The 55,074-nt window shown below is 58.9% G+C and carries 61 protein-coding genes (2 of these 61 only partly in view); 9 read left to right on the plus strand and 52 right to left on the minus strand.

Going from position 1 to position 55,074, the window contains the following annotated elements; all coding sequences use genetic code 11:
- From AB7M26_RS29280 to tsaA, 3 genes are all read left to right on the plus strand, one after another.
- Window positions 1-442, plus strand: partial view of a YehS family protein gene (locus AB7M26_RS29280; RefSeq protein WP_008010137.1) — the 3' portion only. The gene continues 29 nt to the left of window position 1, outside the view; only the last 442 of its 471 coding nucleotides appear in the window; the start codon falls outside the window, past its left edge; it ends in the stop codon at window positions 440-442.
- Between the two features lie 179 nt (window positions 443-621).
- Window positions 622-1,392 carry an SDR family oxidoreductase gene (locus tag AB7M26_RS29285; protein WP_123499344.1) on the plus strand — a complete coding sequence of 257 codons (771 nt, stop codon included), beginning with the start codon at window positions 622-624 and terminating at the stop codon, window positions 1,390-1,392.
- Between the two features lie 186 nt (window positions 1,393-1,578).
- Window positions 1,579-2,283, plus strand: coding sequence for a tRNA (N6-threonylcarbamoyladenosine(37)-N6)-methyltransferase TrmO (gene tsaA, locus AB7M26_RS29290; protein WP_123499346.1), 705 nt, complete (start codon window positions 1,579-1,581; stop codon window positions 2,281-2,283).
- A 99-nt stretch (window positions 2,284-2,382) separates the two neighbouring features.
- On the opposite strand, the gene fpr is transcribed toward tsaA, so the two are convergent.
- Window positions 2,383-3,162 (minus strand): ferredoxin-NADP reductase, encoded by a 780-nt coding sequence (gene fpr, locus AB7M26_RS29295; protein ID WP_003443014.1) that lies wholly within the window; start codon window positions 3,160-3,162, stop codon window positions 2,383-2,385.
- A gap of 121 nt (window positions 3,163-3,283) precedes the next feature.
- Here fpr and AB7M26_RS29300 point away from each other — a divergent pair, with 121 nt between their 5' ends.
- Window positions 3,284-4,210 carry a LysR family transcriptional regulator gene (locus tag AB7M26_RS29300; RefSeq protein WP_007907288.1) on the plus strand — a complete coding sequence of 309 codons (927 nt, stop codon included), beginning with the start codon at window positions 3,284-3,286 and terminating at the stop codon, window positions 4,208-4,210.
- On the opposite strand, the gene AB7M26_RS29305 is transcribed toward AB7M26_RS29300, so the two are convergent.
- The 3 genes from AB7M26_RS29305 to AB7M26_RS29315 all read right to left on the minus strand — a co-directional run bounded on the left by AB7M26_RS29305 (window position 4,207) and on the right by AB7M26_RS29315 (window position 6,278).
- Window positions 4,207-4,569 (minus strand): diacylglycerol kinase, encoded by a 363-nt coding sequence (locus AB7M26_RS29305; RefSeq protein WP_123499348.1) that lies wholly within the window; start codon window positions 4,567-4,569, stop codon window positions 4,207-4,209. The two genes, AB7M26_RS29300 and AB7M26_RS29305, sit on opposite strands and share 4 nt — an antisense overlap.
- 75 nt (window positions 4,570-4,644) lie before the next feature.
- Entirely contained in the window at window positions 4,645-5,295 is a 651-nt protein-coding gene (gene erdR / locus AB7M26_RS29310) for a response regulator transcription factor ErdR (RefSeq protein WP_007907284.1), read from the minus strand.
- 239 nt (window positions 5,296-5,534) lie between these two features.
- Window positions 5,535-6,278, minus strand: a complete 744-nt coding sequence (locus AB7M26_RS29315) for a tRNA-uridine aminocarboxypropyltransferase (protein ID WP_008072711.1) — start codon at window positions 6,276-6,278, stop codon at window positions 5,535-5,537.
- A 189-nt stretch (window positions 6,279-6,467) separates the two neighbouring features.
- Here AB7M26_RS29315 and AB7M26_RS29320 point away from each other — a divergent pair, with 189 nt between their 5' ends.
- Window positions 6,468-6,893 carry a PA3611 family quorum-sensing-regulated virulence factor gene (locus tag AB7M26_RS29320; RefSeq protein ID WP_123499350.1) on the plus strand — a complete coding sequence of 142 codons (426 nt, stop codon included), beginning with the start codon at window positions 6,468-6,470 and terminating at the stop codon, window positions 6,891-6,893.
- Here AB7M26_RS29320 and AB7M26_RS29325 read toward each other — a convergent pair whose 3' ends face one another.
- The gene (locus tag AB7M26_RS29325; protein WP_123499353.1) at window positions 6,894-7,088 is read right to left on the minus strand and encodes a hypothetical protein; all 195 of its coding nucleotides are present in this window, start codon (window positions 7,086-7,088) and stop codon (window positions 6,894-6,896) included.
- Between the two features lie 488 nt (window positions 7,089-7,576).
- On the opposite strand from AB7M26_RS29325, the gene AB7M26_RS29330 reads away from it, so the two are divergent.
- Window positions 7,577-8,695: an LOG family protein gene (locus AB7M26_RS29330; protein WP_123499355.1), complete on the plus strand. Its 1,119-nt coding sequence runs from the start codon at window positions 7,577-7,579 to the stop codon at window positions 8,693-8,695.
- Window positions 8,696-8,738: 43 nt separating this feature from the next.
- Here the strand turns inward: AB7M26_RS29330 and recX are convergent, their stop codons facing one another.
- The 26 genes from recX to AB7M26_RS29460 all read right to left on the minus strand — a co-directional run bounded on the left by recX (window position 8,739) and on the right by AB7M26_RS29460 (window position 28,309).
- A complete protein-coding gene (gene recX / locus AB7M26_RS29335; RefSeq protein ID WP_008010154.1) occupies window positions 8,739-9,206 on the minus strand; it encodes a recombination regulator RecX in 468 nt (155 codons plus the stop codon).
- 8 nt (window positions 9,207-9,214) lie between these two features.
- Window positions 9,215-10,267, minus strand: coding sequence for a recombinase RecA (gene recA / locus AB7M26_RS29340; RefSeq protein ID WP_007907270.1), 1,053 nt, complete (start codon window positions 10,265-10,267; stop codon window positions 9,215-9,217).
- Window positions 10,268-10,350: 83 nt separating this feature from the next.
- The gene (locus AB7M26_RS29345) at window positions 10,351-10,851 is read right to left on the minus strand and encodes a CinA family protein (RefSeq protein WP_123499357.1); all 501 of its coding nucleotides are present in this window, start codon (window positions 10,849-10,851) and stop codon (window positions 10,351-10,353) included.
- 80 nt (window positions 10,852-10,931) lie between these two features.
- Window positions 10,932-11,450 carry a lysis system i-spanin subunit Rz gene (locus AB7M26_RS29350; RefSeq protein ID WP_123499359.1) on the minus strand — a complete coding sequence of 173 codons (519 nt, stop codon included), beginning with the start codon at window positions 11,448-11,450 and terminating at the stop codon, window positions 10,932-10,934.
- A complete protein-coding gene (locus AB7M26_RS29355; protein WP_123499361.1) occupies window positions 11,432-11,995 on the minus strand; it encodes a glycoside hydrolase family 19 protein in 564 nt (187 codons plus the stop codon). Before AB7M26_RS29355 ends, AB7M26_RS29350 begins: the two co-directional genes overlap by 19 nt.
- A 53-nt stretch (window positions 11,996-12,048) precedes the next feature.
- On the minus strand, window positions 12,049-12,495 hold the full coding sequence (locus AB7M26_RS29360) for a phage tail assembly chaperone (RefSeq protein ID WP_123499363.1): 447 nt from the start codon (window positions 12,493-12,495) through the stop codon (window positions 12,049-12,051).
- A complete protein-coding gene (locus AB7M26_RS29365) occupies window positions 12,496-13,395 on the minus strand; it encodes a gp53-like domain-containing protein (protein ID WP_123499364.1) in 900 nt (299 codons plus the stop codon). It abuts the gene before it with no gap.
- Between the two features lie 12 nt (window positions 13,396-13,407).
- Window positions 13,408-13,995 (minus strand): tail fiber assembly protein, encoded by a 588-nt coding sequence (locus AB7M26_RS29370; RefSeq protein ID WP_123499366.1) that lies wholly within the window; start codon window positions 13,993-13,995, stop codon window positions 13,408-13,410.
- Window positions 13,996-14,002: 7 nt separating this feature from the next.
- The gene (locus AB7M26_RS29375; protein ID WP_123499368.1) at window positions 14,003-15,082 is read right to left on the minus strand and encodes a phage tail protein; all 1,080 of its coding nucleotides are present in this window, start codon (window positions 15,080-15,082) and stop codon (window positions 14,003-14,005) included.
- Window positions 15,083-15,237: 155 nt separating this feature from the next.
- Window positions 15,238-15,888 (minus strand): hypothetical protein, encoded by a 651-nt coding sequence (locus AB7M26_RS29380; protein ID WP_123501208.1) that lies wholly within the window; start codon window positions 15,886-15,888, stop codon window positions 15,238-15,240.
- Window positions 15,889-15,892: 4 nt separating this feature from the next.
- Complete coding sequence (locus AB7M26_RS29385) at window positions 15,893-16,747, minus strand: glycine-rich domain-containing protein (protein ID WP_123501206.1); 855 nt, start codon at window positions 16,745-16,747, stop codon at window positions 15,893-15,895.
- Window positions 16,748-16,758: 11 nt separating this feature from the next.
- Window positions 16,759-17,358 carry a YmfQ family protein gene (locus tag AB7M26_RS29390; RefSeq protein ID WP_123501204.1) on the minus strand — a complete coding sequence of 200 codons (600 nt, stop codon included), beginning with the start codon at window positions 17,356-17,358 and terminating at the stop codon, window positions 16,759-16,761.
- Window positions 17,346-18,389, minus strand: coding sequence for a baseplate J/gp47 family protein (locus AB7M26_RS29395; protein ID WP_123501202.1), 1,044 nt, complete (start codon window positions 18,387-18,389; stop codon window positions 17,346-17,348). Before AB7M26_RS29395 ends, AB7M26_RS29390 begins: the two co-directional genes overlap by 13 nt.
- On the minus strand, window positions 18,379-18,777 hold the full coding sequence (locus tag AB7M26_RS29400) for a phage GP46 family protein (protein ID WP_063342654.1): 399 nt from the start codon (window positions 18,775-18,777) through the stop codon (window positions 18,379-18,381). The genes AB7M26_RS29395 and AB7M26_RS29400 overlap by 11 nt, the downstream gene beginning before the upstream one ends.
- A complete protein-coding gene (locus AB7M26_RS29405) occupies window positions 18,777-19,286 on the minus strand; it encodes a phage baseplate assembly protein V (protein ID WP_123501200.1) in 510 nt (169 codons plus the stop codon). The genes AB7M26_RS29400 and AB7M26_RS29405 overlap by 1 nt, the downstream gene beginning before the upstream one ends.
- A gap of 135 nt (window positions 19,287-19,421) precedes the next feature.
- Window positions 19,422-20,465, minus strand: a complete 1,044-nt coding sequence (locus AB7M26_RS29410) for a phage baseplate assembly protein (RefSeq protein WP_123501198.1) — start codon at window positions 20,463-20,465, stop codon at window positions 19,422-19,424.
- A 3-nt stretch (window positions 20,466-20,468) separates the two neighbouring features.
- Entirely contained in the window at window positions 20,469-21,707 is a 1,239-nt protein-coding gene (locus AB7M26_RS29415) for a DNA circularization protein (protein WP_123501196.1), read from the minus strand.
- Complete coding sequence (locus tag AB7M26_RS29420) at window positions 21,694-23,466, minus strand: phage tail tape measure protein (RefSeq protein WP_123501194.1); 1,773 nt, start codon at window positions 23,464-23,466, stop codon at window positions 21,694-21,696. Before AB7M26_RS29420 ends, AB7M26_RS29415 begins: the two co-directional genes overlap by 14 nt.
- A complete protein-coding gene (locus AB7M26_RS29425; RefSeq protein ID WP_123501192.1) occupies window positions 23,466-23,651 on the minus strand; it encodes a hypothetical protein in 186 nt (61 codons plus the stop codon). Before AB7M26_RS29425 ends, AB7M26_RS29420 begins: the two co-directional genes overlap by 1 nt.
- The gene (locus AB7M26_RS29430) at window positions 23,597-23,893 is read right to left on the minus strand and encodes a phage tail assembly protein (protein ID WP_007907223.1); all 297 of its coding nucleotides are present in this window, start codon (window positions 23,891-23,893) and stop codon (window positions 23,597-23,599) included. The genes AB7M26_RS29425 and AB7M26_RS29430 overlap by 55 nt, the downstream gene beginning before the upstream one ends.
- Window positions 23,890-24,237 (minus strand): phage tail tube protein, encoded by a 348-nt coding sequence (locus AB7M26_RS29435; protein ID WP_007907215.1) that lies wholly within the window; start codon window positions 24,235-24,237, stop codon window positions 23,890-23,892. The genes AB7M26_RS29430 and AB7M26_RS29435 overlap by 4 nt, the downstream gene beginning before the upstream one ends.
- Window positions 24,238-24,314: 77 nt before the next feature.
- Window positions 24,315-25,811, minus strand: coding sequence for a phage tail sheath subtilisin-like domain-containing protein (locus AB7M26_RS29440; protein WP_123501190.1), 1,497 nt, complete (start codon window positions 25,809-25,811; stop codon window positions 24,315-24,317).
- Window positions 25,811-25,993: a DUF2635 domain-containing protein gene (locus AB7M26_RS29445; protein ID WP_007907211.1), complete on the minus strand. Its 183-nt coding sequence runs from the start codon at window positions 25,991-25,993 to the stop codon at window positions 25,811-25,813. Before AB7M26_RS29445 ends, AB7M26_RS29440 begins: the two co-directional genes overlap by 1 nt.
- Entirely contained in the window at window positions 25,990-26,574 is a 585-nt protein-coding gene (locus AB7M26_RS29450; protein ID WP_123501188.1) for a phage tail terminator protein, read from the minus strand. Before AB7M26_RS29450 ends, AB7M26_RS29445 begins: the two co-directional genes overlap by 4 nt.
- Before the next feature lie 129 nt (window positions 26,575-26,703).
- Window positions 26,704-27,051 (minus strand): phage holin family protein, encoded by a 348-nt coding sequence (locus tag AB7M26_RS29455; RefSeq protein WP_123501186.1) that lies wholly within the window; start codon window positions 27,049-27,051, stop codon window positions 26,704-26,706.
- A 523-nt stretch (window positions 27,052-27,574) separates the two neighbouring features.
- A complete protein-coding gene (locus AB7M26_RS29460; RefSeq protein ID WP_123501210.1) occupies window positions 27,575-28,309 on the minus strand; it encodes an XRE family transcriptional regulator in 735 nt (244 codons plus the stop codon).
- A gap of 200 nt (window positions 28,310-28,509) precedes the next feature.
- Between AB7M26_RS29460 and mutS the strand changes: the two genes are divergently transcribed.
- Together mutS and fdxA are read left to right on the plus strand one after the other, a co-directional pair.
- Window positions 28,510-31,089 carry a DNA mismatch repair protein MutS gene (gene mutS, locus AB7M26_RS29465; protein ID WP_123501184.1) on the plus strand — a complete coding sequence of 860 codons (2,580 nt, stop codon included), beginning with the start codon at window positions 28,510-28,512 and terminating at the stop codon, window positions 31,087-31,089.
- A 142-nt stretch (window positions 31,090-31,231) separates the two neighbouring features.
- On the plus strand, window positions 31,232-31,555 hold the full coding sequence (gene fdxA, locus AB7M26_RS29470; RefSeq protein WP_003222178.1) for a ferredoxin FdxA: 324 nt from the start codon (window positions 31,232-31,234) through the stop codon (window positions 31,553-31,555).
- A 581-nt stretch (window positions 31,556-32,136) separates the two neighbouring features.
- On the opposite strand, the gene rpoS is transcribed toward fdxA, so the two are convergent.
- From rpoS to AB7M26_RS29510, 8 genes are all read right to left on the minus strand, one after another.
- Window positions 32,137-33,144, minus strand: a complete 1,008-nt coding sequence (gene rpoS / locus AB7M26_RS29475) for an RNA polymerase sigma factor RpoS (protein WP_008072688.1) — start codon at window positions 33,142-33,144, stop codon at window positions 32,137-32,139.
- A gap of 106 nt (window positions 33,145-33,250) precedes the next feature.
- The gene (locus tag AB7M26_RS29480) at window positions 33,251-34,108 is read right to left on the minus strand and encodes a peptidoglycan DD-metalloendopeptidase family protein (RefSeq protein WP_123501182.1); all 858 of its coding nucleotides are present in this window, start codon (window positions 34,106-34,108) and stop codon (window positions 33,251-33,253) included.
- Window positions 34,109-34,319: 211 nt separating this feature from the next.
- Window positions 34,320-34,955: a protein-L-isoaspartate(D-aspartate) O-methyltransferase gene (locus AB7M26_RS29485; protein WP_173667553.1), complete on the minus strand. Its 636-nt coding sequence runs from the start codon at window positions 34,953-34,955 to the stop codon at window positions 34,320-34,322.
- Between the two features lie 41 nt (window positions 34,956-34,996).
- Complete coding sequence (surE, locus tag AB7M26_RS29490) at window positions 34,997-35,746, minus strand: 5'/3'-nucleotidase SurE (RefSeq protein ID WP_123501180.1); 750 nt, start codon at window positions 35,744-35,746, stop codon at window positions 34,997-34,999.
- Window positions 35,734-36,792, minus strand: coding sequence for a tRNA pseudouridine(13) synthase TruD (gene truD, locus AB7M26_RS29495; RefSeq protein WP_123501178.1), 1,059 nt, complete (start codon window positions 36,790-36,792; stop codon window positions 35,734-35,736). The genes surE and truD overlap by 13 nt, the downstream gene beginning before the upstream one ends.
- Complete coding sequence (gene ispF, locus AB7M26_RS29500) at window positions 36,789-37,262, minus strand: 2-C-methyl-D-erythritol 2,4-cyclodiphosphate synthase (protein WP_025110868.1); 474 nt, start codon at window positions 37,260-37,262, stop codon at window positions 36,789-36,791. The genes truD and ispF overlap by 4 nt, the downstream gene beginning before the upstream one ends.
- A gap of 53 nt (window positions 37,263-37,315) precedes the next feature.
- Window positions 37,316-38,161, minus strand: a complete 846-nt coding sequence (fghA, locus tag AB7M26_RS29505) for an S-formylglutathione hydrolase (protein ID WP_123501176.1) — start codon at window positions 38,159-38,161, stop codon at window positions 37,316-37,318.
- An 8-nt stretch (window positions 38,162-38,169) separates the two neighbouring features.
- Window positions 38,170-39,282 (minus strand): S-(hydroxymethyl)glutathione dehydrogenase/class III alcohol dehydrogenase, encoded by a 1,113-nt coding sequence (locus tag AB7M26_RS29510; RefSeq protein ID WP_018927002.1) that lies wholly within the window; start codon window positions 39,280-39,282, stop codon window positions 38,170-38,172.
- A 106-nt stretch (window positions 39,283-39,388) separates the two neighbouring features.
- Here AB7M26_RS29510 and AB7M26_RS29515 point away from each other — a divergent pair, with 106 nt between their 5' ends.
- Complete coding sequence (locus AB7M26_RS29515) at window positions 39,389-40,285, plus strand: LysR substrate-binding domain-containing protein (RefSeq protein ID WP_030127975.1); 897 nt, start codon at window positions 39,389-39,391, stop codon at window positions 40,283-40,285.
- A gap of 77 nt (window positions 40,286-40,362) precedes the next feature.
- Here the strand turns inward: AB7M26_RS29515 and ispD are convergent, their stop codons facing one another.
- From ispD to lpxD, 13 genes are all read right to left on the minus strand, one after another.
- A complete protein-coding gene (gene ispD / locus AB7M26_RS29520) occupies window positions 40,363-41,070 on the minus strand; it encodes a 2-C-methyl-D-erythritol 4-phosphate cytidylyltransferase (protein WP_123501174.1) in 708 nt (235 codons plus the stop codon).
- A complete protein-coding gene (gene ftsB / locus AB7M26_RS29525) occupies window positions 41,067-41,345 on the minus strand; it encodes a cell division protein FtsB (protein ID WP_007907178.1) in 279 nt (92 codons plus the stop codon). The genes ispD and ftsB overlap by 4 nt, the downstream gene beginning before the upstream one ends.
- 171 nt (window positions 41,346-41,516) lie before the next feature.
- Window positions 41,517-42,806, minus strand: coding sequence for a phosphopyruvate hydratase (gene eno, locus AB7M26_RS29530; RefSeq protein WP_123501172.1), 1,290 nt, complete (start codon window positions 42,804-42,806; stop codon window positions 41,517-41,519).
- Window positions 42,807-42,961: 155 nt separating this feature from the next.
- The gene (gene kdsA / locus AB7M26_RS29535) at window positions 42,962-43,807 is read right to left on the minus strand and encodes a 3-deoxy-8-phosphooctulonate synthase (protein ID WP_008072675.1); all 846 of its coding nucleotides are present in this window, start codon (window positions 43,805-43,807) and stop codon (window positions 42,962-42,964) included.
- Window positions 43,808-43,812: 5 nt separating this feature from the next.
- The gene (locus AB7M26_RS29540; RefSeq protein WP_008072674.1) at window positions 43,813-45,444 is read right to left on the minus strand and encodes a CTP synthase; all 1,632 of its coding nucleotides are present in this window, start codon (window positions 45,442-45,444) and stop codon (window positions 43,813-43,815) included.
- Window positions 45,445-45,718: 274 nt separating this feature from the next.
- Window positions 45,719-47,047 (minus strand): tRNA lysidine(34) synthetase TilS, encoded by a 1,329-nt coding sequence (gene tilS, locus AB7M26_RS29545; protein WP_123501170.1) that lies wholly within the window; start codon window positions 47,045-47,047, stop codon window positions 45,719-45,721.
- A gap of 134 nt (window positions 47,048-47,181) precedes the next feature.
- Window positions 47,182-48,129 (minus strand): acetyl-CoA carboxylase carboxyltransferase subunit alpha, encoded by a 948-nt coding sequence (locus tag AB7M26_RS29550; RefSeq protein WP_007907168.1) that lies wholly within the window; start codon window positions 48,127-48,129, stop codon window positions 47,182-47,184.
- A gap of 152 nt (window positions 48,130-48,281) precedes the next feature.
- Window positions 48,282-51,803 (minus strand): DNA polymerase III subunit alpha, encoded by a 3,522-nt coding sequence (dnaE, locus tag AB7M26_RS29555; RefSeq protein ID WP_123501168.1) that lies wholly within the window; start codon window positions 51,801-51,803, stop codon window positions 48,282-48,284.
- An 82-nt stretch (window positions 51,804-51,885) separates the two neighbouring features.
- Window positions 51,886-52,527 (minus strand): ribonuclease HII, encoded by a 642-nt coding sequence (rnhB, locus tag AB7M26_RS29560; RefSeq protein ID WP_063342641.1) that lies wholly within the window; start codon window positions 52,525-52,527, stop codon window positions 51,886-51,888.
- Window positions 52,527-53,654, minus strand: a complete 1,128-nt coding sequence (lpxB, locus tag AB7M26_RS29565) for a lipid-A-disaccharide synthase (protein WP_123501166.1) — start codon at window positions 53,652-53,654, stop codon at window positions 52,527-52,529. The genes rnhB and lpxB overlap by 1 nt, the downstream gene beginning before the upstream one ends.
- 2 nt (window positions 53,655-53,656) lie before the next feature.
- On the minus strand, window positions 53,657-54,433 hold the full coding sequence (gene lpxA / locus AB7M26_RS29570; protein WP_063342640.1) for an acyl-ACP--UDP-N-acetylglucosamine O-acyltransferase: 777 nt from the start codon (window positions 54,431-54,433) through the stop codon (window positions 53,657-53,659).
- Window positions 54,430-54,870 carry a 3-hydroxyacyl-ACP dehydratase FabZ gene (fabZ, locus tag AB7M26_RS29575; protein ID WP_008154051.1) on the minus strand — a complete coding sequence of 147 codons (441 nt, stop codon included), beginning with the start codon at window positions 54,868-54,870 and terminating at the stop codon, window positions 54,430-54,432. The genes lpxA and fabZ overlap by 4 nt, the downstream gene beginning before the upstream one ends.
- Window positions 54,871-54,978: 108 nt before the next feature.
- On the minus strand, window positions 54,979-55,074 hold the final stretch of the coding sequence (gene lpxD / locus AB7M26_RS29580; RefSeq protein ID WP_123501164.1) for a UDP-3-O-(3-hydroxymyristoyl)glucosamine N-acyltransferase. It continues 960 nt past the right edge of the window; only the last 96 of its 1,056 coding nucleotides appear in the window; the start codon falls outside the window, past its right edge — the gene reads right to left on this strand; the stop codon is at window positions 54,979-54,981.

The raw sequence follows: 55,074 nt of genomic DNA on the forward strand, positions 1-55,074 counted from the left end.
GCGCTACATGCTCGACATCAGCGACAAGAAAGTCATCGAGATCATCAAGCTCGGCGGCATGGACGTGTCCATGGAAGACCTGCTGACGTACCTCGACAAGAAAGAGGAAGACGAGGAAGGTTTCGTACGCTGCCCGGACGAAGTCATGGCGCATTTCCTCGATGGCTTGGTGATCTTCAAGCGCGGCAAGGACGAAAGCCGTCCACCGCAGCCGATCGAAGTGCCGGTGACCAACAACATCATCCTGAAAAAACTGCGTGTGGCCTTCGAACTGAAGGAAGACGACATGCACGCGATCCTCAAGGCGGCCGAATTCCCGGTGTCCAAGCCTGAGCTGAGCGCGCTGTTCCGCAAGTTCGGCCACACCAACTACCGCACCTGCGGCGACCAATTGCTGCGCAATTTCCTCAAGGGCCTGACCCTGCGCGTTCGCCCGCAGTAAATCGCCCACGAACCTTTAGGAGCACAGCTTGCTGGCGAAGGCGATCTTCAAAACGCCATCGCCAGCAAGCCGTGCTCCTTCAGGGCTGTATAGACCCCCATTCCTCGCAAAAATAGTGGCTCCGCTTCTGGCGGCTGACGACTAGGGTGTACTGACCCTTTGCCCTCAGGACTCGCCCTATGCACCCGTATTTTTCTCTCGCAGGCCGCACCGCTCTGGTGACCGGCGGCACCCGCGGTATCGGCAAAATGATCGCCAAGGCTTATGTCGAGGCTGGCGCCACTGTGTACGTGTGTGCCCGCGATGCCGACGCCTGTCAGCAAACTGCCAACGAACTGAGTGCCTTCGGGATTTGTCACGCGGTAGCTGCCAACCTGGCCCATGAAGAAGGCGTCCAGCAATTGGCTGCGCATCTGAGTGAGCAGATCGGTCAGCTGGATATTCTGGTGAACAACGCCGGTACCACGTGGGGCGCACCGCTGGAGAGTTACCCGGTCAAGGGTTGGGAAAAAGTCATGCAGCTGAACGTGACCTCGGTGTTCAACTGCATCCAGCAATTTCTGCCGTTGCTGCGCAAGGCCGGTTCGGCGGCGAATCCGGCACGGATCATCAACATTGGTTCGGTCGCCGGGATTTCGTCCTTCGGCGAACAGGCGTATGCCTACGGCCCGAGCAAGGCTGCCCTGCATCAACTGTCGCGGATTCTGGCGCGGGAGCTGGTGAGCCAACACATCAACGTCAATGTGATTGCACCGGGGCGTTTCCCGAGCAAGATGACGCAGCACATTGGCAATGATGAGCAGGCGTTGGCGGAGGATACGGCGCTGATTCCGATGAAGCGCTGGGGCCGGGAGGAAGAGATGGCTGCCTTGGCGATCAGTTTGGCGAGTACGGCAGGCGCGTATATGACTGGGAATATTATTCCTTTGGATGGTGGGTTCAGTCTCTGATATTGGCGGTGCGACCATCGCGGGCAAGCCACGCTCCCACAGGTTTTATGCCGCACACAAAACGTGTGTTCACTCGAGAACCCTGTGGGAGCGTGGCTTGCCCGCGATGACGGACTGATAGGCAACACCGATCTCGAGGCCGCTCGGGTTATCATGCCGCCCTTATCCCCCCTCGACCCCAAAACCATGACCTACAGCGTTTCCCCCATCGGCTTCGTGCGCTCCTGCTTCAAGGAGAAGTTCGCTATTCCGCGCCAACCGCAACTGGCCCCGGCCGCTCGAGGCGTGCTGGAACTGGTGGCGCCGTTCGATCAGGGTGATGCGGTGCAGGGGCTGGAACAGGTCAGTCATGTCTGGCTGCTGTTCCTGTTCCATCAGGCCCTGGAAGAAAAGCCACGCCTGAAAGTCCGCCCACCGCGCCTGGGCGGCAACAAATCCATGGGCGTATTTGCCACTCGGGCGACGCATCGACCCAATGGCATCGGTCAATCGGTGGTCAAACTGGACAAAGTCGAAGCCAATCGGCTGTGGATCTCCGGCATCGACCTACTCGACGGGACGCCGATTCTCGACATCAAACCCTACGTGCCCTACGCCGACATCATCGACACGGCATCCAACAGCATCGCCAGCGCCCCGCCATCGCTGATTCCCGTGCAGTGGACAGACTCAGCACTGCAACAGGCTCACAGCCACGCTCAGCGGCTTAATGAGCCCTTGGTCGAGCTGATCGAACAATGCCTGGCACAAGACCCACGCCCGGCGTACCAGATTCCTACGCCAGAAAGGGAATACGGCGCGCAGTTCTGGGATGTGGATGTGCGCTGGCATTACCCCACGCCTGACCTGATCCGCGTGCTCGAAGTCATTCCCGTATCCAATCCGGCATAAAAAAAGCCCCCATTGCCTGCACAGGCAATGGGGGCTGATCGTTCCCACGCTCCGCGTGGGAATGCATCCAGTGACGCTCTGCGTCACCCAAACAACGGCTTACTTCTCGACGAACGCACGCTCGATCAGGTAATCACCCGGCTCGCGCATCCGCGGCGAAACTTTCAGGCCGAAGCTGTTCAACACTTCGCTGGTCTCGTCGAGCATGCTCGGGCTACCGCACAGCATGGCGCGGTCGTCCTGCGGGTTGATCGGTGGTAGACCGATGTCGCTGAACAGCTTGCCGCTGCGCATCAGGTCGGTCAGGCGGCCTTCATTCTCGAACGGCTCGCGGGTCACGGTCGGGTAGTAGATCAACTTGTCACGCAGCGCCTCGCCGAAGAACTCGTTCTGCGGCAGGTGCTCGGTGATGAACTCGCGGTAAGCGACTTCATTGACGTAACGCACGCCGTGGCACAGGATCACTTTTTCGAAACGCTCGTAGGTTTCCGGGTCCTGGATCACGCTCATGAACGGCGCCAGACCGGTACCGGTGCTGAGCAGGTACAAATGTTTGCCCGGCTTCAAGTCATCCAGCACCAGGGTGCCGGTAGGCTTTTTGCTGATGATGATCTCGTCGCCTTCCTTCAGATGCTGCAACTGGGAAGTCAGCGGGCCATCAGGCACTTTGATGCTGAAGAACTCAAGATGCTCTTCCCAGTTCGGGCTGGCAATCGAGTAAGCGCGCATAAGCGGGCGGCCGTTGGGCTGTTGCAGGCCGATCATCACGAACTGACCGTTCTCGAAGCGCAGGCCCGGATCGCGGGTGCACTTGAAGCTGAACAGAGTGTCGTTCCAGTGGTGAACACTGAGGACACGCTCGTGGTTCATGTTGCTCATGTACGTGGGACTCCTGGAGATTTGCCTGCGCCGATGATGTGCGCAATTGCAGCGCATTCTAATGGCAGCGACAATATCTGTTAACTGGATTATTAAGATAAGGGTTATCGGTTATATCGATATGCGATTTACTCTCCGTCAACTTCAAGTATTCGTCGCCGTCGCCCAGCAGGAAAGCGTATCCCGTGCTGCATTGACGCTCAACCTCTCACAATCGGCGGCGAGCACTTCAATCACCGAGCTGGAGCGTCAGTGCAGCTGCCAACTGTTCGATCGCGCCGGCAAACGGCTGAGCCTCAACGCCCTCGGCAAACAACTGTTGCCGCAGGCGGTGGCCCTGCTCGACCAGGCCAAGGAGATCGAAGACTTGCTCAACGGCAAGTCCGGTTTCGGCTCTTTGGCGGTCGGCGCGACCCTGACCATCGGCAATTACCTCGCCACTCTACTGATCGGCAGCTTCATGCAGCGTCATCCGGAAAGCCAGGTGAAGCTGCATGTGCAGAACACTGCCAACATCGTGCAACAGGTCGCGCATTATGAAATTGATCTGGGTCTAATCGAAGGCGACTGCAGCCATCCGGACATCGAAGTGCAGAGTTGGGTCGAAGATGAGCTGGTGGTGTTCTGTGCACCCCAGCATCCGCTGGCCAAACGTGGCATCGCGACCATGGAGGAGCTGAGTCATGAGGCGTGGATTCTCCGCGAACAAGGCTCGGGCACACGGCTGACGTTCGACCAGGCCATGCGACACCATCGCAGCGCGCTGAACATTCGCCTGGAGCTGGAACACACCGAAGCGATCAAGCGCGCGGTGGAATCAGGTTTGGGGATTGGCTGCATTTCGCGCCTGGCGCTGCGCGATGCGTTCCGCCGCGGCAGCCTGGTGCCCGTGGAAACACCGGATCTGGACCTGGCGCGGCAGTTCTATTTCATCTGGCACAAACAGAAATATCAGACATCGGCGATGCGCGAATTCCTCGAACTGTGCCGCGCGTTCACCGCCGGGGTTCAGCGCAGCGACGAGATCGTCCTGCCCACCATCGCTTAAAGCAGAATCACCGCCCACACCAGCGCGATCATGCTCAACGCCACGAATTGAGCAGCGCTGCCCATGTCCTTGGCGTTCTTGGACAGTGGGTGCAACTCAAGGGAAATGCGGTCGATGGCCGCTTCCACCGCCGAATTGAGCAGCTCGACGATCAAGGCCAACAGGCAGACCGCAATCAGCAGCGCCTGCTCGACACGGCTGACGTTGAGGACGAATGACAACGGAATCAGGATGGCATTAAGCAACACCAGTTGCCGGAAGGCTGCTTCACCGGTGAAGGCCGCGCGCAGGCCGTCCAGGGAGTAACCAGAGGCGTTGAGGATGCGTTTGAGGCCGGTCTGGCCTTTGAAAGGTGACATAAAGTAGGCAACTGACCAAAAAGGAGTGGGAAAGCTAGATGAAGCAAAGTCAAAAAAGCGTGAACACGTAGCGCCTTAGTTGCTCGAAATTGACTCAAGTTGTTGCAAGAGCAGCGCCGCCTGAGTCCGGGTCCGCACATTCAGCTTACGGAAAATGGCCGTGACGTGGGCCTTGATCGTCGCCTCGGAAACACTCAACTCATAAGCAATCTGCTTGTTCAGCAAACCTTCACAGACCATGGTCAATACACGGAACTGCTGGGGTGTCAGGCTGGCGAGGCCTTCGCTGGCAGCCTTGGCTTCGGCGGAAACGCTGACCGCTTCGAAGGCCTGGGGCGGCCAGAAAACGTCGCCATCCAGCACCGCGCGTACGGCTTTCTGAATGACGCTCAAATCACTGGACTTGGGAATGAAACCGCTGGCGCCGAATTCACGGGATTTCACCATGATCGATGCTTCTTCCTGAGCCGACACCATCACCACCGGAATCTGCGGGTACTGCCCACGCAACAGCACCAACCCGGAAAAACCGTAAGCCCCCGGCATGTTCAGGTCCAGCAATACCAGATCCCAATCGGCCTTTTCGTCCAGACGGGTTTCCAGCTCGGCAATGCTCGCCACTTCCACCAGACGGACATCCGGGCCCAGGCCCAGGGTCAACGCTTGATGCAGGGCGCTACGAAAAAGAGGGTGGTCATCGGCAATCAGGATTTCGTATGTGGCCATTTTTCAAATGATCCTGTTTTTTTATGGGACGCCTGATGCATTCAGGCCTCGCCAAAACAACTCGAGGTGCAGCCACGCAGCAGCACCAACAGGGCACGTTCAACGCCAATTACGTAAAAAAAGCAGCGTTTCAAACCTTGGCCGCGCCCTAATCGGCGCCAAGCATGCCCAGCGAAACCGGGGTGGTCAAGTTGCGTGGCCCTGCCAGCGAGCCTGGTTCCTTGCAGTATGGGCGATGCTCAGCAGATCACGGGCGCCGCGTGCTGTACAAAGGGCATCAGCTCGGCATGGGCCGGTGTTGCAACATTCATATCCAGCTGATGTTTAGCGTCCAGATAATGCTGGCTGAACACATCAAAATAAGCGTCCAGCGCCGAAGCAGCGTCTGTATCACCGGCAAGATCGAGGCACAGCGCCGCCACTTCCGCCGTGCACAGGTGCTCGCTGCGAGTGGACCTGCGCAATCGGTATCGTGAAAGTTTCTCAGGAAGCAGGCTCAGAATCGGGAACGCATCAAAATAGGGGCTTTTACGGAAAATCTTCCGGGCTTCGGTCCAGGTGGCGTCCAGCAGAATGAACAATGGGCGCTTGGTGCTATCGACCTCGACGCTGTGGGTAACTCGCTCGGGCTCGACGTATTCGCCAGGAAACACCAGATAGGGTTGCCATTGCGGGTCGGCCAACAGCGCCAGCAGTTGTTCATCGATTTCCGTGCGCGACCAGATGAATGCGTGGTTGTCGCGCACCACATCGGCAATCAGCCAACCGGTGTTGCTCGGCTTGAATACTTCTTTATTGGTCATGATCAGGCACACACCGCTACGGGTGTCGACCTGCGGGCGCCAGGCACACAGGCAGTGACTCTCGATCACACGGCAGGCACGGCAACGGGTTGCCCGCCAGCCACGGGCCTGAATCGGCTTGATACCCTCTTCCTCTCGCTGATCGCGCAAGCGGGCTACGGCGTTGGGGGCGTGGTTCATCGTTGGCAACACCGGCAGACAGGAAAACTCGACACAAACGGCACTCGGCAAGGCAATAAAGGCCACCAGTTTATCAGAGCGGCCGGCGCAAGCCTGTACCGTCCAGGCCGCCTCCCCTATAATTCGCCGCCACTGAACGCATAGTCACGTGACGGGTCGAACCACCAGTCACTGAACCAGGAGAGTTTCATGCTGCGCCTTATCGTTCCCACCGCTGCCATTCTGCTGGCGTCGTCCTTCAATGCTCAGGCTGCTTCCTTGAGTGAGCAGAATCTGAACAGAGAGCTGCGAAACGTCGCCGTACAAAGCAGTGTCGGCACGCCACGGGCGATCAACGAAGACCTGCTGGATCAGGGTTACACCGTCGAAGGCAATCAGCTGATCAATCATCTGAGCGTTCAGAGCAGCCACGCTGACAAGATGCGCGCCGATCCAAAAGCCGTGTACTTCCAGCTTGGCGCCTCCGTCTGCCGAAACGAGGGGTTCCGCAAGCTGATGGCCAAGGGGGCGGTCATGCGTTATGACTTCACAGAAGTGAAAACCAACCGCCCGGTCGGCTCCGCAAGCTTCCAGGAATCGGATTGCCCGAAAGCCACACCGGCCAAGAAAAAGTAATCAACGGGAATTGGCGCGCCGCTGTTCATCCTCGGCGCGCAACTCTGCCAACAACGCCTGCAAGTAGCGCGAACGTCGCTCCCCGCCCTCCAGACGCCGGCAGCACTCCTCTTCGAGACTCAAATGATTGGTCTCGGCTGACAACTTCAGCAATCGATACAGTTGCGCATCGACTTCCAGAGTGACTCTGGGCATGGTTTCCCGCCTCCGTGCACGCATTGATCGTCGTTGATCACGCGAAAAATCCCTGAACTGCTTGAACGTTGCGTCCTGCCATTGACGCAAAGTTGTCGTGTCACGCCTGTAACTTAGTAAATCAGAGCGCAGGACAAACGGCTTGCGTTCAGACGAGCGGTGAAAGCACCTTGCAAATCGTCAATAAGCGATTGCCAGGAAAGACTTTGCGGCGCAATGATCAAGCAGCAAAAATCGTCGCGAGGGTCTAAATTCAAAGTGTTCATGTGGTTTTTTTCAGGGCAGAAAAGGGGCTGCCCATTGCGTGTCTTATTGTGCGAACGTTTCTTTCATTCAAGGGATAAGCAGAGCCCGTATGGATGGCTCGATTGCAACCGAGTCAGGTGGAGCGCCCAGGCAAGGGCTTGGGCAGCCAGCGACACAAGGGGTGTCGTGGCGCCGACGATTGTTTTGTCGGGCCAAGGGTTCTGTGCAGAAGGAGAAGTTGAATGCCTTACCAACCGAATGACCTCCTGAGCCGTCATTTTCAAGAAAGCGGCCACGACCTCACCAGCAAGGTCGAAGAACAACTCAACCTGGTTTCCCCCAACAGCCCCAACATCCCGATTTACCGCGACATGATCCTGACTGTGCTGCGCATGGCCCAGGAAGATCACAACCGCTGGAATGCCAAGATCACCCTGCAAGCCTTGCGCGAACTCGAACATGCCTTCCGTGTGCTGGAGCAGTTCAAGGGACGACGCAAAGTCACCGTTTTCGGCTCGGCCCGCACGCCGATAGAACACCCACTGTATGGTTTGGCCCGAGAGCTTGGCGCCGCACTGGCGCGCTCGGACATGATGGTCATCACCGGTGCCGGCGGCGGCATCATGGCGGCGGCCCACGAAGGTGCAGGTCTGGAACACAGCCTGGGATTCAATATCACCTTGCCCTTCGAGCAACATGCCAATCCCACGGTCAATGGCACAGGGAATCTACTGCCCTTCCACTTTTTCTTTACCCGAAAGCTGTTCTTCGTCAAGGAAGCCGATGCGCTGGTCCTGTGCCCAGGCGGTTTCGGTACGCTGGATGAAGCGCTGGAAGTGCTGACCCTGATTCAGACTGGCAAAAGCCCATTGGTGCCCGTGGTGCTACTGGATGCGCCGGGCGGCAAGTTCTGGCAAGGCGCGCTGGACTTCATTCACCATCAACTGGAGGAAAATCGCTACATCCTGCCAACCGACATGAAGCTGTTGAGTCTGGTCTACAGTGCCGAAGAGGCAGTGGATCTGATCAATCAGTTCTACAGCAACTTCCACTCCAGCCGCTGGCTCAAGCATCAGTTCGTGATTCGCATGAACCACAAACTCAGCGACCGGGCGCTCGAACACATACAGGAGGCATTCGCCGACCTGTGCCTGAGCGATCATTTCCATCAGCATGCCTACAGCGGTGAGGAGCACGACGAACCGCAGTTCAGCCATCTGGCGCGACTTTCCTTCACCTTCAACGCCCGTGATCATGGCCGTCTGCGGGAGCTAGTGGACTACATCAACCTGCCCGAAAACTGGACCCAGTCCAAACCCCAGGCGCAACAACGCACACGGGAACCGTCCAAGGTAACGTGAGGCAAAAAAAAACGGCCCGCTATCGAAATAGCGAGCCGTTCATTCAATCGTCCATCCCTCGGCCACTGAACAAGCGGCTGATCATTTCCATGGAATATCCCCGATAACTCAGGAACCTGCCCTGTTTGGCACGTTCCCGGGCGTCTATCGGCAAGTGCCCGGAGAATTTTCGCCGCCAGGTGTCTTCCAGTTGTTCCTGCCAGTTGATACCGCTCTCGCGCAAGGCGAGTTCGATATCGGTACGTTGCAGACCGCGCTGGCTCAACTCTTCGCGAATTCGCAAAGGGCCATAACCGGAACGGGCACGATAGGAAACAAAGCTCTCGAGGTAACGGGACTCGGACAACAGGCCCTCTTCCGTCAAGCGGTCGAGTGCTGTGTCGATCATTTCAGGGAGGGCGCCGCGCTGACGCAGTTTACGCGTCAGCTCGACTCGACCATGCTCGCGTCGCGCGAGCAGGTCCATTGCGGTTCGCCGCACTGCGACGAGTGTATCGAGTACGGCGGTCATCGGATCAATCAGATATCAGCGTCAGCCAGGTCATCAGCCGTCTCTTTGACCGGCGATGCTTTGACGTCCGGCGCTGGGGTCAGCAACTTGTCACGCAGTTGCTTCTCGAGCTTGGCGGCGATTTCCGGGTTGTCTGCCAGGAACTTGGCCGAGTTGGCCTTGCCCTGACCGATCTTGGTGCCTTCATAGGCATACCAGGCGCCGGACTTCTCGACGAAACCATGCAGCACGCCCAGATCGATCATCTCACCGTTGAGGTAGATGCCCTTGCCGTAAAGAATCTGGAACTCGGCCTGACGGAACGGCGAAGCCACCTTGTTCTTCACGACTTTGACGCGGGTTTCGCTACCGACGACTTCATCACCTTCTTTCACCGCGCCAGTACGGCGGATGTCCAGACGAACCGATGCGTAGAACTTCAGCGCGTTACCACCGGTGGTGGTTTCCGGGCTGCCGAACATCACGCCGATTTTCATACGGATCTGGTTGATGAAGATCACCAGGCAGTTGGCGTTCTTGATGTTACCGGTGATTTTACGCAGCGCCTGGGACATCAGACGGGCCTGCAGGCCCACGTGCATGTCGCCCATTTCGCCTTCGATTTCAGCCTTCGGCACCAGAGCAGCCACGGAGTCGACGATGATCACGTCAACCGCGTTGGAGCGCACCAGCATGTCGGTGATTTCCAGGGCCTGCTCGCCGGTGTCCGGCTGGGAAACCAGCAGGTCGTCGACGTTGACGCCCAATTTGCCGGCGTACTCAGGGTCGAGGGCGTGTTCGGCGTCGACGAATGCGCAGGTCGCGCCGGCTTTTTGAGCCTGGGCGATCACCGACAGTGTCAGGGTGGTTTTACCGGAGGATTCAGGACCGTAGATCTCAACGATACGGCCTTTTGGCAGACCGCCAATGCCGAGCGCGATATCCAGACCCAGAGAGCCAGTGGAAATAGCCGGGATCGCCTGACGGTCCTGATCGCCCATACGCATTACGGCACCCTTGCCGAATTGACGTTCGATCTGACCCAGGGCCGCAGCCAAGGCTTTCTTCTTGTTGTCGTCCATTAAAGTCCTCACGTAATCAATAAGGCCTGACGGCCAACACCTGTATAAGTAGCCAGTATTATTCCACAGCGTTTCAGGATCGCCTACCCCTGATTTGAGATTTCTCCAGTGGCATGGCGCAGCAGCCCCTCTAGCGCGGCCTTCACCGTTTGTCGGCGGACCTCGTCACGGTTACCGGCAAAGTATTGCACCTCGCTGAATACCTGCTCACCCACGCCCCAGGCCAGCCACACCGTGCCCACGGGCTTGCTCGGCGAACCGCCATCCGGCCCGGCCACACCGCTAACGGCCACGGCAAAACGCGCCCGGCTTTTTTCCTGCGCGCCGCGGACCATGGCCTCGACCACCTCGCGACTGACCGCCCCGACAGTTGGAAACAACTCAGCCGGGACATCCAGTTGCTGGGTTTTCTGACGGTTGGAGTAGGTGACATAACCGGCCTCGAACCACGCCGAACTCCCCGGAATACGGGTGATCGCCTCGGCAATCCCGCCACCGGTACAGGATTCGGCGGTGGTGACGTGGGCATTGAGAATCTGCAAGCGTCTGCCAAGTTCAGCGGCCAGCTGAGTGATATCTTTCACGGCTCTCTCCTGATCGAGCGGAATGAGGCCTACCGTACACGAGCCGATCACGCTTGCAAGGTTCAGGATCGATCAAAATGTTAGCGAACGAGGGCTCTGACATAGGCCTGACACGCCTGCAGGGCAATCAGCCCGCTATCGCCCGCGTCGGTGATGGCGATAATTCGTTGAGCATGCGCCGGGTCAAGTCGGGCTCGCGGGGGGCCATGATCCACGTCGCCGGCGCTGGAGGCGGCTGGCACTGCACAGGTTGAGGTAGCGTCATGGGCATCAAGGAGGACTGACAAGCGCACATCAGCAGTGGCAAGACGATCGCGCAAGCGACCTTGATCACGTTCGGCATTGCTAAGCGCTCGATAATGGGTTTGCTCACTGGCCGAAAGCCGCTGTTCCAGGGCCAGATGCTTGTTCTGCTCGGCCTGTTGCTGGGTAGCGGCGGCCAGAGTCAGTTGATTGAGAGTCTCGGCGTGCAGCCTGGCCTGCTCCGCCAGTTGCCGGCCGTAGCGCCAATCCTGAAACTGCCAGGCGAGCGCTGCCGAACAACCGGCCAGCACCAGCAGACCGATCAGTCGCCAGCCGATCAGACCGAAGGCTGGCATAACACCGCCCTCGCCCGCGCCCAGATTTCCAGACGATCCTGCAAGCCGTTCAACCCACCGTTGATACGGCGGGTGATGCTGTTGAACTGATCGCGGTCAGCCAATTCATTCAAACCGTTCTGTTCCCAGAACCATGCTGCAGATTCGGCGGCCCATTGGGGCTGTTCCAGTAGTTCAGGCTGGGACAGCAGACGCTCATCGCCAAACAGGCCGAGGCTGCAGTGCCGGTAGTTGTTGCGGCCGGTGATCTGGATCAGGCCTCGGCCACGGTACTTTTGACCGTCGCCGTCGGGTTCCGGGGTGTTGCCCAAACGGATGGCCAGGGTACCGGTGTCGTATTTGCTCAGGTATTGAGTGCTGCCCAGTTCACGTACGTACTGTAATTGCCCCGATTCGTGACCGACTTGTGCGAGGAAGGCGGCGATGCGTTTGGGGGTGTTGATGTTGCGGTGAGACATGGCGGTGTTCAGGGCGGAAATGAAAACGCCCGCTTGGTGGCGGGCGTTGGGCATAACGAGCTGTAGTTGTTGCTGCGTAACGGTCATATAGCTCCCAAAAGTCGTCCCCTGTACAGGCCCTGACCAGTGTCTGGTTCGTGTCAAAGATATTCAGCCAGCCAAAGTGGCGCACTGGGTCGATGCTCGCTGAAAGGAAAGAATGACCCTTGCGGCCAATCCCGAAGTGCACGGCGATAAGCCTGCAATTCGGCATATTGCTCGGTGGTCAACGTCGTGCCGCCGCCATCCTCCAGTTCATCCCTGTCGCGAGCGACCATACTGTCAGTGGCCGATAACTGGCTATCACGCCAAAGACGCTCGGCCTTCGCGGCTTCCTCCGGCGCAAGGGGTGGTGTATCCACAAGAACGGGATAGCCGTTATCGGCCCGCACCGAAATCATTTTCGGGGTTACAGCCAACTGTTGGAGTAACGAAATCCAATAAGCCTGAGGGATTTCTATGACATCGGAAGGGATATCCGACGCATTGATTCCTGGAACATAAACACCACAGGTACTTGCGCTAAACAAAACATTGAACGCGTTCATTCAATAGCCCTTTGCAAAATAGGTGACACCCCATCCGGCCCTGACAGAACCGCCCATGTCCCGAACTTTCAATCGGCAACTCTGTTTTGTGGCAGTACCGGCCAGCATGATAACCATCGCCCCGTCACCGCCAACATGAGTGGCAACGACAGAAACAAAGGCGGTTGGAAATGAAATTGGAAAAGTGATAAAAACCTCTCCATTAGCATCCGTCGTACCGTAACCCCATTGATCAATATTGCCGCTGGAGTATTTCTGGTAACCGGGGTTGCCGGTCATGCCGGAGAACAATGATGCATATTTCAAACTGACGGTGCCGCCAACCAACCGCCATTGATTCTCCAGCTTGAGAAACTCAGCTGTTTCTCCCACCCCGAGAACAATGGAACCTACCACACCATTTGAAGCCTTGACGGTGTCCGAGCCTGGCGCTGCCGAGACCGTCAGGGCACCTGACCCGGCATTGACGACGTTCATTGTGGACGCATGGGCAATACCAGCGGTGGCAGGCAGCGTCGCGGTAATCGGTGTATTACTGGAGAAGCTGCTGACACCACCAATGTTGGAAACTGTCAGTACCGCACTGTCGGCATAGGATGCGAAGCCAGAGAACTGCAGACCGCTACGGTTTACAAATGCAGTCGTTGCGACGCTATTGTCATTGTCGAATTGTGGGGCCGTAACAAACAGACCACTGCCACGCAATGCTGCCAGAAGCTGGTTATGGAGCCCTTCCGCAGGGGTTATCCCTGCGACCTGGATAACACTTAATAATTCTTGGGTAATGCCATTACCCCAACTTGCCGGAATCAAAGATCCAGGCGTACCCATTACCGGGTCTTCATCGACAAACTTCCCATCAACCAATCCGGCGCTGGGGATACTTTTTGGGTAGTCCACTTTTTTCTCTCGCTATAGGCCATACACGGAATATTTACTGCCTTTGATCGAGCCAGGAACAAGCGGCCAAGCGATCTCAGTTGGAAAACTCGTTTGTTGCTCAATACGGTTCAGCTCAACGCTGTAGAGTTTCCACTCCATCAGCGCCAACTGCTCATCGTGATAGGTATCGCCAATGTCCTCGGCATATTGAAGTGGCGCTATACGAAAAACTGCATCGCGAAGAAGAGTGTCACGCTTGGCCAATGCCTGAACTCTGATATCAGACAGGCGAGCTACATCGTCAAGTTCCCAGCCATTGTCGCTCCAAACGTAGTAATCACCCGGCCATGGTTCGGTTGTAAAAATTTCCGGCAACTCGCCGAATTCACTCCAAAGCTGTTGATCCCCACCTTCTTTTCGATAAACCAAACCACGGCGATCTATTACTTCTCGAGGAACATTATTCACCAGCGCCCAGGCACGGCCGCTTTCCGCTGGTGGGAGTTCGAATGAAAGCTCAACGGCATTACTGGGTAGTTGAATACCGATACCCGGCGTGACGGGAAACTCTACGGGCCCCGACAAGGCGCCCGAGCTATCAAATATATAATTAAACATGGACACCTCAGATAAGTTTTATACGGCCGGGATAGGCGATGTTGCGAGGACGCGTGACGCCACCGTGGTTAATCAAATCACCATCGGAAATTTGCAAAATGGGCGGGGGAGATGTGATGTATTTGACGGTTGCACCGGCGTAATCGGTGTAATTCCCTGTATCAAGACCCAGCTGAGCCTTTTGACTATTGATATGCGACGCAAACAGAATGTTGTCAGCGATACCATTATCGCCCTGTACCAATGAGCCTTTTTGCCAGGAGCCTGGAGCTCGAGCCGGATCAACATCGCGTCCCTCAGCCAGTAAACGAAGAAACTCTCCACGGGCCTCCGGTGTTCGAAACGTTGTCGAACCATCTCCAGGCGTCCACGCGCCGCCACGGTCATTTTCGGAACGCAACATGCCCGACTGTTGTGCATGATCCCAAAGCCATGGCCATTCGGCGCGATTGAGCAGAGTTCCATTGAGCGCACCATAGCCACCAGGCACCACCACCGTAGTCGTCTCAAAAACAACCCGTCCAAGCGTAGTGCCGTCAAACCGTCCAACTGGCCACCAACTACCCGCTGGGTCACTGCGCAGGTGCCACCAATCGCCCGCCCCCATCAACACCAAAAACGGATAGCCGCCCGCATTCAAATGGGTATGAAACTTGATAGAGTCCGATCCCGCACACTGGATAACCAAACGATTGCCGCTGTTATCAACACGTCTAACGATAACGTCGCGCACGCCCAACGAGACATTGGCTGGCGGCAGACTGACGGTGGCGCCCCCCGAACGGGCATCAATCAACACAAGACCAAGTTCTTCGACGGTCAGAGCTTTTGATGCGGTTAGCGGCGTGATCACCGAATACATCGGATTGGCCTTGCCAATGATCGCCAGGATAGCCTTGAGCAGTTGATTGTTGTCCACTTCGGAGGGTGCCAGACCGCCCCCGGTAATCACGCCCAGGACCTCTTGCGTGACACTGTTCCCCCACACTGCCGGAATCAATGAACCCGGCGTCCCGGCGACGGGGTTTTCATCGACAAACTGGCCATTCACCAATCCGACGCTGGGTACACTTTTTGGATAATCCATATATTTATCCTCCTTCTGAAAAACAAATAACCGGACTGCATGCCGCGTTGGATGCAGCGGCGGCCCAGGTCGCAATGAGCAAAAAAAAGCCCACTCGGTGAGTGGGCGCAACGTCGGTCGAACTGAATGAGCGAATAAGATCGAACCTTTCTCGATTAATCTTCCAGCTCCATAACTAATTTGCGAATAGCCATAACCGCCTCATCACTGGCGTCCCTGGCCAAGTCCATCTTGCCCTTGGCGGCATGAGTCTTGATTCTCTCTTTGGCCTTCAATCGAATAGTGCGAAGCGTCAGTAAACTTTCGTTGAACTGAGCGGCTTTTTCGAGAATCTCGTCGGCGGCCTGTCTGGCAGTTCGGCCTTTGACGACCCAAGCGGATATAGCCAGTGGCACGGCCTTTTTGGGATAACCCTCATCCTTGAATGCCTGCGCATGCGTCGCAGCTCTCGCATACTCCAAGGTGAGAAGCGGATCGCCAGCAATAGCCTGGCGAGCGCTGTCTGCCGCCGCGTCCACCCGGGCACAAAGTTGCTCGGCGTTCAGATTCTGCAATTCCGCCATATCTGCGGTGTCCAGTGACCACTGAGCACCGTCCCAGCGATGAGCTGGTGAGGGTTGAGGTATTTCGACTTTTGTCAGCTCACCATTAAATACAAGGTGCGGTAACTCTTTCTGAACCCATTGCTCAGCAGTGACCTGTAGAACGCCATTAGCGACCGAGGGGGCAGCGTAAGCAAATAGTTCGGTGTCTTGCCATTCAATGACCAAGCCTGTAGTACGGCAATAAAGCACTTGTTTTGTCATGTTTTCACCACTCGATGATCATAAGGCCAGGTGCTCCCTGACCTCCGGGCTGCCCGCTGCCGACGCCAGAAATGTAATAACCGCCGGCACCACTCCCCCCGGCACCGAAGCCGTAGGCCGATTTCCCGGGAAACCCTGTGCTCGTAGCCGAACGAGCAGAGCTGCCTCCAGTACCAAAGGGTCCACTTGCTCCGTGCCCCCCGTAGCCGGCCGCCATATTGGAGGTGGTATCTGTTGCGTCCCCTCCTGCTGGAAAGCCTGCACCACCACTGGGGCCGCCAATCAAACCACCTGCGTTGAGGCCCGAAACACCAGGGCTGCCGCCAGACAACACCAACAGCGCACCTGAAGTGCCCACCAGCGTGTTGCCTCCCGCAGTGGCAGCCACGGTGACGCTTGCACCCATGCCCGCCGCCCCGATCACAATCGGGATCACCTGCCCTGGCGTCACCGCCACCATCAGTTTGATCACCGGTTGACCTGCCCCGCCACCGCTGCCGCCTGAAGCTGTAGCGCTGGTGCCTCCCGGGCAAGCACCGCCACCGCCACCGCCAGCACAACCGCTGAGCCAAATCTTCGTCACGCCGGCAGGCACAGTAAAGCTGCCGTTTGCGGTGAATCGCTGGATCCCAAGGCCGGCAGTCGAACGACTGATGCTGCGAATGGCACTCAAGAGTTGCGTCAGATTTGACTCGCTGGGCGTCATCCCGGCGGCACTAATCACCTCAAGAATTTCACCCGTCACCCCATTCCCCCAGTCCGCCGGAATCAACGACCCCGGCGTCCCGGTCAGCGGGTTCTCATCCACAAACTTCCCATTCACCAACCCTGCGCTGGGCACACTCTTCGGATAATCCATCCCTCTACTCCCTAGTCATAATTGATGTGCACTTTGGTATGCGCCGGTGCGCTGCGGTGGATCAGGCATTCCAGTGCCGAGCCCGGATTCACGCCAAATCGTTCGCCCCAGTAACTGGCGCCAAAACGTCGTCCCAGCAGCAATCGCCCACCGGTGTTGAGCGTCCACATGAACTGCGCTTCCCAGGTGCCCCAGTGCGCCGCACCGAAACGCGAGCGCCCCATGCGCGGGGCTTCCAGTTCGGTGATAGTGGCGTTCGGGTAGCCCTGGCTCTTGGCGATTTCGAGGTAGTAGCCGACGGCCTGACTGCCGACTGCGAGCAAGCGACGACGTACCGCGAGGCGGCGGTCGTCGAACAGTGGCGTAGCGCCGAGGCACGGGTCGGGCAGGTTCATCACCCGCTCCCAGTCCGGCACCAGTTCGCTGACGCCGGCCGGGTCCATTTCGTTGAGCAGGTCGGCGGCGCGGGCGTCCAGGCGCGCCAGTTCCTGGGCGACGTCTTCGAGGACTTCTTCGAGTTCCGGCACCCGTTCAGGGTCCCAGGCCGGGCCGCTGGGCAGCAGGCTGCGCAGTTGGGCGTGGTATTGCGCGGCGGTTCTTATGCCCCCCATACACAACCTCCGAAAGTCAGCAGCTCATTGGGTGCAGCTTCCACATCAGCGACGGGCGAGATGAGCGTGTGGTCGTTTTCGCCGCTGGTGCTGCTGATCGCTTCACGGATGTGACTGATCAACAACTTCTGGCCGAGGTCGGCTTCGCGGTTGTGCAGGTCGCGCAGTTGCGCTTCGACGGCGGCGCGTATGGCACTGGTGTCGGGGGTCAATGTCAGGCGATACGTCACCGGCACCTGCACTGGCGGGCGCACATGTACTTGGGCGGTGACGGGGCGCAGTGGCTCGATGTAAGCCTGGACTTCGGCCAGTTGCTCTTCATTCGGCACCGGTTGCGGATCGTCGTCACGCATGATGTACAGGCCGACCGTGCCCGGTCCCAAAAAGCCGCCACGACACCAGGCGCGGGTCACGCCCGGGCATTCAAGCGCCCAGGTTTCATAGTCCTGGGCCGAACCGCCATGGGGGATGATGCGGTAGGAGCGGATCACTCGCGCACGCATCGACTCCAGGCTTTCTCGCGCCACCCCGCCGTTCAATCCCGGCGCCAGCACCGTGAAGCTATTGCCGACAATGCCGGCAATCGGTTGCACCGGAATCAGCGCCAGACCGGCCTCGGCATTGCCCAGACTGCCGGCCTCGAGCGCGGCGATGGTGGTGCTGTTGAGGCCATTGCTGGTGGTGCGAGCGGCGGTCACTTTGTAGGTGCGACCGTCGCTCGATTGCAGCAGGGTGTCGACGTCCAGCACGGCACCGGCGCTGGCGGTAAAGCTGACGCTGCCGCTGGCCGCTTGTGCGGCTTTGCGCGGCTGGTTCAGACGCAGTGCGGCGATCCGTTCAAGGGTCGATTCATCGGCCTTGTCCGGGAGGATCTGCTCGGCGATCCAGTCCAGGTAGCCATACAGGCCATAGGCAGCGCCACCGAGGGTGCGCGCCAGCACTTGCGCATCGGACTGGCGCAGCGAATCGCTGGCCAGGTCGCTTTGGGTGCGCTTGATCAGCACCGGCAGCGAAGGAGTTTCAAACGGCATAGATCACCTGCCAACTGTTATCAGGGTTGATGTCCAGGCGCTCGCCATCGGCCAGGGTCAGGACCGTGCGCAGGTTCAGGCGCTGGGCGTCGAGGCGTTCGCTGGTGATGTCGATGGCGCTGCAATGGCCGTCATCGATCAGCCATTGCAGGGCTTCGCGGGCATAGAACTCGGCGTCCATCTGGGTTTGTCGGGTCAATTTGACCCGGCGCAGCAGCCACAGACGCGAACCGATGCGGTCGTCGGCAACGGTAGGAAAAGTGTCGCCCCACCAGCCGAAACGTTCTTCGTCATCGAGGGCATCGTCATCGGCGGCGCGGCGCCAGGTGAACAGGCTGATCAGCACTGAGCGGGTCAGTGCGGCGTGGAGGTTTTGGCTGATGAACATCACTGCCCTCCTGCCGGTACGCCGGTCTGGCCGTTGCCCGCTTGAACGCCGACATGCACGTGTTTGATCTGGCTGATGCCGCCGGCAATCTGGTCGCCCTGGGAGACGATCTTGCCGGTCTGGTTGATGGCCGGCGTGTCGATGTTCACCGCGCTGCTGGCGCGGATGTTCAGGGTGGCGGTTTCGATGTCGATGATCCGCCCGCGCTTGAAGTGAATTTTGTCGCCTTCATCGGTGTAGATCGCCACTTCACCAGCGGCCAGGGACTGCAGGCGATAGCGACGGTCGGCGACCACCAGCACGATGGCGTGGGAGCGATCACCGCCCAGAAAGGTGGCGATACCTTCGGCGCCGGCCAGCGGATTGCTGGTGAAACCGTAGGGTTCGAAGTGCTCCATGTCGTCGTTCACTTCGCCGGCGGTGAGGCGCATTTGCAGCGATTGAAGCTTGGTGGCCGAGTTGGCGAGCACGACAGTGCCGCGCGCCAGGAGGCGTGTCAGTAGGCTCATTGGATTTTCCTTGAAGGCGACCGCCGCTCTTGTGGGAGCTGGCTTGCCTGCGAAAGCGGCGTATCAGTCACCTTGATGTTGAATGTGCCGCCGCCATCGCGGGCAAGCCCGCTCCCACAGGGTCGGGTGCCGGGATCAGGCCTTTTTGGGAGGCTCGGGATTGGCGTCAAAGGTATGCGGCGGTGCGACTTGCAGGGTGGTGACCGAGCCTTGCGCCGATAGCGAGTAGGTCACCTTCGAGATCAACATGTCGTCATCGAACCCGAGTACCGGATCCTTGACCCTGACCAGCGTGTTGTGGCGCCACAAGTCGCCGTTCGACTGGCGCCAGCCTTGCACCTGGTAAGTGGTGGTCAACGCCTTGCCCACGCGGGTGGCGGCTTCCCAGTTGGCCCGTTGCAAGGCGAGATCGGGATTGATCTGCATGCCTTCGTTGATCACCGTGACCCGCCGACGTTTGTAGCTCAGGTCGGCGGACACCGATTCAACCTCGCTGACCGCTGCCCCGCTCTTCTTGTCCGTGCCCTTGTGTTGACCGATCACCCGGTATTCGGAGAACACCTGGCTGTAATCCATTGGCGCGTTGGCCGACAGAATATTTTTGCCCAACTCCAGCGCATCGCTGGCCCGGCCACCACTGCCAGGCCGGGCCAGCACCAGCCGGCCCTGGGCATCATCGGTAGAAAACACCCGGAACAAGGTCAGCAAGCGGTCGATGGATTGAAACACCGTTTCCCCCGGCACAATGGTGTGACTGCTGAGCCGGGCGGTTTCGGGAATTTCGCTGACCACAAAGACCTTGTAGGTGATCGCCAACGCTTCGACGATGCTCAACAGCGATTGCTCATGCCATTGATTCGGGCGGTTGGTCGCGGCGCAATCCACCAGATCCTGGGTGCAGGAACTGCCTTCGATGTTCAGGCTGATCTGCCGTCCGTCATAACTGATCGGGGCCTTGAACACATACCCGGTCAGCACCAGATCCTGGCCGATGCGCACTTCACAGGCGTCACCGGGCTGTATCCGTTTATCCACCGTCTGCCCCGGCCATTGCCAGGTGATGTTGAGTTTAAAGGTGCGGAACTGGCGCTCCAGATCCGCAGTGATTTCCACGCTTTTCCAGCCACCGTATTCCAGGCCGCCGACGGTCAGGGTGACCCGGTTATCCATGTCGTTCATGGTTCACGTCCCGGAAACTTTCACATCGTTCGGCGGCAGGAACAACGGATGGGCAACACCGTTGCGCTGAGTCACTTCCGTGACCCGCGTGGCATCGGCAAATTGCCGATAGGCCACAACGACGGCAGGCAAGCTCTCTTGAAAAGATTTGCTGACCAGTCGCACGCCGGACGACGCCACAGCTTTTAGGTGCGCATTCAATTTCTGCTTCAGATCGTTGATGGCCTGATAGTGCGCGGGGCTGGCCTTGTTCAGTGCCAGTTGGATCGCTTCGTTCAACTCCTTTTGCAGCAACTGCAAATCGTCGGTGACCGGCACTTCCTGACGGGTGACCGGCTGCAGCGTCTGATGATCCAGCGACGGCTGTGACGTCAGTTTCACCGGCGTTGACGCCACTGGCATCGACGCGACCCATTGCGCCACTTTCACCAGCAGCGTGTCCTGCACCAGATCGGCCATGGCTTGCGCCGCCGCCGTGGTGTCCTTGCCGGTGGTGAGCTTCGGTGCATCGGCCTTGCGGATGGCTTCGATCTGCTGGGAAACGTTGGCAATCACGCCGCGATAGCCCTCCTTTGCGAAGTCCTTGAGTTCCTGAATGTCGCCGAGCAAGCCCTTGAATTCCGCCACCACTTCCTTGGGCAATTCCTTGACCGCTTTGACCAGCTCGCTGATCTGCCGGTACTCCTCGATCAACGGTTTGAGCTGTTCCTGGATCACTTCATAGACCCCGGTCAGGCTGTTGCGCAGATTGGCGATGCCGATCCGTGCGGCCTTGATCAGGGTCATGGCCTGTTCGAAGCGCGCCACCGCCGAGCCCAGCAGCGTGTCCGCCGAAGACAGCAGCAGCTTTTGCGTGCTGACCGTGGCCGTCGGAAATTGCAGCGGTTGATCGGGGTAGAACTTCAGGGCGAAAGTCACCAGCCCGCCGTCCTGGCGGGTCTGTGTCATGTCGCATTCACCGACCTTGACTTGCATCCGCCCCAACCACGGATGGACCAGTTCACCACTGCCCTGCTCCAACGCCTTGAGCAGCTTGTCGCGCTGCTCCAGGCAATCGGCGCCGACGATGAATGCCGTCAGGTCGTGGATCTTCGCCTGCTGGCCAAGGCCCTCGAAAAACGGCTGGTCACGTTGCGGATACTCGTGCAACTGGCCCTTGTGGCCGACCGGGGTTTTCGCCTGATCGACCCAAAAACCGACACCGCGAAAGGATGCCGGCAACAAACGGTCACGCCAGTTCATTGGAACCTCCCAGAGACAACGAGCGATAGCCGATGCGCGAATTGAGCGACAGCCCCGGTTGATTGGTTTGCGGTTGATCGGTGCGCAGCCCGGCCGGCGCGTTTTCGAAGCGCACGGTCAGGCCGCCTTCGAGTTGCGTGCGGTTGTTGGCGGCACTTTGCTGGATCAGGGCGCTGGAGGTTTGTGGCAACGAGCCCTGCGACGCATTGCTGGCCGCTGGTGCAGGGCCTGCACCGAAGAATGCTGGTGCCAATTCGCCCTTGCCTTCGGCATTGGTCTGACGCTGTGCTTGGGTCAGGGTTTCGACTTTGCCGGTGACGTTGGCGATCAAGCCGGCGAAGCCACCGTCGAACAGTTCCTTGATCGGCGCGATCACGGTTTGCAGCTTCTGCCACAACTCGCCGAACCACTCGGTGATCGGCCCCCAGTGCTTGATGATCTGCTCCAACGGTTTCCACTCGAACAGGTTGTGCAGGAAGTCCAGCATCGGCGCGGCCAGTGCCTGGACCACGCCCCACAGCGCCGAAAACACTTCGCTGACCGGCTGCCAGTACATCGCGATCTGGTCCAGTGGCGACCATTCGAACAGGCCCGTGAAGAAGCCTTTGACCTGTTGCACCGACGCTTGCAGCGCGGCCCAGATTGGTTCGAAGAAGGTGACGACACCGCCCCAGGCACTGGCGATCATCTCCATCGGAAAGAAATCGAACAACGTACGCAGGACGTCGCTGGTGATCTGCGCTGCCGCTTGCAGCCTGGTCCACATCGGCTCGAAGAAACCGACGACACCGCCCCAGGCACTGTTGATCATCTCCATTGGCGAGAAGTCGAACAGGCCCCTGAGGAACGTCATCACCGGTGCGCTCAAGGCCTTGAGCAATTCCCAGATCGCCGAAAACAATCCGGTCAACGGCCCCCAGTTATCGAGGATCATGCCGTACGGCGTCCACGAGAACAGCGCCTTGAAGAAGTCGATCACCGGCGCGGTGACCGCTTTGACCTTGTCCCAGATCGCCGAGAAAAATCCACTGACCGGTTGCCACAACCCCGCTAGCGCATCCAGCGGTCGCCAGTCGAGCACCGATCGCAACAACGCCATGGCATTGGCCGCCGCGTTTTTCACCGCCTCCCATAACCCTGTGAAGAAAGCGGAAATCGGCGTCCAGTTGGCCACGATCAAACCTGCCGCTACGGCAATGCCCATGGCGATCAGCATGATCGGATTGGTCTTGAGCACCATGCTCATCAGGTCGAATACCTGGGTCGCGCCGGTCACGGCGGTTTGCATGGCCGAGAACGCAATCGCTCCCGCCGCCAATCCTTCGACCAGTTTCGGGTTGTCGTTGAGCAGGCTGCCGACCTGGGTCAGCATCGGCTCAAGCGCAACCACCAGCGTGCCGACCGCCGGCAGCAGCGCGGCATCCACGGCGGCCGAAACCTTTTCCATGGAAGCACTGAACACATTGAGATTCTGCGCGGCGGCTTTCGGTGCGGCGGGCATGTCGACGGTTTTCGCCGTCTCGCTGACCTCGGCCAGCTTGCCCTGGAATGCCGCCGCCGATTGGATGCCCTCCACGAACGGCGTGATCACGCTGCCGCCCTTGAACAGACCGCTAATATCCAGTTTGCCGAGGCCGATTTGCTCCAGGTTTTTCCTGAAGCCTTCGACTTTTGCCCGAAGGGCGCCGAGTTTGGGTGACAGTTCGTCGATGCCCGTGAGCAGCACCGACGTTTTCTCTTTCGTTTCTGTGTCTGCCATCACTGCACCTGCTGCATCGCATTGATCCGTTGCGCGTGCTCCAGCGATTCGCGGAGCACATCCAGTGGCCTGGCCATCATCTGTTCGGGGTCAACCTTCCAGAACCAGGCCAGGTCATAGGCGACTGCGATCAGGTCGGTGATGGCGCCGACGCCGCACTCATGAAAAAACTCGCGACAGCCCAACTCAACGCGTTGAGGTCAGCCAGATCCAGCTGGTTGACCGACGACGGCGGGATGCCGGCGCACACGGCGATGTATTTGGCCGCGACGTCCATGTCGAGGCTGACCTCTTCGCTCTTGTCGATCTTGTACGGCAGCGCCTTGATCGCCCGCACTTCCTGCACCGTCGGACGGCGCAGGTTGAGTTCGGTCAAGGGCTCGCCGTGGGCTTCGATCGCCACTTGAAGCTTCACGGCGTTGCTCATTGCCAGGTCCCCTTGATGCCTTCGAATTTGAGTTCGATGGTGGCGTCATCGCCTTTGGATACCGGTTCTTCCACGAGGTAAGCGCCGGCCAGGACGTAGACTTTGCCGTTGCTGAATTCGCAGGTGACGGTCATGTCAGTGCCTGCGATCAGTTGCTTGAGCGGAAAGTCTGCGGTGTGCAGCGCCGTCACTTTGAACGATGGCGCGATATCGGTTTCCTTGTAGAAGCCCGGTACGACGGTTTCCCGTTTAACGGCCATCAAGGGCGCTTCGCAGCCGCCGTTGATGGTCAGTTGAGCGCCGTCCACTTTGACGTAGCAGGTGCCCGCAATCAGTTGCCCCATGGTGTTTCTCCCTTCAAATAAAAAGCCCACACGCGGTGGGCCGAATTCACACAGTTCCTACAGTCAAAGCGCAGCAATCAAGCTGCGTCGTCGTACTGCAGACGGAACTGGTTGAGCAGCGCGAACACGCGCAGGCCGTTGATGTAATCCGGTGGGAACAGCACGTTGACCCGGCTTGGGTCCTGCACGTCGCGCTCGACGATCAAGTGCTCGGCGAACAGCTCGGCGTTTTCCACATGGCCTTCCAGTTCGAGCCTGGCGTACTGGGCGATCAGCTCACCGCGAATAGTGCTCGGGGTCACGATCGGCTGGCCGGCGCCGAAACGGGTGCCGTCGGAGGCCAGTTTGTGGCGACCGTATTTGCTGGTGATCACGCTTTGCAGACGACGCACGATGAACGCCGACTGGTGCATGGTTTCGCTGTCCAGGTAGGAATTGTCTGCCTGGCCATAGGCGTTCTTCTGATAGGTGGTGATCGAACGCTGAATGCGCACGTAGCCGCCTTCGTAGTACGCGGTAGCGATGCCGTAGTTGAGCAACGACTGACGCTCGGTCAGGGTGAAACGCTCACTCGCCGGTGCCGGGTCGAGACCGGGCAGGCTGCCGCTTTGGGTCGGACGGCTGGCGTCGGCGGAGATAAACACCGAGGTGCGCGCAGCCAGTGCAGCGGCCTGCACCCAGAACGGTTGCGGTACGCCCGGTTCCAGCGCCTGAATGGTCATGTGCTGATCGTTACGCGCCTGACCGGCTGCCACCAGGGTACCGATGGTGCCGCGCTTGGCGCTGTAGACGTGACCAAACAATTGCTTGGCCCAGGACCAACGACCGGTGCTGTCATCCATGACGGCTTGCCAGGTATTGAGGGTCGACAGATCCGACCACGGCATGCAGATGAACTCGAACGGTTCATCGCCCAGCGCCGCCACGGCGGCCACTTGATCGGGCACACCGGCGCCGCCGGTCATGGCAGTGATTGCCAAGGTCAGGCCAGCCGGGGTTTCTTCGCCATTGCTCTTGCCCAGGCGATTGAATTGCAGGCTGATGTCGTTGCCGCTGTCGCCCGTCCATTTGGCGCTCAGGGTGACCACACCGTCGACCGCTGCCGCGCTGACCGGCAGATCGGCAGAGGCATTGATTTTCAGCGCCAGGGCTGTGGCCGCTTGCGCCGCAGTGGCACCGTTGACGATGGCCGCCTGAACACGAACGCCGCCGACGTAGAGGTTGAGCACACCGCTCTGAGTCGCCGCACCGGTCAGGGTCAGCACACCTTTGGCAACGCTGCCTTCAGTGTTGTGCAGCGGCAGGCACCAGATCTCGCCGATGGGGTCGGTCTTGCGCCAGGTTTCGTACATCGAGGCGAGCATCGAGCCCTGGCCGCCAATGCTTTTTGCCAGCGCCACGCTGGACACCAACACCAGTTTGCCGACGTCGGCCGGCGCGATGTTGTCGTTGACCTGAGCAACGATCAGGCGGCGCATGGCCGACGACGCGCTATTGGCGGCCGAGTTGTCCATTTCGGCGTAGAACAGCGGAACACGAATGTCCGCGGGGATGTTGCTGAATCCGATCGCCATTATTTGGCTCCCTGTGGTTTCGCCGCTTTCACGGCTTTGGTAGTGATATCGCCATCGGCCAGACGTCGACGCCACCAGGCGTTGTCCGGCACTTCACGGCCCTCGAGGGGCAACAGATCGCCCGCTTCCGGGTCCGGCACGACACGGCCAGGGGCCGGCAGCACGGTGATGCGTTTGCTCATGGGGTTACGTCTCCAGAGAAAGTCAGTTCCAGGCGCCCGTCGGGGCCTGGGCGTTGCAGATTGGGATCCGCCGGATCGATCGCATCGACCCGCACGGTGACCCCGGTAAAGGACGACAAGCCGTCCAGTTCGCGCTCGTGCCAACTCTCCGCCGGCTGACCCGGCAAATTGCGACCGAGCTGGAATTCGGCAAAAAAGCGCAGGCGATACAGCACGCGGCTGCTGTTGATGGAAACCAGTTCGCCGCCGTCGTACTCGATGGCGTCGTAGTCGCTGCCGGGCTTGAAACCCACCAGTGCGCGCCAGAGTTCGGCGCGTAGGTCATGCAACTGATCCAGCGCTTTTGTAGCATCCGTGGTGTCGAGTACCAGCGTCACTTCGAAGCGGTCGCGGATCGGTTGCAGCATCAGGTTTTGCGCCAGGCTTTTGCTCGCCACATCGGCGAGGGGCACCACATAAGCGCAGGGTGTTTGCAGCGGGGTGTTGGCTTGTAACGTGGCGAGGTCGATGCCGGCCGCGATGCGATTGGCCAGAGTCGGGCATTGCTCACGCAACTGCGTGATCAGGGCTGTGATCTTCATAAATCTTCACCGGGCAATAAAAAAACCCGTCGCGGCGGGTTTGAGTGAACGGTACTGGCCGTGGGAAACCCGCGTCCTTGCGGGTCAGTGCGGTTTGCACTGTGGATGACGCTCCTTCAGGTTGGGGTCTCAATGATCCTGAGGCGTATCGCGCGGTGGCACTTCGCAAACGCCAATCCGCCTGGCGGCCCAGCGTTCATAAAGCCCGATGGCCACGTCCGCCCCGGCCATCGCCGTCAGGCAGCCAAACGCCCCTGCAGCCCAGATCGACACGCCGGCGGCGTACAGCAGCATGATGGCCGAGACCCCGCAGATCATGCAGGCCCCGGAGCGCAGCGCCAGGCGCCGCAGCAGCGACCAGCCACGGGCGCCCTCCTTGTCAGCGCGCCACATTTCGCCGGACACCCCGCCCACCAGGGCGAGAACGATGACCAGCCAGATCGGCATGTCCAGCAACGCTTGTTGCTCGTTTGTCATGTCACGCCTCCTGGGGGTGATTGATGAGTGATGTGTGTTGGGATCAAGCGATGTCTCTTGAGGTAGGCATTCCAAAAAGCCCGGCATGGCCAGGCTTTTCAGTAATGCGGTCCTTCGCCTTCCTTTAATCCTGTGTTCAAAAAAGGAAGCTGACCTTTCGGCGCTACTGGCGCGGTACGAGTCCATTCAAATTGTTTTTCCGACCGCGGTCCCTGCCCGCCGGATAACTGCTTGTGGTGCTTTACGCTGCACACCCGGGTCAGTTGCCAACCCTCTGAACCGTTGAGGCCGGTTCATCGCTGCCTTTGTGATGGAACTAAAGAGCTTCGTTTCGAGCCGCCTTGTTGGGCGGCTTGAGACAAAGAATATGCATGGATGCATATACAGTCAATGCATAAATGCATTTATTTATGCATTAGAAATGCACAGGCGCATGGAAGCCCCGCAAGCAAAGGCGTTGGCGGTTTTTCGATAGGCGAAAAAAAACCCGCCGGGCAGCGGGTTTTATCTGACAGCGGTGAGATTAACGGGCGTACATGCCCCACCAGAAGACGTGACCGAGGATGACGATCTGCTCTTCCTGGATTTCCTGGAAGCCGTAGTCCTCGTCCGGATGCTCATCGCGGTTGAAGCTGCGCAGGCGAATCCCTGTCGGCAGGCGATAAAGCTGTTTCACCCGCAACTGGCCATTGTGGTTGATGGCGTAGAGGTCACCGTCGACGATGTCACCAATCCCGCATTTACCGGCATTCACCCCGACCGTGGCGCCATCGCGCAGCACCGGCAACATGCTGTTGCCGCGCACGGTCACGCATTTGGCCTGATCGAACTGCACGCCGTTATGGCGCAGGCTGCGCTTGCCGAAGCGCAGGCTAGAGCGCTCGCTCTCTTCGATGACGAATCTTCCTGATCCAGCAGCCAATTCAACCTCGCGAAGAAAGGGGACCGACACCTCGTCGTCGTCGACTGGCGTATCGTCGTCCCACAGGCTTATGTCCTTGAGTTCCGAATGCGACTCATCGCGCCCCGCGCTGGCGGCGTGCGCGACATCCGCACGGCCACGCAACTGGTCGGTGCTCACGGCGAAGTATTCGGCAATCTTCGAAATATGTTTATCCGAAGGGTCGACGATCTTCCCGCTGAGGATCCGCGAGAGAGTGGATTGAGGCACGCCGGTGCGACGGTGAAGCTCCGTGGGGGAGATCCCGTGCTGATCGAGCAGTGCTCTTAAGACGGTAGAAACATTGCGTTTTTGCATAACGTGCATAGTGCTTGATCTTTTTTCGGAAGACAAATGCTGATTTGCATATATCGTGCATAGACAGCAGAAATGTGCCTTGGCGCTTTCATGCCTGCGTAGGTCGGACCGCCCATGTTAACCTTGCGCCCATCGCGGAAAAGCCGGGCCGATGCCCCTCCTTTGCCCTACACCTTTCAACGAGTTTTCCTGAATTTCCGATGAATAAAGCCCTCTCCGATCTGTCCTCCCACACCCCGATGATGCAGCAGTACTGGCGCCTGAAGAACCAGCACCCTGATCAGCTGATGTTCTACCGCATGGGCGACTTCTACGAGATCTTCTATGAAGACGCGAAGAAGGCCGCCAAGTTGCTGGACATCACCCTGACGGCTCGTGGGCAATCGGCGGGGCAGGCGATTCCGATGTGTGGGATTCCTTACCACGCCGCGGAAGGTTACCTGGCGAAACTGGTGAAGCTCGGCGAGTCGGTGGTGATTTGTGAGCAGGTCGGCGACCCGGCCACCAGCAAAGGCCCGGTGGATCGTCAGGTGGTGCGGATCATCACCCCTGGCACAGTCAGCGATGAAGCGCTGCTGGATGAGCGCAGGGACAACCTGATCGCGGCGGTGCTGGGTGACGAGCGTCTGTTCGGGCTGGCGGTGCTGGACATCACCAGCGGCAACTTCACTGTGCTGGAGATCAAGGGCTGGGAAAACCTGTTGGCGGAACTGGAGCGGGTCAACCCGGTAGAGCTGATGATCCCGGACGACTGGCCGAAAGACCTGCCGGCGGAAAAACGTCGTGGGGTTCGTCGCCGTGCGCCGTGGGATTTTGAACGTGACTCGGCGCTGAAAAGTCTTTGCCAGCAGTTTTCCACCCAGGACCTGAAAGGTTTCGGCTGCGAGAACCTGTCCCTGGCGATCGGCGCCGCCGGTTGCCTGCTCAGCTACGCCAAGGAAACCCAGCGCACCGCCCTGCCGCATTTGCGCAGCCTGCGCCATGAACGCCTGGATGACACCGTGGTGCTGGACGGCGCGAGCCGTCGCAACCTGGAACTGGACACCAACCTGGCCGGCGGTCGCGACAACACCTTGCAATCGGTGGTCGACCGCTGCCAGACCGCCATGGGCAGCCGCTTGCTGACTCGCTGGCTGAACCGTCCGCTGCGGGATTTGACCGTATTGCTGGCGCGTCAGAGCTCGATCACCTGCCTGCTCGACGGTTACCGTTTCGAAAAGCTGCAACCGCAGCTCAAGGAAATCGGTGACATCGAGCGGATTCTGGCGCGGATCGGCCTGCGCAATGCCCGTCCTCGTGACTTGGCGCGCCTTCGCGACGCCCTCGGTGCACTGCCAGAGTTGCAAGTGGCGATGGCCGAGCTTGAAGCCCCGCACATCATTCAATTGGCGACGACCACCAGCACCTATCCGGAACTGGCGGCATTGCTGGAAAAAGCCATTATCGACAACCCGCCCGCCGTCATCCGTGACGGCGGCGTGTTGAAAACCGGTTACGACAGCGAACTCGACGAACTGCAATCGCTCAGCGAAAACGCCGGGCAGTTCCTGATCGATCTCGAAGCGCGTGAAAAGGCCCGCACCGGCCTGTCGCACTTGAAGGTCGGCTACAACCGGATTCATGGATACTTCATCGAGTTGCCGAGCAAGCAGGCCGAATCGGCGCCTGCGGACTATATTCGCCGGCAGACCCTCAAAGGTGCCGAGCGCTTCATCACGCCGGAACTGAAGGCGTTCGAAGACAAGGCGCTGTCCGCCAAGAGCCGCGCCCTGGCTCGCGAAAAGATGCTCTACGAAGCACTGCTCGAAGACCTGATCGCCCAGTTGCCGCCCTTGCAAGACACGGCCGCCGCACTGGCCGAACTGGACGTGCTTAGCAACCTCGCCGAGCGTGCATTGAACCTGGACCTGAACTGCCCACGCTTCGTCAGCGAGCCGTGCATGCGCATCACCCAGGGTCGTCACCCGGTGGTCGAGCAAGTACTCACCACGCCGTTCGTGGCCAATGACCTGAGCCTTGACGACAATACCCGCATGCTGGTGATCACCGGTCCGAACATGGGCGGTAAATCCACCTACATGCGTCAGACCGCATTGATCGTGCTACTGGCGCATATCGGCAGTTTCGTGCCGGCGGCCAGTTGCGAATTGTCCTTGGTAGACCGAATCTTCACCCGAATCGGCTCCAGCGATGACTTGGCGGGCGGGCGTTCGACCTTCATGGTTGAAATGAGCGAAACCGCGAACATTTTGCACAACGCCACCGAACGCAGCCTGGTGCTGATGGACGAAGTCGGTCGCGGCACCAGCACCTTCGACGGTCTGTCCCTGGCCTGGGCGGCGGCTGAGCGTCTCGCGCACCTGCGGGCCTACACCCTGTTCGCCACCCACTATTTCGAGCTGACAGTGCTGCCGGAAGCCCAGCCTCTGGTGGCCAACGTGCACCTCAATGCCACCGAACACAACGAACGCATCGTGTTCCTGCACCATGTGCTGCCTGGGCCTGCCAGCCAGAGCTATGGCTTGGCGGTTGCGCAGTTGGCCGGTGTACCGAGCGAAGTGATCGTGCGGGCTCGCGAGCATCTGAGCCGACTGGAATCCACAGCGCTGCCTCATGAAGTTCCGAAGCCTGCCAAAGGCAAACCGGTCACGCCGCAGCAGAGCGACATGTTCGCCAGCCTGCCGCATCCGGTGCTGGATGAACTGGCCAAACTTGATCTGGACGACATGTCACCGCGTCGTGCGCTCGAAATGCTCTATACACTAAAGACACGGATCTAACGCACTTGCCTGCAAGCTGTTAGAATCTCGCGCGGTTTGGGATGCTGCAGGCCAATAGCCTGACCTGCAGACTATCGCTCCCAAACCTGGCGACCCCAACGTGAAGGGGCTCCGCTGCCGCCGCCTGAGGAGAAAATTAGAAATGACCTTCGTCGTCACCGACAACTGCATCAAGTGCAAGTACACCGACTGCGTAGAAGTCTGTCCGGTGGACTGCTTTTACGAAGGCCCGAACTTCCTGGTGATTCACCCGGATGAGTGCATCGACTGCGCACTGTGCGAACCAGAATGCCCTGCCGTGGCCATCTTCTCCGAAGATGAAGTTCCGGAAGATATGCAGGAGTTCATTCAGCTGAACGTTGAGCTGGCGGAAATCTGGCCCAACATAACCGAGAAGAAAGAATCGTTGCCCGATGCCGAAGAGTGGGATGGCGTCAAAGGCAAGATCAAAGACCTCGAACGCTGATTACCCCCGCGTTTCCAAAAAGGCCCCTTGTGGGCCTTTTTGCTTTTCCAAAGATCAAAAGATCGCAGAAATCTCGGGTGCACGTGGTTTGTGTAGGAGCTGCCGAAGGCTGCGATCTTTTGATCTTGATGTTTTGCTTTTCTGCAGACAAAAAAAAGGGGCGGTATGACCCGCCCACATTTTTTCCCTATTCCTTGTGTTCCTTTTCATCGTCCTGATGAATCGCTTCCTGCGATGTCCGTTCCCCTCTTCCTTGAAGGGCGTGTCTATCCGTCGACACAGTTCAGATACTAGAGGATTCCCCACTAAGAGCAATCGGCCTCTGTCGCTGAAATCATCTGTCACACGCTGTTAATCTAAAAAAATAATCATATAAATCAATAATATAAACGAATACCGCAAGTTAAATAGACAACTGCCAGGGTGTAAAAATAACGAACACTTACGAAAGAGTAAGCAAAGACTTACAACACGAGACTACAAACCTGAGGTGGTGCAAAAGAACAACGCAATTCTTAAATTCCGGACAACAAAAAGCCCCAAACCAGTCGGGGCTATTCGTTACCGGTTGAGCGAATTGCTTATTGGAACAGCGACTCACTCGACAGGCCGTTTTTCTCGAGAATCTCCCGAAGACGCTTGAGGCCTTCAACCTGAATTTGCCTGACCCGCTCCCGGGTCAAGCCGATTTCCAGGCCTACGTCTTCAAGCGTGCTGCTCTCGTGACCTCGCAAGCCGAAGCGGCGAATGACCACCTCGCGTTGCTTGTCGGTCAGCTCCGAGAGCCACTGATCGATGCTCTGTGACAGGTCGTCGTCCTGCAACAGTTCGCACGGATCGGTCGGGCGGTCATCGGTAAGGGTGTCCAGCAGGGTTTTATCCGAATCCGGACCCAGCGAGACGTCGACCGAAGAAACGCGCTCGTTCAGGCCTAGCATGCGCTTGACCTCGCCTACCGGTTTCTCCAGCAGGTTGGCGATTTCTTCGGGTGAGGGTTCATGATCGAGCTTTTGAGTCAGCTCCCGTGCAGCCCGCAAGTACACATTGAGCTCTTTGACCACATGGATCGGCAACCGGATGGTCCGGGTCTGATTCATGATCGCGCGCTCGATGGTCTGACGAATCCACCAGGTGGCGTAGGTCGAAAAGCGGAAACCGCGTTCAGGATCGAACTTTTCTACTGCCCGGATCAGGCCGAGGTTGCCCTCTTCGATCAGGTCCAGCAGCGACAGCCCACGATTGACGTAACGACGGGCGATTTTCACCACCAGCCGCAGGTTGCTTTCAATCATGCGCTTGCGCCCGGCCGGATCGCCACTTTGCGACAAGCGCGCAAAATGAACTTCTTCCTCCGGGGAGAGCAATGGGGAAAAGCCGATTTCGTTGAGGTACAGCTGAGTGGCATCGAGTGCCCGTGTGTAATCGATGTACTTGTGTTGCTTAAGCGAAGCGGAGTGTTTGGATTTGGCACGAACGGAAGGTGGTGCATCCCCTTCATCATTCGACATCGAATCCGTGGCGATGCCGGTCTCCATCAGGAGAACCTCATCGTCGATGTCAAACTCCGGCACTTCTTTACTGAGAGCCATTGTTATAGTCCTTTGGTGAGTTCGACCTCAAGCTCAAGCGGCGCCTTGATCCCTGGCAACGCTGGAGCCTGTTCCCTCTACGTGACGGAACAGGCTGGCTAACAAATCAACGACGTGGCAGGAATTGCAGCGGATCTACAGGTTTACCTTGTCGGCGAATCTCAAAATGCAGTTTCACCCGGTCTGTACCCGTTGACCCCATTTCGGCAATTGTCTGTCCGACTTTGACCTGCTGCCCCTCCCGAACCAACAGCCTGCGGTTATGTCCGTAGGCACTGACGTAGGTATCGCTGTGTTTGATGATGACTAATTCGCCGTAGCCCCTTAAGCCACTCCCGGCGTATACCACCGTCCCATCAGACGCAGCTAAAACAGGCTGTCCCAAATCTCCGGCGATATCAATTCCTTTATTCAAACTACCGTTTGAAGAGAATTTACCAATCAGAATGCCACTAGAAGGCCACCCCCAGCCCGTCGGGGCCGGACCGGCAGGAGGCAGTGGAACGGGTGCCGGCTTGTTGGCGACGGACGGTGCAAGCACTGTTGTAGTGGTCGTAGCGCCATTTGCCTGGCGCCGAATTACGGTGGTTTTACTCGACGACGAAGGCGAGGAACTGGACGAACTCACTACCGCCGTCGGCGTTGAACCGCTGCGACCGTCGAAGCGAATTGTCTGACCCGGATGGATCGTGTAAGGCGTAGGAATGTTGTTCCGTGCTGCGAGGGCTTTGTAGTCCCAACCGTAGCGAAAAGCGATGGAGAACAAAGTGTCCTTGGGTCGGACAACATATTGGCCGGTGGTCACGGCCGGACGCTGGGCGACCGCGTTGTTGCGATCGACGACGCTCGCACTACCTGATTTGGTGCTGGAACATCCGACCAGCAAGGTACTCAAGACAAGGCCAGTCACCAGACGCTGAAAGCTCGTTATACCCATTCGCTGCGCAATGACTGTGAGACTCACCCGCCGCTCCCTTTGTGGTGGCTGAAAATATGGATTGCCGTGCTCCGGCACGAAATGTCGCAAGTATAACGGGCCGAACAGGCTTTAACTTTAATGAAGCGGATTCGCTTCGCGCACACGTTTGCTGCCTGAAGATGAATTGCGTTTAACCAATCGTTGCCGCTGTAAGACCCGGGCAATCGAAGAGAATTCAGCGCGCTGAAACAAATGCTCAGGCCAACGGCCCATTGAGCAATGGGACAAAGCGCACCGCCCCCAGAACACGTCTGGAAAAGCCCTGTTCCTCACGAATGATCAACATCAATTGTTGAACTTCACCGGAGCCGACCGGAATCACCAGTCGCCCACCCGGTGCCAACTGATCGAGCAGTGCCTGAGGCACATCGGTGGCCACGGCGGTGACGATGATGCCGTTGTAAGGCGCCAATGCCGGCCAGCCTTCCCAACCATCGCCCCAGCGAAATACCACGTTGCGCAGGTTCAGTTCCACCAGGCGCTCCTTGGCCCGGTCCTGCAGAACCTTGATTCGCTCCACGGAAAAAACCCGCTCGACCAATTGCGACAGCACGGCCGTCTGGTAACCCGAACCGGTGCCGATTTCCATCACCTTGTCCAACGGACCGGCTTCCAGCAGCAGCTCGCTCATGCGCGCCACCATATAAGGCTGGGAGATGGTCTGGTTATGCCCGATCGGCAGCGCCGTATCTTCATAGGCTCGATGAGACAACGCCTCATCGACGAACAGGTGACGCGGGGTGCGGCGGATGACTTCCAGTACCTTGGCGTTGGAGATTCCCTCTTCATAGAGGCGCTGAATCAGACGCTCACGGGTCCGTTGCGAGGTCATCCCGATACCGCGATGCAGAATATGATCTTGTTCACGAGCCATTAACGCAGACCCTCCAGCCAGCCATCGAGACTTCTGAAGGCATCATTAAAGGTGCGATCCAGTTGCAGTGGCGTGATTGAAACATAGCCTTGCATCACCGCATGGAAATCGGTACCCGGGCCGCCATCTTCAGCGTCCCCCGCCGCGGCTATCCAGTAACCGGATTTACCCCGCGGGTCGACCACTTTCATCGGTGCCGCAGCGCGGGCGCGATGGCCGAGGCGGGTCAGCTGGATACCGCGGATGTGCTCCAGCGGCAAGTTGGGAATGTTCACGTTCAGTACCGTGCGCGGTGGCAGATCAAGGTCCGCGTGAGCCTCTACCAGTTTGCGCGCAAAGTAAGCGGCTGTGGGAAGGTTCTCTACTTGCCGTGAGACGAACGAAAAGGCAAACGAAGGACGCCCAAGGAAGCGCCCTTCGAGGGCCGCCGCCACAGTGCCGGAATACAGCACGTCATCCCCCAGGTTGGCCCCCAGGTTGATGCCGGAAACCACCATGTCCGGCTCAAGCTCCAGCAAGCCGTTAAGGCCCAGGTGCACGCAGTCGGTGGGTGTGCCATTAAGGCTGATAAAGCCGTTGGCCAGGGTTTGCGGGTGCAACGGACGGTCGAGCGTCAGCGAGCTGCTGGCGCCGCTTTTGTCCTGGTCCGGGGCGATAACCACGCATTCGGTGTAATCCGCCAGCGCAGCATAAAGCGCGGCGAGACCGGGTGCGGTTACCCCATCGTCGTTAGAAATCAGAATACGCATGGGCTGTCCGTCTGCCCCACCGGCACCAGATCGACGAGTTCACGCACCAATACGGTGGCGAAGCATCCGGCCGGCAGGACGAATTCCAGTTGCAGAATGTCAGGCTCGGGATAATGCCACGTCAACCCGCCAATGGGCAGCCGCAGGATGCGACGTTCGTGGCTCATTCCGGCGTTAATCAACCAATCGCGCAGATCCGCTTCGCGCGCGGCGATTGCCTGCTCCAGTTCATGGACTGCGCCTGACGTCGGCGAGTCACCTTCGCCCCACTGCGGGCCGGTCGGGTGCAGGTCGAGAATCGCCAGGCGCGGGTCGCTGCATTCGGCTTCACCGGCCGGGAAGAAACTGCGGCTGTCGGTGAACGCCAGCAGATCGCCCACCTGCGCGCGCTGCCAGGTGCCATCGGCGACGCGCGCCGCCAACACTTGATTGAACAGAAAACTACGGGCGGTGGAGAGCAAACGCGAACGGACGTTGCGCTGCTCCGGCAGGGCCTTGCGCGCCGCCCAGGCACGAGCATCGACCACGTTACCGCCGTCAAAGCCGAAACGCTGGGCGCCGAAATAATTGGGAATACCTTGCTTGGCGATCAGTTGCAGACGCTCTTCGATCGCCGCCTTGTCACCGGCGAACTGGGTCAAGCGCAAGGTGAAGCCGTTGGCCGAGTGGGCACCGCGTTGCAGTTTGCGTTTATGCCGACCGGTCTTGAGGATTTTCAACGTGTCGTTTTCCGCCGCCGACAAATCAGGATCAGCCTTGCCCGGCAGTTGCACGCTGAACCACTGGCGCGTCAGCGCCTGACGGTCCTTGAGGCCGGCATAGCTGACGGTGCGCAACGGCACACCCGCCGCCTTAGCGATGCGCCGCGCCGCTTCTTCGGTATTCAGGCCGCGCTTTTCCACCCAGATCCACAGGTGTTCGCCGTCGCCGCTCAGGGGAATATCGAGGACTTCGTCGACCTGGAAATCTTCCGCCGTGGCTTTCAGCACCGCGCTGCCCAGGGATTCACCATAGGCCCGGGGGCCAAGCAATTGCGCCTCGTTCATGCGCGCAGCAACAAGGCGACGGAGTGCACGGCAATACCCTCTTCGCGACCGACAAAGCCAAGCTTTTCGGTGGTGGTAGCTTTCACGTTCACTTGATCCAACTCAACTTGAAGATCCGCGGCAATCAGCGCGCGCATCGATTCGATATGGGGGGCCATTTTCGGGGCTTGGGCGACGATGGTGTTATCGACGTTGCCGATTTTCCAGCCCTTGGCGTGGATCAGCGCGACAACGTGACGCAACAGCACACGGCTGTCGGCGCCCTTGAATTGCGGGTCGGTGTCCGGAAAATGCTTGCCGATATCACCCAGCGCGGCAGCGCCGAGCAACGCGTCGCTCAAGGCGTGCAGCAGGACGTCACCGTCGGAGTGAGCGAGCAGCCCGAAGCCGTGTGCAATCCGCACGCCGCCCAGAGTGATGAAATCGCCTTCAGCGAAACGGTGCACATCATAGCCGTGGCCAATACGCATAAAAAAACGCCCCGATTGTTGTCAGGGCGTGATTCTACCTGCTTTGTCGGACATTAGGCGCTTAGCGCGCGCGCATGATGTTGCAGGTGGTCATCAATGAAGCTGGCGATGAAGAAATAACTGTGGTCGTAGCCCGGTTGCAGACGCAACGTCAGCGGGTGACCTGCCAGTTTGGCGGCCTGTTGCAAGGCTTCAGGCTTGAGCTGAGTGGCCAGGAAATCATCGCGATCACCTTGATCGACCAGCAGTGGCAGCTTCTCGTCCGCCTCGGCAATCAATGCACAGGCATCCCATTCGCGCCACTTCGAACGATCCTCTCCCAAGTAACGGGAAAAGGCTTTCTGGCCCCAAGGGCAATCCATCGGATTGTTGATCGGCGAGAACGCCGACACCGACAGATAGCGCCCCGGATTGCGCAACGCACAGACCAACGCGCCGTGGCCGCCCATGGAGTGACCGCTGATGCCACGCTTGTCCGATGTCGGGAAATGCGCTTCGACCAATGCCGGCAATTCCTGCACGACATAGTCATGCATCCGATAGTGCCGGGACCACGGTTCCTGCGTGGCATTCAGATAAAACCCGGCACCGAGACCGAAGTCCCAGGCGCCATCCGGATCACCCGGCACATCAGGACCGCGAGGGCTGGTGTCCGGTGCGACGATGATCAGCCCCAGCTCGGCGGCCATGCGCATGGCGCCGGCCTTTTGCATGAAGTTCTCGTCGGTGCAGGTCAGGCCGGACAACCAGTACAGCACCGGCAGTTTACCGCCCTGCTCCGCTTGTGGCGGCAGGTACACGGCAAACACCATGTCGCAACCGAGCACGTCGGAGCGGTGCCGGTAGCGCTTGTGCCAGCCGCCGAAGCTTTTCTGACAGGAGATATTTTCCAGGCTCATGACCGACCTCAGAAATGGATGACGCTACGGATGCTTTTGCCTTCATGCATCAGGTCAAACGCCTTGTTGATATCTTCCAGGCCCATGGTGTGGGTGATGAAGGTATCCAGCGGGATCTCGCCGGTCTGGGCCATTTCGACATAGCTCGGCAACTCGGTACGCCCACGCACACCACCGAATGCCGAACCGCGCCAGACGCGACCGGTCACCAACTGGAATGGACGGGTGGAGATTTCCTGACCGGCACCGGCCACGCCGATGATCACCGACTCACCCCAACCCTTGTGGCAGCACTCAAGTGCAGCACGCATCAACTGGACGTTGCCGATGCATTCGAAGGAAAAGTCGACGCCGCCATCAGTCATGTCGACGATCACTTCCTGAATCGGACGATCGAAGTCTTTCGGGTTTACACAATCGGTAGCGCCCAATTGCCTGGCGATCTCGAACTTGGCCGGGTTGATGTCGATGGCGATGATCCGCCCAGCCTTCGCTTTGACCGCGCCAATCACAGCCGACAGACCGATGCCGCCCAGACCGAAGATCGCGACGGTGTCACCCGGTTTGACCTTGGCAGTATTGATTACCGCACCAATGCCAGTGGTGACGCCACAACCCAGCAGGCAGACTTTTTCCAAGGGTGCTTCTTTAGGAATTTTGGCGACGGAGATTTCCGGCAGCACGGTGTACTCGGAGAAGGTCGAGGTGCCCATGTAGTGGAAAATCGTTTCGCCCTTGTAGGAAAAACGCGAAGTGCCATCCGGCATCAGACCTTTACCCTGGGTCGCACGAATCGCCTGGCAGAGGTTGGTTTTGCCCGACAGACAGAATTTGCACTTGCCGCATTCCGGGGTGTACAGCGGGATCACATGGTCGCCGACGGCAACCGAAGTCACGCCTTCGCCAATCGCTTCGACCACCGCGCCACCTTCATGACCCAGGATCGACGGGAAGATACCTTCCGGGTCCGCGCCCGAGAGGGTGTAGGCATCGGTATGGCAAACACCGGAGGCGACGACGCGCAGCAGAACTTCCCCAGCCTTGGGCATGGCGACATCGACTTCAACGATCTCGAGGGGTTTCTTGGCCTCGAAGGCAACGGCGGCGCGCGACTTGATCATGCTGGCTCTCCAGTGAATAAAAACGAGACAGGGAGTGTAATACAGCGCCCGAGGATGAATAATCAGGACAAAAGCAAAACATTATTGCTGTACAGGGATAATCCTGATGTCCGAAAACCGCTGGGAAGGCATCGATGAATTCGTTGCCGTTGCTGAATGCAGCCAATTCACCGCCGCCGCTGAACGCCTTGGAGTGTCTTCCTCCCACATCAGCCGCCAAATCGTACGGCTGGAAGAGCGCCTGCAAACCCGTTTGCTCTATCGCAGCACCCGCCGGGTCACCTTGACCGAGGCCGGGCAAACCTTTTTGCAACATTGCCAGCGTTTGCAGGACGGTCGCGAAGAAGCCTTGCGCGCTGTCGGCGACCTGACCAGCGAACCCAAGGGCATGCTGCGCATGACCTGTGCCGTGGCCTACGGCGAACGATTCATCGTGCCGCTGGTGACTCGCTTCATGGGGCTGTATCCACAACTGCGCGTCGACATCGAGCTGAGCAACCGCCCGCTCGATCTGGTGCATGAAGGGCTGGACCTGGCCATCCGCCTCGGCCGCTTGCAGGATTCCAGGTTGGTCGCGACGCGCCTGGCACCACGGCGCATGTACCTGTGCGCCTCTCCGTCCTACCTGGAACGGTATGGTCGCCCACACAGCTTGTCGGAATTGAGTCGCCATAACTGCCTCATCGGTAGCTCGGACATCTGGCAACTGGAACAGAACGGGCGGGAATTTTCCCAGCGAGTACAGGGAAACTGGCGCTGCAACAGTGGGCAGGCAGTGCTGGATGCCGCATTACAAGGGGTTGGGTTATGTCAGTTACCGGATTACTACGTGCTGGAATACCTGAAAAACGGCGAATTGATTTCGCTGCTGGAAGCCCATCAGCCGCCGAACACAGCGGTTTGGGCGCTTTACCCACAGCAACGGCATCTGTCGCCGAAAGTGCGCAAGTTGGTGGATTACTTGAAGGAGGGGTTGGCCGAACGGCCGGAGTATCGAACTTAAGATCAAAAGATCGCAGCCTGCGGCAGCTCCTACAAGGTTATGTGTACACCCAAGGAGCTGCCGCAGGCTGCGATCGTTCAGCGGCGGTTAGCCCAACGCTGGCGCAACCATTCAAGGTCTTCAGGGCGAGTGACTTTGATGTTATCGGATCGCCCTTCAATCAGGCGCGGCGCCAAACCCGTCCATTCCATGGCCGAAGCTTCATCGGTGATGACAACGTCGGCCACCAGACTATCGGCCAATGCCCGATGCAACGCGCCAAGGCGAAACATTTGCGGCGTATAGGCCTGCCAGATCACGCTGCGATCCACCGTCTCCAGCACACGCCCGTGCTTGTCGACCCGCTTGAGGGTATCGCGCGCAGGCACCGCCAATAGACCGCCAACCGGATCATCAGCCAGTTCACTGAGCAATTTATCGAGATCATCACGCGCCAGATTCGGTCGTGCAGCATCGTGCACCAACACCCAATCCTCATCGTTAGCGCCTTGGGCATGCAGATGCAGCAAGGCATTGAGCACCGACCCGGAGCGCTCGGCGCCACCTTCGACCCGCTGAATACGCGGATCGGCAGCACAGGCCAGGTTCGGCCAGTAAGGATCGTCGACTGCAAGACTGACCACCAACCCCTTCAGGGCAGGATGATCGAGGAAACAGCCGAGGCTGTGTTCGAGAATAGTGCGCCCGCCCAGTTGCAAGTATTGCTTGGGACGGTCCGCGGCCATACGGGCACCGACGCCCGCGGCAGGAATCACGGCCCAGAAGGCCGGTAGCGAATTAATCATTGGGCCAACTGGTAAAGGGTTTCACCGTCCTTGACCATGCCCAACTCATGACGAGCCCGTTCTTCAACGGTCTCCATGCCCTTTTTCAATTCGCTGACTTCGGCGTCCATCACCCGATTGCGCTCCAGCAACGCCTCGTTCTCGGCGTGTTGATCCGCAATCTGCTGCTTCAGCTCGGCCACTTGCGCCAGACTGCCATTACCCACCCACAGGCGGTACTGCAGGCCGGCCAGCAGCAAAAGCAAGACGAGAAACAACCAATTGGGACTGCGCATCGAATATCAGGTATCCAGTGAAAAAAGACAGCCATGCCATAACTTTGAAGCTTCTGATAGCACGAAGCCTGGAAGAACCAGGCTTGTGCTAATAAGGCATCAGATTAGTGGCAAATTCATCGCTGTCGCGATTTTTCGACACAATCCGGTGTCTTTTTTACTCTTTGCTACTCAGCCGCGGAATTCGCTACGGCCGTTGTACTTGGCTTTGCCATTCAACTGCTCTTCGATACGCAGCAGTTGGTTGTACTTGGAAACACGGTCGGAACGGCACAGGGAGCCGGTCTTGATCTGGCCAGCCGCAGTGCCCACAGCCAGGTCGGCAATGGTCGAATCTTCGGTTTCGCCGGAGCGGTGCGAGATGACGGCGGTGTAACCAGCGGCCTTGGCCATCTGGATCGCTTCCAGGGTTTCGGTCAGGGTGCCGATCTGGTTGAACTTGATCAGGATCGAGTTGGCGATCTTTTTATCGATGCCTTCTTTCAGGATCTTGGTGTTGGTCACGAACAGATCGTCGCCTACCAGCTGAGTCTTCTCGCCGATTTTGTCGGTGAGGATTTTCCAGCCTGCCCAGTCGGACTCGTCCAGACCGTCTTCGATGGAGATGATCGGGTAACGCTCGGTCAGGCCTTTCAGGTAATCGGCGAAACCTTCAGCGGTGAACACCTGGCCTTCGCCGGACAGGTTGTACTTGCCGTCTTCGTAGAATTCGCTGGCTGCGCAGTCCAGAGCCAGGGTCACGTCGGTGCCCAGCGTGTAACCGGCATTGGCCACGGCTTCGGAGATCACTTTCAAAGCGTCTTCGTTGGAGGCCAGGTTCGGCGCGAAACCACCTTCGTCACCGACGGCAGTGCTCAGGCCACGAGCCTTCAGTACAGCTTTGAGGTGATGGAAAATCTCGGTGCCCATACGCAGACCTTCCGAGAAAGACTTGGCGCCAACTGGCTGAACCATGAATTCCTGGATGTCGACGTTGTTATCGGCGTGCTCGCCACCGTTGATGATGTTCATCATCGGAACCGGCATCGAGTAAACACCCGGGGTGCCGTTCAGGTTGGCGATGTGAGCGTACAGCGGCAGGTCCTGGTCCTGAGCGGCTGCCTTGGCCGCGGCCAGGGAAACGGCGAGGATCGCGTTGGCGCCCAGGGTCGCTTTGTTTTCGGTGCCGTCCAGCTTGATCATCGCGTGATCCAGCGCTTTCTGGTCGCTTGGGTCTGCACCCAGCAACAGGTCGCGGATCGGGCCATTGATGTTGGCGACGGCTTTCAGAACGCCTTTGCCCAGGTAACGGCTCTTGTCGCCATCACGCAGCTCGAGTGCTTCACGCGAGCCAGTGGAAGCACCGGATGGCGCGCAAGCGCTGCCGATGATGCCGTTATCGAGAAGCACATCTGCTTCCACAGTGGGATTGCCACGGGAGTCGAGAACTTCACGACCTTTGATGTCGACGATTTTTGCCATTGTTGTGAACACTCCAAAGTTGACGAAAACGACGCAGCTGAAGGAAATCTTTATCGTCGGCAAGTGACAGACAAGGGGCAGGCTTGCGGACGATAAGGCTCAAGCCCGAGGGCCTGAGCGTTAAACCGTGCAGTACTTTACCGGAGAATCGGGGTTTACGCGGTTTCTACTGTCGGAAAACTTTTAACCAATTCGTCCAGTGCCTTGAGCTGGGCCAGGAAGGGTTCCAGTTTGTCCAGACGCAAGGCGCAAGGGCCGTCGCATTTGGCGTTGTCCGGGTCCGGGTGCGCTTCGAGGAACAGGCCGGCCAGCGACTGGCTCATGCCGGCCTTGGCCAGGTCGGTGACCTGGGCACGACGACCGCCGGCTGAATCGGAGCGACCGCCAGGCATTTGCAGCGCGTGGGTCACGTCAAAGAACACCGGGTATTCGAACTGCTTCATGATGCCGAAGCCAAGCATGTCGACGACCAGGTTGTTGTAGCCGAAGCTCGAACCACGCTCGCAGAGGATCAACTGATCGTTACCGGCTTCTACGCATTTGTTCAGGATGTGCTTCATTTCCTGAGGCGCGAGGAACTGGGCTTTCTTGATGTTGATCACCGCGCCGGTCTTGGCCATCGCGACCACGAGGTCGGTCTGGCGCGACAGGAAGGCCGGCAACTGGATGATGTCGCAGACTTCAGCGACGACCGCGGCCTGATCAGGCTCGTGGACGTCGGTGATGACCGGCACACCAAAGGCTTGCTTGATGTCCTGGAAAATCCGCATGCCCTCTTCCAGGCCGGGGCCACGGTAAGAGGTCACAGAAGAACGGTTCGCCTTGTCGAAACTGGCCTTGAACACGTAAGGGATACCGAGTTTTTCGGTGACCTTTACGTACTCTTCGCAGACCTGCATCGCCATGTCGCGGCTTTCCAGCACGTTCATGCCACCGAACAGCACCATTGGCTTGTCGTTGGCAATTTCGATGTTGCCTACGCGGATGATCTTCTGTGCCATCGGGTTTACGCCTTCTTCTGGTGTTGGGCCAAAGCGGCTTTGACGAAGCCGCTGAACAACGGGTGACCGTCGCGCGGTGTCGAGGTGAACTCAGGGTGGAACTGGCAAGCGACGAACCATGGATGATCCGGTGCTTCGACCACTTCAACCAGCGCGCCATCACCGGAACGACCGGAGATTTTCAGACCGGCCTCGATGATTTGCGGCAGCAGGTTGTTGTTCACTTCGTAGCGATGACGGTGACGTTCGACGATCACGTCCTTTGCATAGCAATCGTGCACCAGGGAACCTGGCTCAAGCAGGCAATCCTGAGCGCCAAGGCGCATGGTGCCGCCCAGATCGGAGGTTTCGGTACGGGTTTCGACTGCGCCGGTGGCATCTTCCCACTCGGTGATCAGCCCCACGACCGGGTGACCGCTGGTGCGATCGAACTCGGTGGAGTTGGCGTCTTTCCAGCCCATGACGTTACGAGCGAACTCGATAACGGCCACTTGCATGCCCAGGCAGATGCCCAGGTACGGAATCTTGTTTTCACGAGCGTATTGAACGGCAGTGATCTTGCCTTCAACGCCACGCAGACCAAAGCCACCCGGTACCAGAATCGCGTCGACGCCTTCCAGCAGCGCGGTGCCCTGGTTTTCGATGTCTTCGGAATCGATGTAGCGCAGGTTGACCTTGGTGCGGTTGCTGATGCCGGCGTGACTCATCGCTTCGATCAGCGACTTGTAGGCGTCCAGCAGTTCCATGTACTTGCCGACCATCGCGATGGTGACTTCGTGCTCCGGGTTCAGCTTGGCATCCACCACCGCTTCCCACTCGGACAGATCGGCGCTGTCGCATTGCAGGCCGAAACGCTCGACGACGAAATCATCCAGGCCCTGGGAGTGCAGAATGCCCGGGATCTTGTAGATGGTGTCGGCGTCTTCCAGCGCGATCACCGCACGTTCTTCAACGTTGGTGAACTGCGCGATCTTGCGACGCGAAGAGATATCGATCGGGTGATCGGAACGGCACACCAGCACGTCTGGCTGCAGGCCAATGGAACGCAGTTCCTTGACCGAGTGCTGAGTCGGCTTGGTTTTGGTTTCGCCGGCAGTGGCGATGTACGGCACCAGCGTCAGGTGCATCAGCATCGCGCGCTTGGCGCCGACTTCGAAACGCAATTGACGGATCGCTTCGAGGAACGGTTGCGATTCGATGTCACCCACGGTGCCACCGATCTCGACCATGGCCACGTCGGCATCGCCGGCGCCCTTGATGATCCGGCGCTTGATTTCGTCGGTGATGTGCGGGATCACCTGAATGGTTGCGCCCAGGTAATCACCACGGCGCTCTTTGCGCAGGACGTGTTCGTAGACACGGCCGGTGGTGAAGTTGTTGTTCTGGGTCATGGTCGTGCGGATGAACCGCTCGTAGTGGCCCAGGTCCAGGTCGGTCTCGGCGCCGTCGTGGGTGACGAACACTTCACCGTGCTGGAACGGGCTCATGGTGCCCGGGTCAACGTTGATGTACGGGTCCAGCTTCAGCATGGTGACCTTAAGTCCCCGCGCCTCCAGGATGGCCGCCAATGAAGCCGAGGCAATGCCTTTCCCCAATGAAGAAACAACACCGCCCGTGACGAATATGTAGCGCGTCATGAAAAACCCTAGAAGTCTGCGTTAAAGCGGTCCGAGCCGCCGGGGAAAGCGAAGGAAGGCCGAAGCCCCCGATCACCTGCATTAATCACAGTGCATCTTTCAAAAAAACCGCCGCGTTGGGACAGACCGGCAGGTGAAACACCGGTAGGTTGCTCGCTACACATTTTTTGGAATCGCCCAGCAAAGACTGCTTGGTAATCGGCAACTCCTGCGATTCAGGCGAATCCACAGAAGTTGTATCAAGAAGGGAGCGTAGTCTACCGGAAAGCCCCTTTCAGCTCAAACCTTGATCTTCGATCTGCGGCTGCCAATGCGAATACCAGCCATCTTGCTCACCGCCATTTAGCCCCCGCAGGTTCGCCACCGCCAGCAATTGCTGGTCTCTGTAGACCAGCGGCAATCTGCCACGGGCGAAGCCCGGCACACCGCTTTCGTTGAGTAAACGCTTCAAGTCACGGTGGCCGCGATCGGGCAGGTTCATCACCTCGCCTCCCTCACGATAGCGGATCTGCAGCGGGCCAACGGGGATCTGACCGGTGAACGTAAGTACACCGTTATCCGGCAACGCCAGTGATACCGAGGGCTCAGCCCAAGACACCGGGGATGGCGGAGTGCGCAGCCAGCCACCCGACAACCACCAGACACGCCTACCCGCGCGATGCAATTCACCCGCCGCCAGCCGCCAGACCGGACGCGCATCGCCGGTCGCATCACGCAAATTTTCCCAACCCGACCAATGGTCACTGTCCGGCAAAGTCGTCAGCGGTTTGAGCCAATGACTTAGCGCATTGCGCTGACGCGCATCAGACAGTTTTTCCAGTGGTGCCAGCGCCAGCGACGGCAAACCCAGCCAATCGAAATCGCTGACCGTGGTGGCATGGGCCAGATCGATTTGCGCCAATTCGTCGAGTAGTTCTTGCGCTTCGCTCAGATGCGCAGCGCTGCGTGCCATGGTCGCCACCGCTTGCGGCCAGCGCGCAGTCAACACCGGGAACACTTGATGACGCAGATAATTGCGCGAGAACTGGTGGTCCTGGTTCGACGGATCCTCGATCCAGCTCAACTGATATTCAGTCGCGTAGGCCTCAAGCTCGGCGCGAGCGACGTCGAGCAAGGGTCGCAGCAGATGCCCGCGCCCCAAAGAACGCTCGCTCGGCATTCCCGACAACCCTCTCACCCCTGCCCCACGCATCAGCCGAAACAACAGGGTTTCCGCCTGATCGTCGCGGTGTTGGCCCGTGAGCAGCACGTCACCGACGTGAGTCGCCGCGATGAAGGCGCCATAACGCGCATCCCGCGCCGCGCGCTCAAGGCTGGCGCCCGATTCAACCTGAACCCGCACGACCTCTAGCGGCACTCCCAGCGCATCACAAACCGACTGACAATGTTCCGGCCACGCATCAGCCGCAGCCTGGAGGCCGTGGTGGACATGGATGGCGGTCAGCGCCGGCAGGGATTGGGTTTTCGCAAGGTGCGCGAGAAGGTGCAGCAGGACGGTGGAGTCGAGACCACCGGAGAACGCGATGCGCCAGGTTGTGGCGTTGCGCCACGGTGCAAGATTCAGCAAGAGTCTGGCAGGCAAATCAATCGTGGGCTGACTCATATCGATCACTTCGCACAAATCAAATGTGGGAGCGGGCTTGCTCGCGAAGGCGGTTCAACATTCAACACATCAGTCGACTGTTATACCGCTTTCGCGAGCAAGCCCGCTCCCACATTATTAAAGCCGAGGTCAGATCAGAGACCGTAGCTCATCAGACGCTCGTAACGACGGGCCAACAGCGCCTTGTTATCGAACTTCTTCAACATCGCCAGTTGCGAGCTCAGCTCGGCGCGGATCGAGGCAGCCGCAGCGGCCGGATCACGATGAGCGCCGCCCAATGGCTCGCCGATCACTTTATCGACAATGCCCAGGCCCTTCAGACGCTCGGCAGTGATGCCCATGGCTTCAGCTGCATCCGGGGCTTTCTCGGAAGTTTTCCACAGAATCGAAGCGCAACCTTCCGGCGAAATCACTGCATAGGTCGAGTACTGCAGCATGTTCAGCTGGTCGCAGACGCCGATCGCCAATGCACCACCGGAACCACCCTCACCGATCACGGTGGCGATGATTGGGGTTTTCAGACGAGCCATGACGCGCAGGTTCCAGGCAATCGCTTCGCTCTGGTTGCGCTCTTCGGCGTCGATACCAGGGTAAGCACCCGGAGTGTCGATGAAGGTCAGGATCGGCATTTTGAAGCGTTCGGCCATTTCCATCAGACGGCACGCCTTGCGGTAGCCTTCCGGACGCGGCATGCCGAAGTTGCGGCGAACCTTCTCGCGCACTTCGCGGCCTTTCTGGTGACCGATGATCATCACCGGCTGATCATCCAGACGGGCAACACCACCTACGATGGCAGCGTCGTCGGAGAAGTGACGGTCGCCGTGCAGTTCGTCGAACTCGGTGAAGATGTGTTCGATGTAGTCCAGGGTATACGGACGTTTCGGGTGACGCGCCAGACGTGCGATCTGCCAGCTAGTCAGCTTGCCGAAGATGTCTTCGGTCAGCGTGCTGCTCTTGTCCTGCAGGCGGGAGATCTCATCGCCGATATTCAGCGAATTGTCATTACCGACCAAGCGCAACTCTTCGATCTTGGCTTGCAGGTCGGCGATCGGCTGTTCGAAATCTAGAAAATTCGGGTTCATAGGCGTCCGTCTTGGGTCGACCTTCCAAGAGAGCTTGGGCCGGCCGGTTGTCTATTCGCGCCCTACCTTAAGGGACAGGCGCGTTCAGGTCGAGATTAAAAATTTGGGTCGGGATCAGGCGCGTTCCAATGGCAAGGAATGGCACCTGACCGTCAACGGTATTGGAGGAAGACGTTGTCTCGCCCGAACTGGTCACGCAGGGCTTGAATCAAGGCATCCGCCGGGTCGATCCGCCAGGTCTCGCCGAACTGCAACAAGGCCTTCGCATCGGGACTGGTGTACTCCATGGTGATCGGGCACGCGCCGCGGTGGCGCTTGAACAGCTCACCCAGCCAGCGTAGCTGATCGCCTTTCAAATCCTTGGTGTGCAATTTCAGGCGCAGGCTTTCAGCCAGGTTGGTGCGCGCATCTTCCATGCTCATCACGCGCTTGACCCGCAACCGCAGGCCGCCAGAGAAGTCGTCATTGCTGACTTCGCCTTCGACCACCACCATCGCGTCGGTCTGCAACAGCGACTGCGCGGAATGGAAGGCGTCGGCGAACAGCGAGGCTTCGATCCGCCCGGAGCGGTCGTCGAGGGTGATGAAACCCATCTTGTCGCCCTTTTTATTCTTCATCACCCGCAGGGCGATGATCATGCCCGCGACTGTCTGGGTATCGCGAGCAGGCTTCAGGTCGATAATGCGCTGACGGGCGAAGCGACGGATCTCGCCTTCGTATTCGTCGATCGGGTGACCGGTCAGGTACAGGCCCAGGGTGTCTTTCTCCCCTTTCAGGCGTTCCTTGAGGGTCAGTTCCTTGGCCTTGCGATGATTGGCATAGACGTCGGCGTCGTCCTCGACGAACAGCCCGCCAAACAGGTCGGCGTGACCACTGTCGTGGGTGCGCGCGGTTTGTTCGGCAGCCTTGATCGCCCCTTCCATCGCGTTCAACAAGACCGCGCGGTTCTGGTCGATGCTGGCTTGATAGGCTTTGGGTTCGTCATGGAAATACGGGCCCAGACGATCCAGCGCGCCGCTGCGGATCAAACCGTCCAGGGTGCGCTTGTTGATCCGCTTGAGATCGACACGGGCGCAGAAATCGAACAGATCCTTGAACGGTCCGTCCTGACGCGCCTCGGTGATCGCTTCCACCGGTCCCTCGCCCACACCCTTGATTGCGCCGAGGCCATAAATAATGCGGCCTTCGTCATTCACCGTAAACTTGAACTCCGAAGTATTCACATCCGGCGCGTCGAGACGCAGCTTCATGGTGCGAATTTCTTCGATCAAGGTCACGACCTTGTCGGTGTTGTGCATATCCGCCGACAGTACCGCGGCCATGAACGGCGCCGGGTAGTGGGTTTTCAGCCACGCAGTCTGGTACGACACCAGGCCATACGCGGCGGAGTGGGATTTGTTGAAGCCGTAACCGGCGAATTTTTCTACCAGGTCGAAGATGTTACCGGCCAGGTCGGCGTCGATATTGTTGGTGGCGCAACCTTCAATGAAACCGCCACGTTGCTTGGCCATTTCCTCGGGTTTTTTCTTACCCATGGCTCGACGCAGCATGTCTGCACCGCCAAGGGTGTAACCGGCCATGACCTGGGCAATCTGCATCACCTGTTCCTGATACAGGATGATGCCGTAAGTCGGCGCCAGGACTGGCTTGAGGCCTTCGTACTGGTAATCCGAGTGCGGGTAGGCGAGCTCCGCGCGACCGTGCTTACGGTTGATGAAGTCGTCCACCATGCCCGATTGCAACGGGCCCGGACGGAACAGGGCCACCAGTGCGATCAAGTCTTCCAGGCAGTCGGGCTTGAGCTTTTTGATCAGCTCTTTCATGCCGCGCGACTCGAGCTGGAACACCGCGGTGGTTTCAGCTTTTTGCAGTAGCGTGTAGGTCGGTTTGTCGTCCAGCGGAATGAACGCGATATCCAGCGGTGGCTCGTTGACCTTGGCGCGATCGCGGTTGATGGTTTTCAGCGCCCAGTCGATGACCGTCAGGGTCCGAAGGCCCAGGAAGTCGAACTTCACCAGACCGGCAGCCTCTACGTCGTCCTTGTCGAACTGGGTTACCAGGCCATCGCCCGCTTCGTCGCAATAAATCGGCGAGAAGTCGGTCAGCTTGGTCGGCGCGATTACCACACCACCGGCGTGCTTGCCGACGTTACGCACAACGCCTTCAAGCTTGCGCGCCATCTCCCAGATTTCCGCAGCCTCTTCATCGACCTTGATGAAGTCGCGCAGGATTTCTTCCTGCTCGTAGGCTTTTTCCAGGGTCATGCCAACTTCGAACGGAATCATCTTCGACAGACGATCCGCCAAACCGTAGGACTTGCCCTGCACCCGCGCCACGTCACGGACTACCGCTTTCGCCGCCATGGAACCGAAGGTGATGATCTGGCTCACCGCGTTACGGCCGTATTTCTCGGCCACGTAATCGATCACCCGGTCACGGCCGTCCATGCAGAAGTCGACGTCGAAGTCGGGCATGGAAACCCGTTCCGGGTTAAGGAAACGTTCGAACAGCAGGTCATATTCCAGCGGGTCGAGGTCGGTGATTTTCTGCACATAAGCCACCAGCGACCCGGCACCCGACCCACGACCCGGACCGACCGGCACGCCGTTGCTCTTGGCCCACTGGATAAAGTCCATCACGATCAGGAAGTAACCGGGGAAGCCCATCTGGATGATGATATCCAGCTCGAAATTCAGCCGGTCGACATAGACCTGACGTTTGGCTTCGTAGTCTTCGGTGGTGTCCTTGGGCAGCAGAACGCTGAGGCGTTCTTCCAGACCATCGAAGGAAACCTTGCGGAAGTACTCGTCAATGGTCATGCCATCGGGAATCGGGAAGTTGGGCAGGAAGTGTTTGCCCAGTTTCACCTCGATGTTGCAGCGTTTCGCGATCTCAACCGTGTTTTCCAGCGCCTCGGGCAAGTCGCTGAACAGCTCGGCCATTTCCTCGGCGCTTTTGAGGTATTGCTGATCACTGTAATTCTTCGAACGCCGCGGATCGTCGAGGGCGCGGCCCTCACCGATGCACACGCGGGTTTCGTGGGCTTCGAAGTCTTCCTGCTTGATGAAGCGCACGTCGTTGGTCGCCACCAGCGGAGCGCCGATTTTCGTCGCCAGCGCCACGGCGCCGTGCAGTTGTTCTTCGTCATTGGGGCGGCTGGTGCGCTGGACTTCCAGATAGAAGCGATCCGGGAACACCGCCATCCACTCGCGAGCCAGGGTTTCGGCTTCGTCCGGGTTGCCGCTGAGCATGGCCAGACCGATCTCGCCCTCTTTCGCCGCCGACAGCATGATCAAGCCTTCGCTGGCTTCAGCCACCCACTCGCGCTCGATGATCACCGAGCCATTGCGCTGGCCGTCGATGAAGCCACGGGAGATCAGCTCGGTGAGGTTGCGATAACCCACCGCATTCATCGCCAACAGGCTGATCCGGCTCAAGGGGTTGTCCGGATCCTTGTTCGACAGCCACAGGTCGGCGCCGCAGATCGGCTTGATCCCCGCACCCATCGCCGCTTTATAGAATTTGACCAGGGAACACATGTTGTTCTGGTCAGTGACCGCAACGGCAGGCATGTTCATGCCGACCAGGGTCTTGACCAGCGGTTTGATCCGCACCAGACCGTCGACCAGGGAATATTCAGTGTGCAGGCGTAGATGAACGAATGAAGCCGGCATAGTGATCCTGTCTAGAAACTAGAAACGTGAAGACAACAAGGCCCGGATTGTACCGGGCCTTGAGTAAAACATCAGCCTGCGACTAACTCCCGATCAGGTTTTCCCGCGCTTCATACGCCAAGCGTACCGGGGCGAACGAGCGGCGATGGATTGGGGTCGGCCCCAAGCGGGCCAGCGCTTCCAGATGAACGGGTGTCGGATAGCCTTTATGGCCTCCGATCCCGTAACCCGGATAAATCAGTTCGAATGCCGCCATTTCTCGATCACGGCTGACCTTGGCCAGAATCGATGCCGCGGCAATGGCCGGCACCTTGCCATCGCCCTGGATCACCGCTTCGGCGCGCATCGAGAGTTTCGGGCAACGGTTGCCGTCGATCATCGCCAGTTTCGGCTGAATGTGCAGCCCCTCGACGGCACGCTGCATGGCCAGCATGGTGGCGTGAAGAATGTTCAGTTCGTCGATTTCTTCTACTTCAGCCCGAGCGACATACCAGCTCAGGGCTTTTTCGCAGATTTCGTCGTAAAGCGCTTCGCGACGGGCTTCGGTGAGCTTTTTGGAATCGTTGAGGCCCAGGATGGGGCGGCTCGGATCGAGGATCACTGCCGCCGTCACCACCGCACCGCACAGCGGGCCGCGACCAACCTCATCGACACCCGCCACCAGATCTACAACCTCATCGACCAGCATAAAATCCAGGCCCAGCTGCTTGCTTGCTTTGCTCATTATGCTCTGCCAATCAGGTTCAGTACCGCGTCCGCTGCCTGATTGGAGGCGTCCAAGCGCAGGGTTCGGTGGATTTCGTCAAAGCCTCGGGTCTGCTCCTGGCCACCTTCGATCAGTGGCGACAGGGTCTGGGCCAAGGCCTCAACCGTCGCATCGTCCTGCAACAACTCCGGCACCAGCAGGCGCTGGGCCAGCAGATTCGGCAACGAGACGTAGGGACTCTTCACCATCCGTTTGAGAATCCAGAACGTCAGCGGTGCCAAGCGATAAGCGACTACCATCGGCCGCTTGTACAACAAGGCTTCCAGTGTAGCCGTGCCCGAAGCGATCAACACGGCATCGCAAGCAGCCAGGGCCAGATGGGACTTGCCGTCGAGCAAGGTCAGCGGCAGATCGCGACCGGCCAGCAGCTCTTCAAGCTGGGCCCTGCGCTGCGGGCTCGCGCACGGCATGACGAACCGTACGCCCGGGCGCATGGCGCGCACGCGCTGGGCAGTGTCGAGGAACAGCGCACCAAGGCGCCCGACCTCACCACCCCGGCTACCCGGCATCAGGGCGACCAGCGGCCCATCAGGCAAGCCAAGTTCGGCCCGCGCTGCGGCGCGATCAGCCTCAAGCGGAATCGCATCGGCCAGGGAATGGCCGACAAACCGCACCGGCACGCCCTTCTCTTCATAAAATTTAGCTTCGAACGGGAACAGCGTCAGCATCAGGTCGCAACCTTCGCGAATCTTCAGCACCCGCTTCTGTCGCCAGGCCCAGACCGACGGGCTGACGTAATGCACGGTCTTGATCCCGGCCCGACGCAGCTTGAGTTCGATATTGAGGTTGAAGTCCGGGGCATCGATACCGATGAACACGTCCGGCTTCTCGGCGATCAGATCTGCGACCAGTTTCTTGCGACGTGCCAACAGCTCGCGCAAACGGCCCAGCACTTCCACCAGCCCCATGACAGAAAGGCGTTCCATCGGGAAATACGACGTCAGGCCTTCAGCCTGCATCAGCGGACCGCCTACACCGATGAACTCGACCGCCGGATGCTGAACCTTGAGTGCGCGCATGAGGCCCGCACCCAGAATGTCACCGGAAGCCTCTCCCGCCACCAGCGCAATACGCAAATTGGCCATGATTAACGGGTGATGCCGCGGGTCGAAGACTGGATGGAGTCACGGAACACCGCGACTTCCGGGAACTGCAGCGAGGGTTCGGCCAGCTCGACAAGCGCCTGCTCGACCGTCAGGCCCTGGCGGTAAACCACCTTGTAGGCACGACGCAGCGCGTGGATCGCATCTTCGCTGAAACCGCGACGACGCAGGCCTTCGAAATTCATGCTGCGGGCTTCGGCCGGGTTGCCGAATACCGTGACGTAGGCTGGAACGTCCTTGCCAATGGCAGTACCCATGCCGGAAAAGCTGTGGGCACCAATGTGGCAATACTGGTGAACCAGGGTAAAACCGGACAGGATCGCCCAGTCTTCAACGTGCACATGGCCCGCCAACGCGGTGTTGTTGACCAGGATGCAGTGGTTGCCGATAACGCTGTCGTGACCGATGTGGGCATAGGCCATGATCAGGTTGTGATCGCCCAGGGTCGTTTCCGAACGGTCCTGAATGGTCCCGCGATGAATCGTCACGCCTTCACGGATGACGTTGTGGTCACCGATGACCAGACGGGTTTCTTCGCCCTTGTATTTCAGATCGGGCGTGTCCTCGCCTACCGAAGAAAACTGGTAGATGCGGTTATGCTTACCGATTCGGGTCGGGCCCTTGAGAATCACATGCGGCCCGATCACTGTCCCCTCGCCGATTTCCACACCAGCGCCGATAATCGACCAAGGGCCGACTTCGACGTCGTCGGCCAGAATGGCCGTCGGATCGATGATTGCGCGAGGGTCAATCAAACTCATAGTTTGCGTTCCGCGCAGATGATTTCAGCGGAGCAGACTGGCTTGCCATCGACCGAAGCCTGGCACTCGAACTTCCAGATCTGACGCTTGCAGCTGATGAAGCGCGCTTCGAGGATCAACTGATCGCCTGGAGTGACGGGCTGACGAAAACGCAGCTTGTCGGAGCCGACGAAGTAGTAAAGCGTGCCGTCAGCAGGCTTCACGTCGAGCATTTTGAAACCGAGGATGCCGGCGGCCTGAGCCATCGCTTCAATGATCAACACGCCCGGCATGATTGGATGCGCAGGGAAGTGACCATTGAAGAACGGTTCGTTGATGCTGACATTCTTGTAGGCGCGAATGCGCTTGCCTTCCACATCCAGATCCACGACCCGGTCCACCAGCAGGAACGGGTAACGGTGAGGCAGGTATTCGCGAATCTCGTTGATGTCCATCATTTCGGGGGGAAGCCTATGTAAAGATTGGGAGCGCGCGACTGACGCGCACTCCTCTAGCAAATCAAGGAGGCAGTCTAACGGCTGTGCACACTTGATATGGAAATGGTATCAGCCATCTGATGAAGCATTACCGCCAGGGGTCACGTCCCCTACACGCTTTTCCAGCTGTCGCAGACGTCGCGCGATGTCATCGAGCTGACGGAT

This window comes from Pseudomonas sp. F-14 TE3482 (assembly GCF_053629455.1).

What these genes read in the sequence shown, in the direction of transcription:
- AB7M26_RS29285 (WP_123499344.1), top strand. Translation starts at nt 622, where the DNA reads ATGCACCCGTATTTTTCTCTCGCAGGCCGCACCGCTCTGGTGACCGGC.
- tsaA (WP_123499346.1), top strand. Translation starts at nt 1,579, where the DNA reads ATGACCTACAGCGTTTCCCCCATCGGCTTCGTGCGCTCCTGCTTCAAG.
- fpr (WP_003443014.1), bottom strand. Translation starts at nt 3,162, where the DNA reads ATGAGCAACATGAACCACGAGCGTGTCCTCAGTGTTCACCACTGGAAC.
- AB7M26_RS29300 (WP_007907288.1), top strand. Translation starts at nt 3,284, where the DNA reads ATGCGATTTACTCTCCGTCAACTTCAAGTATTCGTCGCCGTCGCCCAG.
- AB7M26_RS29305 (WP_123499348.1), bottom strand. Translation starts at nt 4,569, where the DNA reads ATGTCACCTTTCAAAGGCCAGACCGGCCTCAAACGCATCCTCAACGCC.
- erdR (WP_007907284.1), bottom strand. Translation starts at nt 5,295, where the DNA reads ATGGCCACATACGAAATCCTGATTGCCGATGACCACCCTCTTTTTCGT.
- AB7M26_RS29315 (WP_008072711.1), bottom strand. Translation starts at nt 6,278, where the DNA reads ATGAACCACGCCCCCAACGCCGTAGCCCGCTTGCGCGATCAGCGAGAG.
- AB7M26_RS29320 (WP_123499350.1), top strand. Translation starts at nt 6,468, where the DNA reads ATGCTGCGCCTTATCGTTCCCACCGCTGCCATTCTGCTGGCGTCGTCC.
- AB7M26_RS29325 (WP_123499353.1), bottom strand. Translation starts at nt 7,088, where the DNA reads ATGCCCAGAGTCACTCTGGAAGTCGATGCGCAACTGTATCGATTGCTG.
- AB7M26_RS29330 (WP_123499355.1), top strand. Translation starts at nt 7,577, where the DNA reads ATGCCTTACCAACCGAATGACCTCCTGAGCCGTCATTTTCAAGAAAGC.
- recX (WP_008010154.1), bottom strand. Translation starts at nt 9,206, where the DNA reads ATGACCGCCGTACTCGATACACTCGTCGCAGTGCGGCGAACCGCAATG.
- recA (WP_007907270.1), bottom strand. Translation starts at nt 10,267, where the DNA reads ATGGACGACAACAAGAAGAAAGCCTTGGCTGCGGCCCTGGGTCAGATC.
- AB7M26_RS29350 (WP_123499359.1), bottom strand. Translation starts at nt 11,450, where the DNA reads ATGCCAGCCTTCGGTCTGATCGGCTGGCGACTGATCGGTCTGCTGGTG.
- AB7M26_RS29355 (WP_123499361.1), bottom strand. Translation starts at nt 11,995, where the DNA reads ATGACCGTTACGCAGCAACAACTACAGCTCGTTATGCCCAACGCCCGC.
- AB7M26_RS29360 (WP_123499363.1), bottom strand. Translation starts at nt 12,495, where the DNA reads ATGAACGCGTTCAATGTTTTGTTTAGCGCAAGTACCTGTGGTGTTTAT.
- AB7M26_RS29370 (WP_123499366.1), bottom strand. Translation starts at nt 13,995, where the DNA reads ATGTTTAATTATATATTTGATAGCTCGGGCGCCTTGTCGGGGCCCGTA.
- AB7M26_RS29375 (WP_123499368.1), bottom strand. Translation starts at nt 15,082, where the DNA reads ATGGATTATCCAAAAAGTGTACCCAGCGTCGGATTGGTGAATGGCCAG.
- AB7M26_RS29380 (WP_123501208.1), bottom strand. Translation starts at nt 15,888, where the DNA reads ATGACAAAACAAGTGCTTTATTGCCGTACTACAGGCTTGGTCATTGAA.
- AB7M26_RS29385 (WP_123501206.1), bottom strand. Translation starts at nt 16,747, where the DNA reads ATGGATTATCCGAAGAGTGTGCCCAGCGCAGGGTTGGTGAATGGGAAG.
- AB7M26_RS29390 (WP_123501204.1), bottom strand. Translation starts at nt 17,358, where the DNA reads ATGGGGGGCATAAGAACCGCCGCGCAATACCACGCCCAACTGCGCAGC.
- AB7M26_RS29395 (WP_123501202.1), bottom strand. Translation starts at nt 18,389, where the DNA reads ATGCCGTTTGAAACTCCTTCGCTGCCGGTGCTGATCAAGCGCACCCAA.
- AB7M26_RS29400 (WP_063342654.1), bottom strand. Translation starts at nt 18,777, where the DNA reads ATGTTCATCAGCCAAAACCTCCACGCCGCACTGACCCGCTCAGTGCTG.
- AB7M26_RS29405 (WP_123501200.1), bottom strand. Translation starts at nt 19,286, where the DNA reads ATGAGCCTACTGACACGCCTCCTGGCGCGCGGCACTGTCGTGCTCGCC.
- AB7M26_RS29410 (WP_123501198.1), bottom strand. Translation starts at nt 20,465, where the DNA reads ATGAACGACATGGATAACCGGGTCACCCTGACCGTCGGCGGCCTGGAA.
- AB7M26_RS29415 (WP_123501196.1), bottom strand. Translation starts at nt 21,707, where the DNA reads ATGAACTGGCGTGACCGTTTGTTGCCGGCATCCTTTCGCGGTGTCGGT.
- AB7M26_RS29420 (WP_123501194.1), bottom strand. Translation starts at nt 23,466, where the DNA reads ATGGCAGACACAGAAACGAAAGAGAAAACGTCGGTGCTGCTCACGGGC.
- AB7M26_RS29430 (WP_007907223.1), bottom strand. Translation starts at nt 23,893, where the DNA reads ATGAGCAACGCCGTGAAGCTTCAAGTGGCGATCGAAGCCCACGGCGAG.
- AB7M26_RS29435 (WP_007907215.1), bottom strand. Translation starts at nt 24,237, where the DNA reads ATGGGGCAACTGATTGCGGGCACCTGCTACGTCAAAGTGGACGGCGCT.
- AB7M26_RS29440 (WP_123501190.1), bottom strand. Translation starts at nt 25,811, where the DNA reads ATGGCGATCGGATTCAGCAACATCCCCGCGGACATTCGTGTTCCGCTG.
- AB7M26_RS29445 (WP_007907211.1), bottom strand. Translation starts at nt 25,993, where the DNA reads ATGAGCAAACGCATCACCGTGCTGCCGGCCCCTGGCCGTGTCGTGCCG.
- AB7M26_RS29450 (WP_123501188.1), bottom strand. Translation starts at nt 26,574, where the DNA reads ATGAAGATCACAGCCCTGATCACGCAGTTGCGTGAGCAATGCCCGACT.
- AB7M26_RS29455 (WP_123501186.1), bottom strand. Translation starts at nt 27,051, where the DNA reads ATGACAAACGAGCAACAAGCGTTGCTGGACATGCCGATCTGGCTGGTC.
- AB7M26_RS29460 (WP_123501210.1), bottom strand. Translation starts at nt 28,309, where the DNA reads ATGCAAAAACGCAATGTTTCTACCGTCTTAAGAGCACTGCTCGATCAG.
- mutS (WP_123501184.1), top strand. Translation starts at nt 28,510, where the DNA reads ATGAATAAAGCCCTCTCCGATCTGTCCTCCCACACCCCGATGATGCAG.
- fdxA (WP_003222178.1), top strand. Translation starts at nt 31,232, where the DNA reads ATGACCTTCGTCGTCACCGACAACTGCATCAAGTGCAAGTACACCGAC.
- rpoS (WP_008072688.1), bottom strand. Translation starts at nt 33,144, where the DNA reads ATGGCTCTCAGTAAAGAAGTGCCGGAGTTTGACATCGACGATGAGGTT.
- AB7M26_RS29485 (WP_173667553.1), bottom strand. Translation starts at nt 34,955, where the DNA reads ATGACCTCGCAACGGACCCGTGAGCGTCTGATTCAGCGCCTCTATGAA.
- surE (WP_123501180.1), bottom strand. Translation starts at nt 35,746, where the DNA reads ATGCGTATTCTGATTTCTAACGACGATGGGGTAACCGCACCCGGTCTC.
- truD (WP_123501178.1), bottom strand. Translation starts at nt 36,792, where the DNA reads ATGAACGAGGCGCAATTGCTTGGCCCCCGGGCCTATGGTGAATCCCTG.
- ispF (WP_025110868.1), bottom strand. Translation starts at nt 37,262, where the DNA reads ATGCGTATTGGCCACGGCTATGATGTGCACCGTTTCGCTGAAGGCGAT.
- fghA (WP_123501176.1), bottom strand. Translation starts at nt 38,161, where the DNA reads ATGAGCCTGGAAAATATCTCCTGTCAGAAAAGCTTCGGCGGCTGGCAC.
- AB7M26_RS29510 (WP_018927002.1), bottom strand. Translation starts at nt 39,282, where the DNA reads ATGATCAAGTCGCGCGCCGCCGTTGCCTTCGAGGCCAAGAAACCCCTC.
- AB7M26_RS29515 (WP_030127975.1), top strand. Translation starts at nt 39,389, where the DNA reads ATGTCCGAAAACCGCTGGGAAGGCATCGATGAATTCGTTGCCGTTGCT.
- ispD (WP_123501174.1), bottom strand. Translation starts at nt 41,070, where the DNA reads ATGATTAATTCGCTACCGGCCTTCTGGGCCGTGATTCCTGCCGCGGGC.
- ftsB (WP_007907178.1), bottom strand. Translation starts at nt 41,345, where the DNA reads ATGCGCAGTCCCAATTGGTTGTTTCTCGTCTTGCTTTTGCTGCTGGCC.
- eno (WP_123501172.1), bottom strand. Translation starts at nt 42,806, where the DNA reads ATGGCAAAAATCGTCGACATCAAAGGTCGTGAAGTTCTCGACTCCCGT.
- kdsA (WP_008072675.1), bottom strand. Translation starts at nt 43,807, where the DNA reads ATGGCACAGAAGATCATCCGCGTAGGCAACATCGAAATTGCCAACGAC.
- AB7M26_RS29540 (WP_008072674.1), bottom strand. Translation starts at nt 45,444, where the DNA reads ATGACGCGCTACATATTCGTCACGGGCGGTGTTGTTTCTTCATTGGGG.
- tilS (WP_123501170.1), bottom strand. Translation starts at nt 47,047, where the DNA reads ATGAGTCAGCCCACGATTGATTTGCCTGCCAGACTCTTGCTGAATCTT.
- AB7M26_RS29550 (WP_007907168.1), bottom strand. Translation starts at nt 48,129, where the DNA reads ATGAACCCGAATTTTCTAGATTTCGAACAGCCGATCGCCGACCTGCAA.
- dnaE (WP_123501168.1), bottom strand. Translation starts at nt 51,803, where the DNA reads ATGCCGGCTTCATTCGTTCATCTACGCCTGCACACTGAATATTCCCTG.
- rnhB (WP_063342641.1), bottom strand. Translation starts at nt 52,527, where the DNA reads ATGAGCAAAGCAAGCAAGCAGCTGGGCCTGGATTTTATGCTGGTCGAT.
- lpxB (WP_123501166.1), bottom strand. Translation starts at nt 53,654, where the DNA reads ATGGCCAATTTGCGTATTGCGCTGGTGGCGGGAGAGGCTTCCGGTGAC.
- lpxA (WP_063342640.1), bottom strand. Translation starts at nt 54,433, where the DNA reads ATGAGTTTGATTGACCCTCGCGCAATCATCGATCCGACGGCCATTCTG.
- fabZ (WP_008154051.1), bottom strand. Translation starts at nt 54,870, where the DNA reads ATGATGGACATCAACGAGATTCGCGAATACCTGCCTCACCGTTACCCG.